Below are 57671 nucleotides of genomic sequence, written 5' to 3' on the forward strand. Positions count from 1 at the left end.
GGTCTTCGAACAACTGGTGATCGCGCGGGTATAGGGCCGGCGAGTGGTCATCAGGGGCGGTAGATGCTCTTGAGGGTGGCGATGATCTTCGCCACGTCGGGATTGTCGATGCGGTAGTACAGGGTCTGGGCTTCGCGGCGGAAGGCCACCAGGCCTTCCTCGCGCATCTTCGCCAGGTGCTGGGACAGGGCAGACTGGCTCAGCGCGATGCGCTGCAGCAGGCCACCCACGGTGATTTCCCCATGCTCGATCAGCAGGCATAGCACCTGCAGGCGGTATTCATTGCTGATTGCGCGCAGCAGAGTGGCGGCTTTCTGTGCGCCTTCGGCGAGAAAACGCTCGTCGTCGCCAATGGGTTCTGGAGTCATGGGAACAGGTAATCCATTAAATTAGTAATTGCTAATTTAGATAATTCTAATATTATGGTTCGGGCTCAAGGCCACCGGAGCGTCGTGAGCCTGCCAGCACCTTGAGTGCTGTGCAAACCCCGCCATTATCCATCAATCAGGAAGGTCCAGAGTGAATACGCCCACTTGGGTCCTGCTGGCATTTGCCAGCTGGACGTTGCTCATCTTGTTCGGCACGGTCGGCGTCTATCGCTGGTCGCGCATCCTGACCGGTCGCGCCACGGTGAGCGAGTGGCAGCCGGGCAAGCCCCAGGGCAGCGACTGGTACCAGCGGGCCATGGCTGCACACCGCAATTGCGTGGAGAACCTGCCGGTGTATGGCGCCATCGTGCTGGCGATCCATGTATCGGCCGTCACCAGCGGCGCCCTGGATGGCCTGGCACTGCTGATGCTGGCTGCGCGCATGGCCCAGAGCCTGGTGCATATCTGCCTGCCACAGACCGACAAGGTTGCCAGCTGGCGTTTCGCGTTCTTCTTCACGCAGATCCTGGCCATGATCGGCATGGGCGTGCTGGTGGCCAGTCACGCTTGATCAGGTGCCGGACGCTCGGTGGGCTGCATGCCGAACCTCGAACGTAGCGCGCAGCCATCCGGACACCCTCAGCCGAGGTGGTAGCGTCCTTGTTCGTCCTGCTGCACCCGGCCGGCCTGATGCAGCTCGGCCAGGTGCTGGGCGATGGTGCGGCGCTCGGCGCTCGCCACCCAGGGCGCGGCGTGTCCCGGTGGGTACAGCAGCCCGCGTTGCACCAGTTGTTCGAGTGCTTGTGGTTGTTCGTCGAGCCAGGCCAGGAGCCGGTTCTCGCGCTCGTCGAGCTTGCTGGCGAACGCCGCCAGGGCGTTGAGGAAGCCTTCGCGGTCGGTGTAGACGCCCCGGTGGTGCGAAGTGACCCAGACCTTGGCCGGGATCTCCGGCAAGCGTTGCAGGCTGCGGCGAAAATCCCCCAGGTTGGATGTGGCGTCGCCGTAGTAGGGGCCGAAGCCGGTCAAGTCGATGTCGCCGATGAAGGCCACGCCTTCGGGCTCGACCAGGAGCACCGTATGCCCGGCGGTATGCCCGGGCATATGGAAGGCGCGGACCCTGGAGCGCCCCAGGTCCCAGCAGGCGCCGTCCTGGTAGCCCTGGGCATCCGGACGCGGGGCGTAGGAGAACTGTCCTTGCAAGTACTCGAGCATGACCCGGGCCTGTTCCGGGTCCCTGATCCCGAACGCTGCCGCCAGGCCCTCCCAGCTCCGGGCCGCGGCCAGGTCCGCCTGGTGGACGTGGACGCTGGCCCGGGGCAGGCGATGCAGGCCGGCCATGTGGTCCTCGTGGACATGGCCCAGGACCACCAGCTCGGTGGCATCGAACCAGGGGCCGATGCAGTTGGCGACGATGGGGGTATCGAAGGCCGCCAGGGTGTCCGTCCCGCGGATCGTTACCTGGTTGCCGTCCGGGTACTTGCCGTGGCGGTTGCCGAAGAACACCGAGACCCGGCCAAAATCCAGGCGCTCGATTCCGGGGGATAAAGCTTCGCCACCATGGGCAGATCGCATGTGTACCTCGCTTGTGCCAAGTTCGGATAACCCCCGCCACTATAAATCGTGCGTCTGCATTCGCCGGCTTGCAGAAGCAAGATTCGCAGGTTGAATGCCGCGGGATTCGCAGGAATTGAGCCTGGAATCGACAGGCACACCGATGCTAGAGTGCGCCGCAGCGCCGTTTCCATGGCGCGTTCAACCACCTGCCCGGGGACGACCCCGGGGCCAGGATCGACATGCGGGACGGCCCGAAGCTGCTGAGCAAGCCCCCATGGCCAGCGTCCCCGCGATACTTTCCCTGCCTGCTCCATCCCTTGTGCTGCGCACGAGCCTCTTCGTCATGCCGCGCGGTTGCTGCGCGCCTGTGCCCAGGCCCGGCGTGGCTTACCCGCCGGCGTGCCCCTGCAACGCCGGACAGGGGGCGTGCCAGCCAGTGATTCACCGCGAACCGGACATGGCCTGGGCCATGTTGCTTGTGCAATGAACCGAAGATGAGACCGACATGAGTGAACTTTCTCGAGTAGTGCCGTTGTCCACAGTCCTGCGCCTGGCCGGCTCCTGGCTGGTGGTGGGCCTGTTCTTTTTCCAGGGGAGCGAGCTGCTGGCCGCGCCCTTGCAGCCACTGACCGCCAGCTGGGTGTTCCTGCTGCTGTTCTGCACCATCCTCGCCGCTGCGTTCGGCGTGGTGCATGAGGCCGACCACCTGGCCCGGCAACTGGGCGAACCCTACGGCACGTTGATCCTGACCCTGTCCATCGTTTCGATCGAAGTGATATTGATCGCCTCCATGCTCCTGGGGCCGGGAGAGCTGCCGACCATCGGCAGGGATTCGATATTCGCGGTGATGATGATCATCATGAACCTGGTCATCGGCCTGTGCCTGGTGGCTGGAGCCGCGCGCAACGGCGAGCAGGAGTACAACGCCCAGGGCGCGGGTTGCTACCTCTCGATGATCGTGCTGCTCACCGGCATCGCCTTGCTGCTGCCGAACTTCACGTCCGGGGCCGGCGAGTTCAGCGCCACCCAGGCCATGGCCATCTCGGCCATCACGGTGTTGTTGTACGGCGCGTTCCTGTGGTTACAGGTGGGCAGTCACCGGCGATTCTTCGTCCAGCCGCCGGCCGGTCGCCTGCACCTTCCCCAGGCCCAGGCCGGCACCGATGCCGATGCGCAACCGCCGGCCAATCCCCGGGAAATGCTCCTGCGTACCCTGGTCTTGCTCGGGCTCATCCTGCCCATCGTCCTGCTGGCCCATTACCTGGCGGTGGTCACCGACTACGGCATCGCCCAGGCCGGGGCACCGGTGGCGGTTGGCGGCGTACTGATCGCGATCATCGTCTTCACCCCCGAGTCGATCACGGCGATCAAGGCCGCCTGCAACAATGAGATGCAGCGCACCCTGAACCTGTGCCTGGGCGCCTTCGTTTCCACCGTGGGGCTGACAGTGCCGGCGGTGCTGGTGATCGGCTTGATCACCCAAAAGCAGGTGATCATGGGGCTGTCGGCCGCCGAGATGCTGCTGTTCGCCATCACCGTCGGGCTCACCCTGGTGAGCTTCGGCGGCCAGCGCACCTCGCCGCTCCAGGGGTTCATGCATTTGGCCGTGTTCGCGGTATTCGGCCTGTTGCTTTTCTATCCTTGAGCAGGACGGGGCGAGCCGGGCTTGCCCCTTGACCCTGAACCAGGCTTGAAGGTTAGCGTCGCAGCCAGATCGAGGAGGGCAGCGTGCCGCCTCGCCCAACCCTGCCAGGAGCCGCACCATGAACGAACGATCCAGCCCAGCCGAACCGATGCAATGGATGATCTACGGCGCCTATGGCTATACCGGCGAGCTGATCGCCCGCCAAGCGCACCAGCGCGGTTTGCGCCCGGTGCTGGCCGGGCGCAGTCGTGACAAGGTCGAGCCGCTGGCCCGGGAGCTGGGCCTGGAGGCGCGGGTCTTCGGGCTCGATGAAGCGCAGCTGGCGGCCCGCATCCAGGACATGGACCTGGTCCTGCATTGCGCCGGGCCATTCTCGGCCACCGCCGCGCCGATGATGCAGGCCTGCCTGGATGCCAAGGCCCACTACCTGCACATCACCGGCGAAATCGCCGTCTTCGAGCATGCCCAGGCCCTGGGGCTGCGAGCCCGGGAAGCGGGCGTGGTGATCTGCCCGGGCGTGGGCTTCGACGTGATTCCCACCGACTGCATCGCCGCCGCGCTCAAGGCGGCACTGCCCGATGCCACGCACCTGGCCCTGGGCTTCGACTCGCGCTCGAGCTTCTCGCCCGGCACGGCCAAGACCTCGGTGGAGGGCATGGCCCAGGGTGGCAAGGTGCGGCGCGACGGCAAGATCGTCACGGTGCCGCTGGCCTACCAGGTGCGGCGCATCGATTTCGGCGCCGGTGAAAAGCTCGCCATGACCATTCCCTGGGGCGACGTATCCACCGCCTACTACACCACCGGCATTGCCAATATCGAGGTCTTCCTCCCTGGGTCGGCCGGGATGATCCGCGGTGCCAGGTGGGCCAACCTGGTCCGTCCGCTGTTGGGCCTGGCCTGGGTGCAGAAGCGCCTCAAGGCGCATATCGGCAAGACCGTGACCGGCCCGGACGATGCCAAGCGGGCCGACCAGGGCACCTATGTGTGGGGCGAGGCGCGTAATGCCCAGGGCCAGCGCAAGGTGGCCCGGGTGCACACCGCCAATGTCTACAGCCTGACCGTCAGTGGCGCCCTGGCAGTGGTCGAGTACCTGGCGGGCGAGCGCCCCGCGGGGGGCGCGTACACCCCGGCGAAGCTGCTGGGAGCCGGACTGGTCAGCAGCCTGCCGGGCTCGGGCCAGATACGCATCGAGTGATCGGCGGCCATCGGGACCGCCGTCTTGGCGGTCGGTCCCGGTCACGTCAGGACACCTGGGATCAGTGGCTATCGTTCAGGCTGGCCAGGGGCTGGGGGGCATAGAGCGCGCTCTGGAACTCGGGCACGTATTCGTATTTCACCAACTTGCCCAGTTGCAGCGAGCGCAGGTAGTCGGAGAGGCTGCCTTGCCCGAGGATCAGGCGCGCGGCGTCGGCGCTGCTGCTGGAGGCATGGCTGGTCTGGCGCGAGGTGGCGTAGCCGTAGGCCAGCTGGCCGTTGTGGTCGAGGTTGGTGAAGCTGTTGGTCACCATGCCGACGTCGTGGGACAGGTCCGCAAGCTTGCTGCCCTTGAAGATCACGTCGACGTTGCCGGTCTGGCTGTCGATGATGTCGTAGGACAGGCTCTGGGCTTCTTCGCGGCGGCTGATGTCGGTCAGCCACTTGGGCAGGTTATAGCCCACCACGCCACGCACCCGGGCCAGTTCGGTGTTCACCGGCAGCTTGAGCACGTAGCCCCAGAAGTCCTTGGAGATGGACTGGCCGACCAGGGTCAGGGGGCCGAGGTTGGACTTGCCCGGCTTGTTGGTGATGATCGACAGGGCAATTTCGTTGTAGCTGTCGTTGTCGCAGTAGTCGTAGGTGTAGGCGGTGAAGGCCACCAACCCGCGACCAGGCCAGACTTGCAGCGGCTGGACCTGGGCCAGCACCTCGGCCGGGATCAGCTCGCGCAGGCGTGCCAGGTCAGCGGTATAGACCGCGGTGATACGGCTGTTCTTGTAGTAGAAGTTCGGCGAGTAGGACTCGAAGCCCATGTCGACCCGGGTCTTGGCCAGTTGCTTGAACCAGCTCAGGTCCATCCCCGGCGCCTCGGCCTCGATCACCGACAGCGGCGGGTTGGAGCGATAGCGGTCGTACAGGCCGCCCTTGAGCACCGGCACCGGATGGCCGGCGATATCGATCATCGTGGTTTCGGCATGGCCCGTGGCGTCCGCCAGCACGGGGCTTGCCAGGGGGGCCAGGAGGGCGCCGGCCATTGCGGTGACAGTTGCAAGTTTCACGTTCCAGTTCTCCAGAGAGTGCATCACGCTGATGAATACCCCGGGCAAGGCCGGCGTCCGTTCGCTCGGTGCCGGCCGGGGTCGGAAAGACCCTAACGTTCAACTTAACCTTAATGTCAAGCAGGCAAATGACGGTGCTCCCGCGTGACCAGGGCGGCATCCGTCCAGCTCGCCTGCCAGGCGTTTGCCAGCCTGGTGGACTAACCTTTTGCCAGTCCGGCACTGCGGAGTACCTATGGATGGCCAAGCGCATCTTGCATGTCGTCACCAACGTCGCCCATTACGCCGACCCCGGCCAACCCACCGGGTTGTGGCTGGGGGAGCTGACCCATGCCTGGCAGGTCTTCGCCGCCAGGGGGCATGAGCAACGCCTGGTCAGCCCCAGGGGCGGCGCCTCGCCCCTGGAGCCCAGGGCGTTGAAGTGGCCGCTGCTCGATGGCACGGCCAAGGCCTGGCTGGAGGATCCGGCGAGCGTGCAGCGCCTGGCCCACACGGCTCATCCAGATGAGTTGCAGGGCGCGGACTTCGATGCCATCTACTTCACCGGCGGCCATGGAGTGATGTGGGATTTCCCCGACGACCCGGGCCTGCAACGCCTGACCCGGGAGATCTTCGAGCAGGGCGGCATCGTGTCTTCGGTCTGCCACGGCTACTGCGGGTTGCTCAACACGCGGCTCAGCGACGGCCGGCTGCTGGTGGAGGGTCGCCGCCTGACTGGTTACGCCTGGATCGAGGAGGTGCTGGCGGGTGTGGCAGGCAAGGTGCCGTACAACGTCGAGCAACTGATGAAGCAGCGCGGGGCGCGCTACGAGAAGGCCTGGTTGCCGTTCACCACCAAGGTGGTGGTCGATGGCCGCCTGGTGACGGGGCAGAACCCGCAATCGGCCAAGGCCACGGCCGAGCAAGTGGCGGCCTTGCTCTAGCTCATGGCCCCAGGCTGGAGAAGACTGGTTAACTGCTGGTGGATTTGCGTATAAAGAAAATAACTTGCGCAATCCACCGTCCTTCCCCCATGGCCGCAGCTGTATCTGCGCTTTCCCGGCAGGTTCCGGAGCACCGGGGGATAGGTGCTAGAATGCCGGGCCTTCGAAGGAGAAGCCGTGAACAACAAGACCTCCCGCGCCGCCGCAGCTCCCAACCTGCTGAACCCCGAGACCCTGGGCATTCGCTTGCGCACTGCGCGCAAACAGTTGGGCTGGACCCTGGCCCAGGTCGCCGCCCGGTCCAATGTCTCGATCACTACCATATCCCGGGCCGAGCGCGGCCAACTGGCCCTGGGCTACGAGAATGTCGCGGCCCTGGCCCAGGCCCTGCAGCTGGACATGGGCACGCTGTTTTCCCATGCCTACGAACAACCGCCGGCCGGGCAGGGCCCGGTTATCACCCGTTCCGGGGAAGGCGTGGCCTACCGCGGGTTGTCGTTCACCTACGAGTTCCTGGCCACGGCGGCCAAGGGCAAGCCCATCAACCCGGTGCTCGGCACCATCCATGCGCGCCAGGTCAATGGCCCCGAGGATTTCGCCCGGCATGCCGGCGTGGAGTTCGTCTACGTGATCTCGGGCAAGGTCCAGGTGCACTTCGAAACCGGTGAGGTGGCCGCCCTGGACAAGGGCGATTCGTTATATTTCGACAGCCGCATCGGCCACGCCTATATCAGCGTCGGCAAGTCATTGGCCAAGGTCATCGGGGTCATCACCGCCGAGAGCGAGCAAATCCTGCTGGCTCGCCAGGGCCAGGACTTGCCCGGTCACTGAGGCCCGGCGCCAGCCCGGGAGGCTCCATCCCTTGTGAAACATCCTCTTTGCCTGCCGGTAAGCGGCGCGACGCCTGGTGATCGCGTGGCTGTTACCGGGGCATCCTGGCGGGTCGAGCAGGCCGTTAAATTTTCGTATACGCAAATTATGTTTGCAAAAAATCCTGTGCAGTTGTCTCATTGGGTTTGCGTATACGCAAATTATGCGAAGCGCACCTCCATGCAGGAAGGTCAGGAGGGGCAAGGCACTCAGGGACCGAGCGTGCAGCCAACCGCGATGACAGGAGCGATGCCTCGCCCCGGTCGCGGCTTAGAAGCTAACAACCAATAACAATCAGGCTATCAAGCAGGCATCAACCACATGGCAAACAAACTCCTGAGCTCGCGCCAGCTGTCCTTCATGGCCCTGGGCATGTCCATCGGCGTCGGTCTGTTCCTCGGCTCGGCATCGGCCATCCAGTCCGCCGGGCCCTCGGTACTCCTGGCCTACGTGCTCAGCGGCGGGGTGATCTTCCTGATCATGCGCGCCCTGGGCGAGATGACCGTGCACAACCCGGTGTCCGGTTCGTTTGCCGCCTACGCCCACCACTACCTGGGTCCCTACGCGGGATTTCTCTCCAGCTGGAACTACTGGATCCTGATGGTCGGGGTCGGCGTGGCCGAGTCCACGGCCGTGGGCATCTACATGAAAAGCTGGTTTCCCGAGGTACCGCAGTGGACCTGGGTCTGCGCCTCGATCGCGGCGATCTGTGCGCTGAACCTGCTGGCGGTGCGCGCCTTCGGTGAGGCCGAGTTCTGGTTCGCCCTGATCAAGGTGGTGACCATCCTCGCCCTGGTCGTCGGCGGCGGCATGATGATCTTCGTCGGCTGGGGCAATGCCGGGGTGCCCCTGGGCGTGTCCAACCTGTGGCAGCACGGCGGTTGGTTTCCCCATGGCGCGAGCGGGCTGCTGCTGGCCTTGCCCATCGTCGCCTATGCCTTTGCCGGCGTGGAGATGATCGGCATCGCCGCGGCCGAATCGGACAACCCGCGCAAGACCATCCCCCGGGCCATCAACTCGGTGGTATGGCGCATCCTGCTGTTCTACGTGGCGGCGATCGCGGTGATCCTGGCCATCTATCCCTGGAACCAGATCGGCACCCAGGGCAGTCCGTTCGTCACCACCTTCGAACGCCTGGGGATTCGCCAGGCGGCCGGCATCATCAACTTCGTGGTGATCACCGCCGCTCTGTCGAGCTTCAACTGCATCCTGTTCAGCGGCGCGCGGATCCTCAAGAAACTGGCCGATGAAGGCCAGGCCCCGCGACTGTTCACCAAGGTCCGGGGCAACGGCATCCCGGCTCGCGCGGTATATGCCACCGTGGCCTGCATGGCCCTGGGCGTGGTGCTCAACTACCTGGTGCCGGACCGGGCCTTCGGCTACATGATGTCACTGCTGGCGTTCAACGTGGCCTGGACCTGGGGCATGATCGCCGCCACCTACCTGGCGTTCCGGCGCCGCCAGCGTGGCCAGCCCCGGGAGTTCCCGCTGCCCCTGGCGCACATCACTCCGCTCATCTGCCTGCTGTTCGTCGGCTTCGTGGTGTTCATGCTCGGCTACGACCCCAAGACCCGGGTCTCGCTGTATGCCGGGGCGTTCTGGACCTTGGGCATCTCCGCTTGCTATCTGCTCAACCAGCGTCGCGCCCGGAACCGGGTCGCCGCGCTGGTGGACGCTGGGCATCTCTAGCGCCTGGCAGTACTTGCGGCCCGGGCCGCACCTTCTCCAATACAAGGACATTGCATGCACATCATTGTCGTGGGCGCCGGTATCAGCGGCGCGGCCACAGCCCTGGCGCTGGCCGAGGCGGGCCATAGCGTCGAGATCATCGAGGCGGCTGGTCGGCCGGCTACCGGTGCCAGCTTCGCCAACGCCGGCCTGGTGTCTCCCGGACACTGCTTCAGCTGGGCCGAGCCAGGGGTCGTCGGGGTTGCGCTCAAGTCCCTGCTGGGCCTGGGCGATGGCATTGGCATCCACGGCCCGTGGAGCGGCGCCCTGGCGCGTTGGGCGGTGCTGTTCGCCGGCGAGGCCAGCGAGTCCCGCTGGCTGGCCAACTCCCGGGCGGCCCTGGCCCTGGCCAGTTACTCGCGGGACCTGTTGTTCGCCCAGGGCGGCGTGGCAGTCGAGGACTATGGCGGCCGCCAGGCCGGCATCCTTTATCTGTACGGGCCGGGGCTGGGGCCCGGTGCCCACGACGGCCAGTTGCTGCAAGCGGCGGGAGAGCCGTTCGCCGAGCTGGATGCAGCGCAGGTGCTGGAGCGCGAGCCGCTCCTGGCCCAGGCCCGGGTGGGTTTTGCCAAGGGTGTCTATTGCGCCCGGGATGGCACCGGAGATGCAGCCCGCTATGCCCAGGCGGCCATCGAGCGTGCTTGCGTGACCAAGGCCGTGGCGCGTTTCGCTGAGCAGGTGCTGGCGGTCGAGGTCGAAGCCGGGGTGGCGGTGGGGGTGCGGACCCACCAGGGCCGGCGGCGCGCCGATGCCGTGGTGGTCGCCGCCGGCCTGGCTTCGGCACCTTTGCTGGCCCCCTTGGGGCTGCGCTTGCCGATTCACCCTGTGACCGGGTACTCGCTGTCCTATCCCCTGGGCCGGATCCCGCGACCGAGCGTCGGCGCGGTGTCGATCCCGCACAAGGTAGCCTGGGCGGCCTTCGGCCAGACCCTGCGTTTCACCGGGTTCGCCGATGTCGGGCAACCCGGACCGGGCAAGATCCAGCAGCGCTTTGCCGCCCTGCAGCGTTTCGCCGAGCAGGTCTGCCCGCAGCTGCAGGGCGTTACTGCGACGCAATGGCTCGGACAGCGGCCGATGACCCCGGACAACCTGCCGTTCCTCGGCACCTGCCAAGTGCGCAACTTGCTACTCAACTGCGGCCACGGTGCCATGGGCTGGACCATGGCCTGCGGCTCGGCGCGGATCGTCAGCGACCTGGTGGCCGGGCGCCAGCCGGCAATCGACCTGGCGCCGTATCGCTGGGACCGCTATGGCCTGTTCGGGCGGCGCGGCGATCAGCGTTGGTCCAGCTCCAGGTAGCGGCTGGTGCGCACGATGCGCTCGCGCTCCTGGAAACTCACCAACTGGCTGGCCAGCGCCGAGCTGTCGCCGCTGCGCTTGATCTGCGCCAGGACTTGCTGCGTGGCATGGATGGCCGCGCGTTGCAGGTCGGAAGGGATGATCACCAGCTGATAACCCAGGGCCGCCAGTTCCTCGACCGGCATCATCGGGGTCTTGCCGCCATGGAACATGTTGATCAGCTTGGGCCCGGGGATCCGGGCAGCGATTTCGCGGATCTGCTGGAGAGTCTCCGGGGCCTCGACGAAAATCATGTCGGCACCGGCCTCGACATAACGCTGCGCCCGTTCCAGGGCGGCGTCGAAGCCTTCGACGGCGATCGCATCGGTACGGGCGATCAACACCAGGTCCGGATCGTCCAGGGCCTCGCGGGCGACGCGCAGCTTGCGGCACATCTGCTCGGTATCGATCAGCGACTTGTCGTCCAGGTGCCCGCAGCGCTTGGGAAACGCCTGGTCTTCAAGGTGCAGTGCCGCCACCCCGGCACGTTCGAAGGCACGTACCGTACGTTCGACGTTGGCACTGCCGCCGAACCCGGTGTCGGCATCGGCGATCACCGGCAAAGCGCTGCCGTCGACGATCTTCTCCACGCGTTCCAGGACCTCGCTGAAGCTCAACAGGCCGATATCCGGCAGCGCCGAGGAGCGGGCGATGGCTCCGCCGCTGGCGTAGACGGCTGAAAAGCCGGCCAGCTCCACCAGGCGCGCCGAGAGCCCGTCGTAGACGCCAGGGGCTACCAGGCTTTCGCCGCTGGCCAACAGATCGCGTAGTTTCCTTGTGTTTTTCATGGTGCCTCCCAGGGCTGGCGGGTGTCGTTGCTTGGATAGGCAAAGCTTGGTCCTGGGCATTTGTTATGTCTAATATTCTAATTATCCAAAATAAGAACGTAGAACATTCCATGGAGCTCCGACACCTGCGTTACTTCGTGGCCACCGCCGAGGCCCAGAGCCTGACCAAGGCGGCCCAGGTCCTGCACATCGCCCAACCGCCGCTGGGCCAGCAGATCCGCGCACTGGAAGAGGAAATCGGCACGCCGCTGTTTCACCGCCAGGGCCGCGGCATCGTTCTCAGCGATGCCGGCAAGACCTTCCTGGTTTGTGCCCGGGACATCCTGGCCCGGGCCGAAGAGGCCAAGGTGAGGGCACTGCGAGCCGCGCGCGGGGAGATCGGCAGCCTGACCCTGGGGTTCACCGAGTCGGCCTCGTTCAACGAGGGCATGACCGCGTTGCTGCGTCTCTACCAGCAGCGCTATCGGCAGGTGCAGATCAACCTGGTGGAGGGCAACAGCGAGACCCTGGTCGGCCGGCTGCTGGAGCGACAGATCGATGCCGCCATCGTCCGCCCGCCTTTTGCCGGGGGTGGCGACCTGGCATTCCAGGTCCTCAGTGAAGAGCCGCTGATGGTGGTGCTGCCCGATGGCCATCCCTTGCTCGCTCGCGAGCGCCTGGATCTTGCGGACCTGCGCGATGAGCGCTTCATCCTCTATTCGCGCAAATCCGGCTACGGCCTGAGCGCCGAGATAGTCAGCGCTTGCCGGGCGCGGGGCTTCAGCCCGCTGATCCACCAACAGGCCCCCCAGGTGTCGTCGGCGGTCAACCTGGTGTCGGCCGGCATGGGCATTGCCCTGGTGCCGGCCTCGATGCAGCGGATGGCCCGTCCCGGACTGAATTTTCGCCAGCTGGCCCTGGAACAGCCACGGGCGACCCTGGGCCTGGCCACCCGTGCACAAACGCCTTCCGCGGTGGTCGACGGCTTGTTGCTGTGCGCCCGGGAGGTTCTTGCCGGGGGCTGATGCAGTGCCCCTGTGGCCCGCAGGCCAAGCCCCATCGTGAATCCTGCGCCGTCACTGGAGCGGGCATTGCCCAAGCGGCTGCCTCGGTGCGAATATCCAGGCCGACATCGCAGTGACCCGGGGTATTTCGTCGATGAGCGTGACTGCCTCGATCTGGTTTTTCGCCGTACCGTTCGCCATTGCCGCGGCCATTCCCGGCCCGGCCCAGGCCGCAATGCTGGGGCAGGTGGTGGCGCGCGGGGCCCGTTCCACCTTGCCGTTCATCGGTGGCATGGTCCTGGGCAATGCGCTCTGGCTGCTGGTGGCCACCCTGGGCCTGGCGGCGCTGGCGCTGCGCTTCGAGTACTTGTTCATCGGCGTCAAGTGGCTCGGCGTGGCCTTCATCCTGTTCATCGCCTGGAAGCTGTGGTCGAAGAACCCCGCGCAGCCCGAGGAGCTGCCCAAGCGCTCGGCCGGCCGTGGGCTGCTCGCCGGAGCGCTGCTGACCCTGAGCAACCCCAAGGCGGTGGTGTTCTTCGGTGCGGTGCTGCCCCATGCCTTCGACCTGACGGCGCTGTCCTGGTCGGAAGTGGCCTTCATCACTGCACTGGGAGTCGGCATCGACCTGAGTATCCAACTGGCGTACCTGGTGACCGGGGCGCGGATCAAGCGGGCGATCCAGTCGCCCAAGGCCATGCAGCGCCTGAACCGCACCTCGGCCGGGATCATGACCGGTTGCGCAGGTTGGATGGCGATTTCCCGCTGAGGTCAAGCAGGGGCAACACAGCGCTGCGCGCTGGCGTATCGCCGGCTGATGGCAAAGTGTGTATAAAGCTTCGCCCGAAGGGCTGCACCAGGCCCGTGCCAAAGGAATAGTCCCCTCCATGCTTCGGCTCTTGCCCCCCGTCCTGCTCCTGGCCCTGGCCGGTTGCGCCACCAAGCCCCCGGCCAACCCCGACAATCTCTGCGAGATCTTTCGCGAGAAGCCCAAGTGGTACGAAGCCGCGCTGAAGATGAACCAGCGCTGGGGCGCCCCGATCCAGGTGCCCATGGCCATGATGTACCAGGAGTCGTCGTTCAAGCACGACGCCTTGCCACCTCGCTACTACTTCCTGGGCTTCATCCCCTGGGGCCGGGTCAGCACCGCCTACGGCTACGCCCAGGCCAAGGACGAAACCTGGGCCGACTACAAGAAGGACGCCGGCGGCTGGGGGGCGAGCCGCGACAACTTCGCCGATGCCCTGGACTTCATGGGCTGGTACATGCAGAAGAGCTACAACGTCAACCGCACGTCCAAGTGGGACGCCTACGGCCAGTACCTGAACTACCACGAAGGCTGGGGCGGCTATCGCAACCGCAGCTACGACGCCAAGCCCTGGCTGAAGAACGTATCGCTCAAGGTCCAGGCCCGGGCCTCGCTGTTCGGCGCCCAATACCGCAGTTGCGAACAGGAGCTGGCCCGCGGCGGCTGGTCCTGGTGAAAGCAGGGCGGGGCAAGTCCCTTTCGGGCTGAATCTTCGCTGGCTTTGCGACACAGGCGCAGTGCTAAACCTGCTCCAGGTTGGTCCTCGGCGCTCTACGGCGCTTGGAGTCCTTGGCCTCCTGGCCGATACGCCATCGACGCAAACCGCCAGTCCCGCCCATCGCCTCAGGAATGGTATCCAGCGCAGCCTCATCGTCGCGCAGCTAGGCTTCCAGCTTCCCTCCAGGGCGCAGGTCCGCTGCCTGGGGGGTTCTTTAACACCAGGCAGCCCATCCGTGGGTCCATGACGGGCAGATTGGCCCGGTTCTTCGCGATGATCGTCAAGACCGTTGTTCTATGCGGGGCGGTTTCAGCCCAGGGCCCATCGGTCTTCATGGAGGTAGAACGCAATGGAGCATGCACCAGCCGTTACCGTCGTCGAACTGTTCGAGCGCCAGGCCGGATTACAGGCGCAAAAGCCGGCAGTATTCCATGGATCTGAAAGCCTCACTTACCAGGCGTTGAATGAAAGGGCCAATCGTCTGGCCAGGCACCTGCTCGATCTCGGTGTCAGCCGGGGATCGCTGGTGGCGATCTGTGCCACACAATCCCTGGATCGACCGTTGTTCATGCTGGCGGTCATGAAGACCGGCGCGGCCTATGTCCCGCTCGACCCGGACTATCCAGAAGCCCGCCTGGCCTTCATCCTCCAGGACACCGATGCGCAATTTCTGATCGCCAGCCAAGAGCTGGTAGAAAAGCTCCAGGTCTATCGGGGGCGGCTGGTGGTGCCGGGCGAGCCGGTCCAGGCTCCGCTGATCGCCGATCATCCAGCGCACGACCTGCACACGGTCATCGGGCTCCAGGACTTGATCTACGTCATCTACACCTCCGGTAGCACAGGGCAACCCAAGGGTGTGGCGGTGCAGCACAGTGCGGTCCACAACTTCGCGCTGGCGTTCCCGAGGATCACCGGTATCGGCGAGAAGAACCGGGTCATACAACTGCTTTCCTATACCTTCGACGCTTCCTTCATGGACCTGTGGATCCCGCTGTTGGTGGGCGCCACGCTGTACTTGTATCCGGACAACAAGGTGCTGGGTGCGCCGATTCTCGATTTCATCCGGGATCATCACATCGACACCATCACCATGATCACGCCGACCATCCTGGCATCGCTGCCCACCGAAGAACCGATCGGCGATTTGCGCAGCATTGGCGTCGGAGGGGAGGCCTGCGCGGAAAACGTGTTCTTGTACTGGGCCGACAAGGTCAAGTTGTACAACGCCTATGGACCCACCGAGAGCACCATCGCGGTGACCTGTCATGCCTACCAGGCGGGGCAGAGCGTAAGAACCATAGGCCAGCCCCTGGCTGGGGTGGGGTTCCAGGTGTTGGATGCAATGTTGCATCCAACACCTGACGGCGAAGTCGGGGAGCTGTTCATCACTGGCGCGCAGCTGGCCAAGGAGTACCTTGGCCGACCGGAGCAGACCGGTGAAAAGTTCCTGTATATCGACTCGGATGCCGGGCCTGCCAGCCTGCGTGCCTACCGCAGCGGCGATCTGGTGCGGCGCCTTGCCGACGGCAACCTCGAGTTCATCGGTCGCAATGACACCCAGCTCAAGGTCCGTGGCTTTCGCATCGAGGCGGGAGAAATCGAAGCTGCGATCAATCTGCTCGAAGGCGTGAGGGAGTCGGCAGTGGTGGCCGTCAATGCCCAGTTCGGCCAGCCGATCCTCGCGGCTTTCGTGACTTTGCACAGTGCTGCGCAGGACAGTGGCTTGCGGTTCAAGTCGCATATCCGCCAGACCCTGCAGCAGACGCTGCCGGCCTACATGGTGCCGGATAAGATCGTGATCCTCGACCAGCTACCGCTGGCCTTCAGCGGCAAGGTGGATAGGCGGGCGCTCGAGGCGTTGCCCACCGACGAGCCATTGTCGCTGCACGCCCTGGCCGATGACGACATCGAGGGTATCCTCGCCGCTATCTGGCGCCATGTCCTACAGGTACCCGAGGTCGAGCCCACGGACGATTTCTTCGCGCTGGGCGGTCATTCACTGGGCGTGGTCCGGGTGCTCGCCGCCTTGCCTGAGAGCATGAAGAAACACCTGAAGCTGATCGATCTCTACCTGCACCCGACCCTCGCGGGCCTGGCCGCCGAGCTTCGCTCCCGGCACGGCCAGCAACCTTTGACGTTCGAGGAAAAACAGCAGCTCTCGACCCAGCAGCTGCTTGGCGACATCCAGTTGGAAGCCGACCATGACTATCCGACGCAAATCGATCCCGGAGTCTTGGCCAACCCTGGCAAGGTGTTCCTCACCGGTGCCACAGGGTTCGTCGGGGCGCATTTGCTCCTTGAACTGCTGCAGCAGACCTCGGCGCAGATCTACTGCCTGGTGCGCGCGCAAAGTGCCGCGCACGCCATGGAGCGGATACGCTTCACCCTCGGCAAATACAAGCTGGCCTGGCCCGAACGCGAAGCTGCCCGGATCAGGCCGGTGGTAGGGGACTTCACCCTGGAGCACCTGGGCTTGCCGGCCGCCGAGTACCAGGAGCTCGCGCAACAGCTGGAGGTCATCTACCACACTGGCGGCAACGTCAACTACATCAAGCCGTATCCCATCATGAAGGCGGTCAATGTCGACGGCCTGCAGCAGGTGATCCGCTTTGCCACCACTACCAAGCTCAAGTACCTGGTGGCTTGCTCCACTGTCGCGGTCTTCAGCTGGGGCTACCTGCTCACCGGCAAGACCTGGATGTCCGAGGACGAGGACATCCACCAGAACCTGCCGGTGGTCTGCCGTGATACCAACTACGTCAGAAGCAAGTGGGTCATGGAGAAAGTCCTCGAGCAGGCCAAGCGCAAGGGCCTGCCTGTGATCGGTATCCGGCTGGGGTTCGTGATGTGCAACGGCCAGACCGGGGCGACGGAAATGAACCAGTGGTGGGGCAGTTTCGTCCGGTGCTGCCTGTCCCTGGGCACCTACCCGATGATCATGGGACTCAAGGACCAGCTGGTCACCGTGGACTTCGTCGCCAAGGCCATCGTCCACATCGCCAAGAATCGGCAAGCAGTGGGACGCTACTTCCACATGGTGCCCGACCCGGTGAATGATCTTTCGGTCTCGGACTTCTTCGTACGGCTCAACGAGATTTTCGAGCTGGACCTCAAGCCCGCGCACTTTCGTGACTGGCTCGAACTCTGGCGCTACAACGAACACAGCCCCCTCTACAGCTTGTTGAGCCTGTTCACCGAAGAAGTGGTGCCGGGCAAGTCCCTGGTGGAGGTCTACGAGATGACCTACTACTTCGAGCGGGCCAATACCGATCGCTTCCTCGAGGGCAGCGGGATTGCCACGCCGCTGATGAACAAGGAACTGCTCTCCAGGTACCTGGATTTCATGGGGGTCTCGCTTCCCGGCCCGCAGTGATCTGGCACAAACCTTTTGGCAGATGCTTTCAATCGCCGCTGGCCCAAGCACCGGCAAGGTCCGGGAACGGCTTGCTGTCCACTGGCAGCGGCATGAGCCATGGCTAGACTCAAGCGGTTGGTTTTCTCCAGGCACCCCATGTCCCTAATGACAGCAGGAACCCCTATGCGTTTATTCGATGAAGAAAAAGACCGCCCGGACAGTGCTTCCACCAGCCTCAGCGGCAAGCTGTTGGACAGCACCATCGCGGCAAGAAAGATATTCATCACCGGCGAAGTCAATCACAAGATGGCGACGGTCGCCGTCCAGCAACTGCATGCGCTGGCCCACCTCAGCGACGACCCGATCATGGTGTTCATCAGCTCCCCGGGTGGCCACGTGGAATCCGGCGACATGATTTTCGATGCCATCCGCTTCATCAAGCCGAAGGTCATCACCATCGGTTCCGGCTGGGTGGCCAGTGCGGGCTCGCTGATCTATGTCGCGGCAGACAAGGAAAACCGCTACTCGTTGCCCAACACGCGTTTCTTGCTGCATCAACCCTCAGGCGGTTTCCAGGGCCGGGCCCTGGACGTGAAGATCTACGCCAAGGAAATCCTCTGGATGAAGGATCGGCTGAACAAGATCTTCGCCAAGGCCACCGGCCAGCCGCTGGAAAGAATTGCCGCCGACACCGAAAGGGATTTCTGGCTGAGTGCAGAAGAAGCCGTCGAGTATGGCCTGGTGAACAAGATCGTCACCACCGAGGCCGAAATCATCCAGTGAGCGCTGGCCGCACATTGCCTGGGACCTGAAGGCCAATACCGGCCGCAATGCAGTGGGATAGCCGGGGCACTGCGCACAGTGTCCCGGGGGATGAGGCAGCCGCCCGGCGGCCTCAGGTTCCTATCAGACCGCAAGCCCGTGGGAGCGCAGGCGATCCGGCAAGCCGCCAAGGTATCCGGTTCAGGGGTGGTGTTGGTGTGGGGCCTGCATCGTGCGCAAGCAGCTCATTTGTCGCCGGGCCGGAGCACTGGTGGGAAACAGCGCCTGGTCCGGCTGCCATCGCGCCAGTGCACAGGCCGCGGCGATGCGCTGGCGCTGCTGGCCTCGGGCAAGGGCGTGCAAAAGGCTGCTTTCGCTCTGCTGGCGCCCCAGCATATGGCTGATACCCGTCTGCAAGCTGGCGCCATGGGTGCACCACCAAGCGGCGATTGCCGCAGGGTCCGGCCAGGGCAGGTCTTCATCGGGGTCCATCGACACATTGGGGTCTTCGGGGTCATCGTTCGGCCCGACATCGAAATCTGGTAACACCCGCAGTTCCAGGTCGAGGAGCGCCAGGTCGGCACCGGTTATCAGGCTGAAGGCCTCGCCGGCCACCCGGGCGTACGGCAGGTCGTGCATCTGCTGGATCAGCCAAGGCACGCTGAGTGGATCGCCCAGCAGGCCAATGGCCCGGATGCCGGTGCGTAGCTGCCCGGGGTTCTCTATCAGCTGGCAGATCCAGCTGATGCTGGCTTCGCGTCGTTGCCAGGCCAGCAGGACACACAGCGCACGGAACTGGAACTGACCGGGTTGTTCGGCGAACTGGCGCAAGGGTTCCAGGGCCTGTTCATCACCCATCTGCGCGCTCGCCCAGTTCACCCAGAAGCGCGTGGCCACATCCCCATGCTGGCAGTGTCGATGGAGAGCTGGCAGCAGTTCGCGCCGTCGCAGCTCGCCGGCCGTACGGGCAGCACGTGCCAGCACGCTGGGGTCGGCATGGGCCAGAGCCGTCTGCAACGTAGGGCCGGGATCCCGCCGGTGCATGCTGCAGGCCGCCAGGCCCAGACGCTGGAACAACGGCGTGGAGGACGCGAGCATGGCTTCGATCCAGGGCGAGAGGTATTCCCATTCCAGCCAGCCCAGGGCCATCAGGTAACCACGCTCAGTGCCCGTCGCCCCCTTGAGGTGCTCGTTCAGCCGCGCCAGGCCCTGCATATCCTGGGTCTGGAACGCCAGGACCACGCTGGCGAACATTTCACCGGTGGTATCCGGGCCCAACTGTGTCCGCAGGACCTGCAAACCAGCGGGGCCAGCGATTCGCAAGCCATCCAGATGAGCTTCGATGCGTTCGTCCAGCCGCCCCAGGTCATCCAGATCGTAGTGGGGCGCACGCACTGCGTGATCGTGGAGCAGGATGAGAAAAGCCGCTTCTTCGGCGTGTTGTTCGACCATCGAGGCAATGAATGTCATGGCGGCTACACCACCAGGCGACCGAAGAAGTAGCGCCTGCCGATGTCCAACTGCAGGGGGGAGGCCAGGTACTGGTCCAGCACGGCGCTGGCATTCAGGGGTTGGAACTGGCCATGGCGGTCATAGAAGCTGGAGCAGTCGATGCCCGAGTACACCTCGAATGTGCGCCTCCAGAGCAGGAAATTGCTCCAGTCGAGCCAGGCGTCCGGGTCGTTGGGCACCAGGGCCTTTCTCATGAGCCAGGCCTGGCGGTTCACATCGACGACGGTGCCAGCGAGGATCGAGAGCCGGTCGTTGCCATGCGGCGCTTGCAGTTGCGCCAGCCGCGTATCCACGGCGTGCCGGTACTGCGCGTCGTCCAGGCCGCTGTCGTAGAACTCGGGTTCGCCTTCGAGAGGGTCGAGCAGGTTGGAGATATTGGCTTCCACGGCTTCCCGGTCGGCCTGGCGCTCGAGCGCGCAGCGGGCCTCGACCATGAACGGGACCAGCCACATCACCCCCGACCACTGGGCCGCGAGGCTGGCTTCGATACGCAGGTGGTCCGGGCCCTGGATCATCAGCTCGGCGAGGAAATCCAGGTCGGACTCCAGTCCCGCATCGGCGGTCAGGCCCAGGCAGGCGCTGACCAGGGTCGGCACGCTGGCTTCATCCAGGATGACCTCCCTGAGCCGGGAGACATGGCTGAAGTCCCCGCGCTTGGCGCTTTCCAGGATCGCGGCCAGGGCCATCCACGGGTCGTCGTCCTGCCAGGCGCCTGGCGCCAGCAACTGGGCGGGGGGCGCAGCGGCGAAGTGATAGCCACGGCCTTTCCAGTAGAAACAGCCTTCGAGGAAGCCGGGGCGATCGGTGTACTTGTAGTGGCTGCTATTCATTTTCAGGGCCTGCGCAAACTAGTGGCGCGCGAATCTTGCAATGCACTGAGTTGGGTTTCGAGCTTGGCACACTTGCGACCGGTGGGTGCCAGGTTTCCCTGTCCGGCAGGGCAGCCGCCGGCCGCCTTGGGAACCCGATGGGCGACGGGTTCTCCTGACGGTACGCCTTGCCAGGCCATGTAGCCGGGCCTGTTCATCGCCCAGTCGTTCTCGATGTTCTTTTTCTCGCGAATGCTGGTCTTGTAGTACTTGTTGCAGCCACTGGGCGCCTTCCCGGCAGGAGGCAGTAGGTGCCTGCACTTGGGATCGGCGCGGACCTTGGCCAGCAGGCTCGCGTTCTGCGGGCTTTGCGCAGTGTCGTAGAACTCGTCTTCGGAGAGGTATTGGCCTTTCGCCTGGGCTTCACTGTGGGCTGCGCCGCCACAGCATTCACACTTGTGCTTGCCCGGCACCTTGGAATCCTGTTGCACCGGCGCATATTTGGCCGTGTTGACCATGGGCACCGCGGCATTGGCGACCGGGCTGGCATGGTTCGACGTGGTGAGGTCGGTATGCCGGTCGATGTTCTGGCCTTCGAACAGCACATCCAGGGTCCACGAAACGAAATAGGTCTTGCCGGTGATCACATGGGTGATGATCCCGGCTCCCTGGCTGCGGGTCGCTGCCTCATCGCCCAGGGGCGAGGTCTTGTAGTAGGAGAGATTCTTCAGCATCACCTCTTTGCGCTTGATCTTCACCGTCCTGCTGCCTTTTTTCATGTCCCGGGAATAGGAGGTATCGGGATAAGGCACCGGAATCGGCCCTGCCGGCGGTGCCGGGGGCGTCAGGCACACATCCGGGAACGCGGCGATGACCTTGCCGCCGCCTGCCTTGCAGGCAATCTCGTCGCCGTTGGCGTAGACCTCGCAGCTCATGATCGACTCCCGGTTGGCCTGGCGTCGCGCACCACGGCAACTGCCCGTGCACCGCCCAAGGCGCTAGTCATGCACATCGCATTTGTTCCAGGGGCGTAGCCTTTGCGCAGCGCCTGGTCTGCAAGAATCAGCTGGATGATCCCGGCAATCGCCCCGGTATCGCCCATGGCCTCGGACCAGTGCCAGAGCGGCTGGTCCTCCTTTCTCACGATTCGTGCCAGCCGGGCCTGCATCAGGGGAAGCTCCTTGAACCCGTATTGCTCTCCCGTGGCATCGGACAGGCGCAGATCGATTTCATGGAAACCCAGCCGGGCCTGCGCCAGCGCCGTGCGCGCGGCGGCGGCCAGACCGTCGCCGCGCAGCGGTTTGCCGGAGAGCAAAGGGGCAGGTTCCTGGCCGACACCCAGGCCCGCCACCTGCAGGCAGGTGCCAGGCAGGCTGTGGGCCTGGACCAGGATCGCCGCGGCACCCTCGCCGGGAAACAGGCCGTCCCGGTTGATCGCCGTCTTCAGTCGGCGATCGCGGTCCAGCCATTGCAAGGTCGAAGCCGCCAAGAGCGAGTCGACCCCGCCCACCAGGCAGGCTGGCGCGTGCGTCTGGCGAATCAGCCGGCGAGCTTCCTCCAGGGCATGCATGGCTGCCACATGCCCGGTCGGAATGATCCTGGAGTGGCCCAGGTGGACCTGGATGCCCAGCGTGCCCGACAGCTCCTGGATAATCGTCTGGGCCAGGGCCCTGATGTTCACGCCAGGGCGCTCCGGCTCGGCCAGACACAGCAGGAAGGGTATCGCCTGCCAGTCCAGTCGCGGTGTGCCTGCCAGCAACTCGCCCAGCGCCTGCAGCATGAGATGGCACAGGCGCACGGTGGCGGGCAGGGCCAGGTCAATACCGGGAACCTGGGCGCCAATGATGGGTTCGGCCGCGTTGTCCAGCAATGGCAGCTCCTGCAAGGCCGACAGTCCGGCGCGCTTGGCGGCGCACGCGCTGGCCACGCTGGTGCCGACGGGGCAGGTCAGGCCCATGCCGGTGACGAACAGGGAGGCACCGTCCACGGGTTTTAGCTCGCCTCGGGTGCGGGGGACGATGCGGCCGTCGCCCAGCGGATCAACAAGTCCAGCGACTTGAAGTGCTGTTTGCCCTGCATGCGTCTTTCATGGGCCCGGGCTTGCTCGAAGCGCTCGAGCCTTTGCCCGACGATCACCTTGGCGACTTCCCTGATGTTGCGGCCCAGGGGCGAGGACGCCCGCCAGGTCAGGACCAGGCGTTGGGCATCGGGCTCGATCAGGATGGTATCGACCACCGCTGTGGTTTCCCGGACGTTGTCATCGTGAAAAACCACCAGCATCGCAAGCTTGAGGTTGGCCGGCAGCCGGAATGCGGTCCTGCCTCGGGCATCGAGATTGAGCAGCGCCACTTCTTCCGCGCCTTGGGGGTAGTCGATCTGCTGATCCTCGGGGGCGCACTGGAAATAGTGCAGGTCGAAATCTTCCGGCAGGAAGGGAAACTGCTGGTCCAGCCACGCCTGGTCGTAGGTGCCGGCCCAGTGGATGCGCTGCTGCCAGGCCCGGCCCACCGGGCCGAATGCCATGGGCCGGTAGTCGCCCCCAGGGTCGGTAACCGGGGTGTCCAGCTCCTCGCTATTGGGCAGGGGCAAACCGTGGAGTTGCTCCAACTGCGCGCCCGGATGGAAGCCAACGCCGGTGTGATTCCAGGGATACCATTTGTGTTGGCTGGCGTCGGCAGGTGTCCTGTCCACGCCACCGAATGCGTGGGCATAACTGACGGGCATCCTGACGAACGGCGCGGGGTCGCCAACCGAACACGAGAAGGCCCCGGCCTCGTAGACCCGGGGCCCGACGACCTTGAACGCCTTGACCAGGCTGCCGATCTTCAGCGCCACGTTCACCTGGGTGACGGGCTGCCCGTTGGGCGCATGGCAGTGGCCATTGAGCAGCACATCGCAGCGCGGCTTGTACAGGGCGAAGTCATTTTCGTACAACGCCGGCGACTCTCCGGGGGCGCCGGGAAAGACATCCGCCATGACCAGCGGCAACTGTTGCTCCAGCAGCCGTGGCGCATGGCCGTGGTGTTCGGGAATGCCATAGGTGCCCTTGGCGACCAGCACCAGCCACTCGCGGCCGGTCTTGTCGGTGGAGGTGGTATAGCCGGCCTCCAGGCGAGTCTTGTTTATCAGTTCCATGGCCCTGTCGCCTCAGTTGATCTGCACCGATCCGCCCTTGATTCGATTGACCCCCGATGATCGACTCGACAGGTATGCACCGCGGATCAGCACCTTGCCTTCGCGGGTGAGGGTGATGCTGGCCTTGCCACAACGCAGGACGATTTCCCGTTCTGCGCAGAGTTCCAGGCGCTCGCCATCAAGATGGGCGACGGCAGGCGCCGCGCTTTCCGGCAGGCGCTGGATACGCCCGATCACCAGCGGCCGGGCAAGGTCGCCAGCCTCGAACATCAGGGCTACCTGGGCACCGATGTCTTGGCGATCGAGCACCGTGGTGGTACGGGCCACCAGCCCGCTGGCGAGCGGGCAGCCGGGAAAGGCCACCACGGGTGCCTGGGCACTGGGCACATCCAGCAGTACGCCCAGCACGACCCCGTCCATCCGGGTGGGGGCGCAGGTGGCGGGAGGCAGGCATTGCACGGTCATGACGCAGGCTCCATGGCTAGTTCTGCAATATCTTCTGACCCTTGACGACGACATTCCGGCTGGCCTTGATGTGGATGGCGCCGGTGCCGTCGAGGGTGATGTTCTTGCCGCTGATTGTGATGGTGCCGTCTTTTTTCAGGGTGATGCTGGCGCCGCCCGTGGTCAGGCTGATGGAGTCGCCGGCGTCGAGGATGAAGTGCTTGCCAACGTCCAGGCGGTCGTCCTGGCCAATCTCGGTACCGCGATTGCGGCCCACGTCGCGGGATTCGTTCTGGCCGATGCGGCTGCTGTGGTTGCCATCGATCTCGATGCTTTCGTTGCCCTTGACGCTTTCATCGCGGTTGCCGCCAATGGCGATGCTTTCGTTGCCGCCCACGTCTTCGCTCCGGTGGCTGGCGATGGTGATGTCTTCGTTGGCGCCGACCTTCTCCGTGCGGTTGGCACCGATGGTGATGGTTTCGTTGCTGCCTACGCGTTCGGTGCGATTGACGCCGATGGTGATTTTTTCATTGTTGCCGACCTCTTCGGTACGGTTCACGCCGATGGAAATGCTCTCGTGGTTGTCCACTCTTTCGCTGCGGTCGTGCTTGACGCGCACGGTCTCGTCGTTATCGATGGTCTTGCTGCGGTCGTGGCCGACCCAATGGGTTTCGTCGTTCTCGACCTCGATGTCCTGGTTCTTCTCGGCGTGGATGAACAACTGCTCGGCGCCTTTCTTGTCCTCCATGCGGATTTCATTGAAGTTGGCCGATGAGCCGTCCTTGCTCGAGCGGCTTTTCACTCCGCTCTGGGTGGCATTGGCCGGCAGTTTGTAGGGCACGGCCTGCTCGGCGTTGTATACGCGACCGGTGATGATCGGGCGGTCGGGATCACCCTCGAGGAAGCTGACGATCACCTCCTGGCCGATCCGCGGGAGCTGGATGGCTCCCCAGTTCTTGCCGGCCCAGGCCTGGGAGACACGAATCCAGCAGGAGCTGTTTTCGTTGGACTGGTCATGGCGATCCCAATGGAAATGCACTTTGACCCGGCCGTACTGGTCGGTCCAGATTTCCTCGCCATCGGGGCCGACCACCACTGCTGTCTGGGGGCCGCGGACAACGGGCATCGGGGTCAGGTGCAGGGGCCGGAAGACTTGGTTGGCGTCCATGCAGTCCAGTTCGCTGAGGAATGGCTCGGCCAGTTCCGCTTGCCCGCTTTCATAGGCTTCCTGACGGATCTGGTATCGGGCGACCACCACCAGGTATTCGCGGTTCTGATCGGCACGGTCGTAGCCTGTCAGCTTGAACAGGTGGCCTGAACCCAAGCCACGGGCCCGCCCGCGCAGCTGCACGCGTTCGAACTGGCTGTGAATGGCCTCGATGCGGGTGCGGGCGTAATGCTCGCCATCGTTGCTTTGCAGGTATTCGCCGGGATAGTCGTAGAGCGAGTGGTCGCTGTTGCTGTGGTTGCGCGGCACACTGGAGCGGACTTCGAGGCTCGCGCGAGGACGCAGGAAGTCGTAGTCGTTCAACGCCAGCGAGCCGGATTGTACTTCCCGTGCCAGTTGCCAGTCGTAGAAGTGGTCACGCTCGCGCATCTGCTGGTCGGGTGGATAGAAGGGCACTGACGCGTAGCCTGGCGCGGTGCCATGGGCGCCGTAGGCATCGGCCAGCACCAGTACGTGGCGGTCCTTCTCATGGCGAAAGTAATAATAGATGCCTTCCTGCTCCATCAGCCTGCTGACGAAGTCGAAGCTGGTCTCGCGGTACTGCACGCAGTATTCCCACTGGCGATAGCTGGTGCTCAGGCTGTCTTCGAAATCGGAGAAGCCCAGGTCGCGAAACACCTGCTTGATGATGTCCGGCACGTTCTGGTTCTGGAAGATCCGGCAGTCCGAGGTCCGGGTGAGCAACCAGAACCAGGGCCGCAGGCTGACGCGATAACTCGCGAACTGACCATGCTCGGCCAGTTGCCGGCAACCGCAGGCGATGCCGTGGAAGTAGCGCCTGCCGCCTTCGGGCAGTTCCAGGCCCAGGCACATCGGCTTGCCCAGCAACTGGTCGAACCTGATCGCACGGTCCTCGGAGGTGAGGTCCAGTTCGTAGTGGAACAACCGCCCCAGTTCTTCACTGCCCTCCATGCCCTGCAACAGCAGGACGTTTTCGCCAAGGGGACTGTCGACTTGTACTAGGCGGGTGTTTTGCGTGATGGGCATGCACGGCTTCCTCTGGCAGGTCCCGGGACGTCAGTCGGCCGTCGGGGAGCAGGGCAGGAGTAGAAGAGGGGAGCCGTGTTCGGCGTCGCTATCGGTATTCATCCGCACAGGGGATCTCCGTATCGTCCGTGTCATCTGCACCTGAAGTTTTAGCGCTATTGGCCGGCTGTCAAGAAACGCTCCTGTTCCAGGGGCGGCCACTGCCTCGGTGCAGGTCCGCTGCCCAGTGATCGCCTGCTTAGTCTGTTTGGCTATTGAAATTATTTCCAAGGCCGATAGATGGCGGTTGGCCCGCTGTTGCCAAGGGGCGCCGCCCTGTAAAGAAAGAGGAGCCGGGAGCAGGGGCGGCTCCCGGCAAGGACTGGCACCAGGCCAGGTGGCCCGCGCAGAACGCGCGGGCGGCGGGGGATGGTGGCCAACCCGGGGGACTGGCCCGTGTCGCTCAGACCGCAAGCCCGTGGGAGCGCAGCCAGGCATCCAGCGCTAGTGCCGTTTCCAGGCCATGCCGGCTCATCTGCGTATTGAAGTAGCCCTCGGGCTGGCGCAGTTCCTCGGTGACATGAGCGTGGGAGACGATGCCGAACACGGGGTTGCCGATGTCCTGCAGCAATTGCTCGGTACTGCGGCGCAGGAACCGTTCATAGCCCAGGTCGGCCGAGGTCGGATAGGGACTTTTCCGGCGCTTGAGCACCGCCTCGGGAACATAGTCGGCACAGGCCTGCTTGAGCAGCCATTTCTCCTCGCCGTCCTTGCTCTTGATCGACCACGGCACGTTGTAGACGTACTCGACCAGTTGGTGATCGGTGAACGGCACACGTACCTCCAGGCTGTTGCACATGCTCAGGCGGTCCTTGCGATCGAGCAGGATCACCATCCAGCGCTTGAGGTGCATATGGCAAATCTCGCGCATCCGCCGTTCCTGCGGGCTGTCCTGGGCCAGGTGCTCGACCTGGCGCAACGCGTCGTCGTAGCTCGCCTGCTGGTACTTGGCCAGGTCGCACCGGCGGTTGAAATCCGGGTTGATGAACCCGGCCGGCAAGTGCACCCGCGAGGCCCAGGGAAAGTTCGCGGTGGCCACGACCTTGGGGTCGCGGAACCAACCGTAGCCACCGAACACCTCATCGGCCCCTTCGCCGGAAATGGCCACCGTGGAATGCTTGCGGATTTCCCTGAACAGCAGGTTCAGCGAGGTATCCATGTCGCCAAAGGTGAGCGGCACGTCCTTGGCCCGGAACACCTCGCGGCGGGCCAGGTCGGACACCAGTTCCGCGTTGTCGATAAGCACGGTCTGGTGCCGGCTGCCAATGGATTTCGCGGCCAGCAAGGCAAAAGGCTGGTCCTGGTCGGGACGCAGGTCGTCGCTCTTGAAGTGCTCGGCCTGGCCGGTGAAGTCCACCGAAAAGGAATTGATATCGCCGCCGGTCCTGGCCTTTTCCAGCCGCTGGGCGATCGCCGTGAGGGTGGTGGAATCAAGCCCGCCGGACAGCAGCGAGCACACTGGAACGTCGGCATGCAACTGCGTTCCCAGTGCCTGGGTGACCAGCTCGCGAGTCTTGTGCACCGTGGTCTGCACATCGTCCTGATGCTCCTGGCGGCGTACCTCCCAGTAGCTGCGGATCTTTATCGGTCCATTGGGACGCCAAGACAGAAGATGGCCGGGAAGCAGCTCCATCAGGTTTCTGAACGGTGTCTGGTCGGTGCCCTTGGACAGCGTGAGCACATCGGCCAGCCCGGTGGTGTCCAGGGTCGTGGTGAATTCCGGGTGGGCCAGGATGGCCTTGATCTCCGAGGCGAAGAGCAGGCCATCGCGATGCCGGGCGTAGAACAGCGGCTTGATCCCCAGGCGATCGCGGACCAGCAACAGGTGGCCATCGCGCCCGTCGAACAGGGCGAAGGCGAACATGCCGGTCAGGTGCTCGCAGCAGCGCTCGCCCCATTGCAGGTAGGCATGCAGTACCACTTCGGTGTCGCTGCGGGTCTGGAACTCATGCCCCTGTTGTCGCAGCTGGTTGCGTAACGCGTCATGGTTGTACACCTCGCCGGTGTAGACCAGCGCGACCTCCTGGCCATCGGCGAAACGATAGATCATCGGCTGGACGCCACCGTCCAGGTCGATGACCGCCAGCCGCCGATGCCCCAGGAGGGCATGCCGATGCTTCCATGTACCATCGGCATCAGGCCCGCGAAACGCGAGCGTATGGGTCATGGCGCGAATTGCAGGATTTTCCCCTTCGAGCCTGCGCGTATAGTCTACCCATCCTGTGAGACCACACATTTAGCAACTCCTCTGGTTAATCGATGAGCCGCGTGAGGATGGCCGGAAAGACTTCCATGACGCATGCCGGGTAAACCGCAGTGTCTTGCCCCCAGTGCCAATCCATCGCGCGGTAGATCCGGTACCAACATTTGCCTTACTCAGGGTTGCAGGCGTCGTACCCGCCAGCCCTTGTCACTGCGGTCATAGCGCAAGCGCTCATGCAAGCGCTCCTGGCCATTGCCCCAGAACTCCACGGACTCCAGCCGCAGCTCGAACACGCAGTAACCTGCGGGGCGCGGCAGCGGTCCTGGCACCTGCGCCAGTTCCCGGGCGGCGTCGCGCATGGCCTGGATATCCAGCAATTCCTCGCTCTGGTGCGATACCGAGGACATCGGATGCGTGGCATAGGGCCGGTTCAGCCAGGCCTCTTCGGCCTTGGCATCCGGCAAGCGCACGGCCCGGCCGTTGAGGATGATCTGCTGGCTGGTCTCGCGCCAATACAAAACTCCCGAGGCCCACGGGTTCTGGGCCAGCTCGCGGCCTTTCTGGCTGCCGGCATGGGTGCTGAACAGCAGGCCGGTGTCGGTGATCTCGCTGATCACCACGATCCGGGTCGAAGGCCGGCCCCGGCTGTCGGCGGTGGCCAGGGCCAGCGCCTTGGGTTCGCGGATGCCCACGCGGCGGGCGCGTTCGAGCCAGTTGCGCAACACGCCCATGGGCTCGTCCGGCAGGCTCTGGAACTCGGGGAAGGGCGCATCCAGGGTGCCGGTGAGGGATTCCGACATACCGCTGCCCAACAGTGGCTTGCCTTGTAGTGGATGGTTCATAGCACGATGGTCCCCCGTCCGAAGAGCACGCCATTACCGGAAACTTCGACTCGCTTGAGCTGCTCGGCCCGGCCTTCGGCCCTGGCGAACATCAGCGAAGGCCGGCCGATCTCAACGCCCTGGAGAATCTCCACCTGCTGGCCGAACGGCAGCTGGCCGTGGCGGGCCAGGTGGATGGCCAGTGGCCCGGCGGCCGAACCGGTGGCGGCATCCTCCACCACGCCATAGGCCGGCGAGAACATCCGGCTGCGCCAGCGCCGCCCGGAACCGGCAAAGCAGTTGATGGCCATGTCGTGGAAGTTCGACAAGGCGCGATGATCGGGATGCAGGGCGGACAGCGCCTCGATGCTCGGCAGGCCGACGAACACATGGCGCGGGCCGTTGTGGTAGATCTCGATGGGAAAGGTCGAGGACTCGATGCCCAGGGCCTCGAGCAACTCGGCATCGCGGCCCAGGGCCGACCAGGTGGGAATCGGCTGGTCCATGCTGGCGGCGATCACGCTGCCGTTCTGGCGTTCCAGCTCGAAGGCGATGGTGCCCATCTGGGTTTCCAGGTACAGCCGGTGGTTCTCGGTATGGGCGCCCAGGGCGATGGCGGTGCCCAGCAGCGGGTGGCCGGCGAAGGGCAGCTCGTTGACCGGGGTGAAGATCCTGATCAGCCAGTCGCCGCTGTTGCGCGGCTTGAGCACGAAAGTGGTTTCCGAGAGGTTCATTTCCCGGGCGATGCGCTGCATCTGCGTGGTGCTCAGGTCGTCGGCGTTGAAGAACACCGCGACCGGATTGCCTTCCAGCGGGGTGCTGGCAAAGGCGTCGATGATGACGTACTCGTGCATGGGTTATCTCCGGACCGCCGACGCGCTGCTGTCGGCGGGGGTATTGATGAGGGCATGGCGCAGCAGGTCGGCCATGATCCGCGGGCCTTCCTGGGTCAACAGCGACTCGGCGTGGAACTGCATCGAGGCGAACGCCGGCCCGCGCAAGGCATGCACCTCGCCGGTCTCGCTGTCGCGGCTGATCTCGACGGTGCCGACGCCATCGACGTCCAGGCGGTCGCTCGTGCTCCGGGCGGCGAAGGTGTTGTAGAAGCCCACCCGTTCGGGGTTGCCGAACAGGTCGATCTGCTTCTGCACGCCCTGGTTGGGGATTTCCCGGCGCTGCAGCTGCAGGCCCAGGCACAGGCTCAGGACCTGGTGGCTCAGGCACACCGCGACGAAGGGCCGCTGCTCAGTGAGCAGGGTGCGGATGGCCAGGTGCAGGTGGTTGATCTTCGGCTGCTGGATCTCGCTGGGGTTGCCGGGGCCGGGGCCCATGATCACCAGGTCGTAGCCGTCGAAGCTGTACTCGTCGTTGAAGCTGCGCACGGTCACCAGCAACCCCAGGGACCGCAGCTGCTTGGCGATCATCGAGGTGAAGGTGTCCTCGGCATCGACGATCAGCACCTGGCGCCCGTTGAAGTCGCTCTGGACCTGCTGGCGCTGCTGGCTGTCCATCAACCAGAAGTCCGAGACATAGGCGTTGCGGCTGGCCAGGGCGGCGCGCACTTGCAGGTGGTCGCCAAAGCGCGAGGGAGTCTGGTTCTTCAGTGCGGCGATCAGGCCGGCGGCCTTGGCCCGGCTTTCGGCGGCTTCGCCCAGCGGGTCGGAATGGCGGACGATGGTCGAGCCGACGCTGATGCGCACCTGGCCCTGGTCATCGATGTCGGCGGTACGGATCAGGATCGCCGAGTCCAGGGACCGTCCGCCCTTGCCGTCATTGCCGATCAACGCCGCCATGCCGCTGTAGTAGCCACGCCCCTGGGGCTCGTAGCGCCGGATCACCCGGCAGGCGCTTTCCAGCGGGCTGCCGGTGACGGTCGGGGCGAACAGGGTCTCGCGCAGGATGTCGCGCACATCGCGGCGGGTCTTGCCTTCGATGAAGTACTCGGTGTGGGCCAGGTGGGCCATTTCCTTGAGGTACGGACCACGGACGTGGCCGCCATCCTCGCAGATCAGCGCCATCATCTTCAGTTCCTCGTCCACCACCATGTACAGCTCTTCGGCCTCCTTGCGGTTGGCCAGGAACTCCATGACTTCGGCCAGGCTGGGGCCGGCGGGCGGATAGCGGTAGGTGCCACTGATGGGGTTCATCACCGCCAGGCCATCCTTGACACTGATGTGGCGCTCGGGCGAGGCGCCGACGAAGGTCCGCTCGCCGGTGTGGATGATGAAGGTCCAGTAGGAACCTTTTTCCCGTTCCAGCAGGTGCCGGAAGAACGACAGGGCCTTACTCGGGGCGTAGTCGTTGATCTGCGCCAGGAAGGTGCGCTTGATCACGAAGTTGGCGCCTTCCCCGGAGCCGATTTCGTGGGCGATCACCTGGCTGACGATCTCGGCGTAGCTTTCGTCGCTCAGGTCGAAGCGCTCGCTGTCCAGCTGGATCGGCTCATCGGGCAGCCGCTGCAGCAACTGCTCGATACCGATGGATTGCTGCTCGGTGATGTTCATTGCCAGCAGCGGCGACTGGTCGTCCACGGCCTCGAAGCCGCGCTCGGCGATCTGCCGGTAGGGAATCAGCGTCAGCACGTCCAGGCGCGGGGCGCCGAGGGTGGTGGCGGGGAGCTCGATATCCGCCAGGTGCCGGGGTTCCGACATCTTGCCCACCAGGACGTCCACCAATCCCGGGCCAGTGGCCTCCGGGCGGTAGAGCAGGGCGAAAGGCCCGGGGGCCGGTTGCAGGATGCGTTCGATCAGCGGGACGCTGGACTGGCTCATAGCAGCACCTCATCGGTGGTCACGACCATGGCGCAACGACTGGCGGCGTATTCGATGGCCATCCAGTGGTGTTCCTTGCTGAAGTCGGCGATCGCGTCGGCCACCAGGAACGGCTGGATGTCGTTGGAGTAGGCATCCACCGTGGAAATCAGCACGCCCACGTGAGCGTACACACCGCAGAGGATCAGCTGGTCACGGCCGCTCTCGCGCATGCGTTCGAGCAGGTCGGAATTGAAGAATGCGCTGTAGCGCCACTTGGTCAGCAACCAGTCGCCGGGGCGCGGCGCCAGGGCGTCGACCACCTCGCGGTCGCTGGGGCTGGCCTGCATGCCCGGCCCCCAGAAGTCCTTGAGCAGGCCCCGTTGCTCTTCGCTCATGCTCCCGGGCTGGGCGGTGTAGGCCACCGGTATCTGGTTGTCGGCGGCCCACTGGCGAATGCGTGCGGCATTGCCCACCACGCTTTCGCGCAGGGTCTCGGGCAGGGGCCGCAGGAAGTAGCGCTGCATGTCATGTACCAGCAGCACGGCGCGCTCGGGGTCGATATGCCACTGCGCGAGGTTGACGGGCAGGTCGCGGGAGGTGGGCAGGGCATAGGGAATGATCGATGGAATGCCGGTCATGGCGACTAACTCCAGTCAGAAAAGGGCGGGTGAGGGCGAGTTCTTCCAGGCCATTACCGCAGTGATGGCTTGCCAGGGCGTCAGGCGCGGATCGCACAGGCTCTTGTACTGGCTGGCCACCCGGTCCAGCTCCATGACATCGGAAACGCATTCGCTGACCTCGTCGGGTGTGGTTTCCAGATGCAGGCCGGCGGCCACGCCTCCGGCCGACGTCACGGCATGCTTGAAGGCGATGATTTCCTCGGTGATGGTCCGCACCATGCGGGTCTTGTTGCCGCACGGGGCGACTATGGTGTTGCCGTGCATCGGGTCGCTGAGCCAGATGATCTTGTGCCCGGCGCCGCGGACCGCTTCGACCAGGGGCGGCAGGCGATCACCGACCTTGTGCGCGCCCATGCGGGCGATCAGGGTCAACCGGCCCGGCTCGCGCCGTGGGTCCAGGCGTTCGCACAGGCTCAGCAACTGCTCGCGGGTGATATCCGGGCCGACCTTGCAGGCAACCGGGTTGAGCACCTCGCTGAGCAGCGCCACATGGGCGCCGGTCAATTGCCGGGTACGTTCGCCGATCCACGGCCAGTGGGTCGAGCCGAGGAACACCCGGCCCTGTTCGTCTTGGCGAACCTGGGGCAGTTCGTAGTCCAGCACCAGCATCTCGTGGCTGGTCCAGGCCGGTGAGCCGCTCAGCGGTTCCTGGTCCACCGCTTCGCTCCAGCCCAGGTGCTGCATGATGTCCTGGGCGGCCCGATAACCACGCACCAGGCGTTGGGCATCGTGTTGGCGATGGCTGTCGACGGCTTCGCGGCCGTTGACCATGTCGCCGCGGTACACCGGCAACTCGACGTCGCCGATGCGTTCGCTGTTGTTGGAGCGGGGCTTGGCGAACTGCCCGGCGATCCGTCCCACTCGTACCACCGGCTGTTGGGTCACCAGCCGCAATGCACCGGCCAGCATATCCAGCACCGCGGCTTTGCGGGCCACGTGGTTGGGAGAGCTTTCGTTCATGTCCTCGGCGCAATCACCGGACTGGATGACCATCGCTTCGCCGGCCGCGACCTTGGCCAAGGTCTCTCGCAGCACCAGGACGTCCTCGACGCGAATCAGCGGCGCGCTGTCCCGGAGATAGGCCTGCGCATCGCGCAATTGTGAAGGCTCGCTCCATTGAGGTTGCTGCAACGCTTCACAACGTAGAACTCGGTTCAGTAAGTCTTCCATGATGCGATCACTCTCTCGATGGGATTCAGGTAGGAATGCCTTCGCGCTTGATCTGTGGTACGGGAATACCCAGGGCACGCAATTGCTGGAAGACATTCATGAACTCGCGGTTCTGTTTGATCTTGCCGTCCTGCAACTCGAAAGAGTGCAGGAAATGATTTTCGTAATAACCTTCCGGATATCCTGGAAACAGGATCTTGCCGTGGCCATCGCACTCGACCCAGATATGATTGGGATCATCGGTTTCAAATATCTGGATGTTGTACCACTCCCAGTCCGGAAAGCACTTGAGTGACCAGACAGCATGTTCGGCCAACTTGGCCTTGCCGTTGATGGCAATTGGCGCACCGGTATCGGTGGTCCAGAGGCCGCCAGAGCCATCCTCGGTAAATAGCTCGTGGCGGCGTAGGCGGTCTTGACCCTTGGTATGCATATATTGCTCTACCGTGGCGCGATTTTTCCGTCGAAGTTCAGTCGTGTCGTGTTCGGTTAGTTTTCGTGCAGCGCTATTTGGCATGATCTATCTCCAATGTTGTAGGGTATTGATTTATGAGGCGGGAATACCTGCGCGCTTGATCTTCGGCACTGGTAAACCGAGGCCGCGAAGTTGGTCGAAGGGATTCATGAATTCACGACTCTGGATGATTTTGCCGTCGTCCAGTTCGAAGGAATGAATGTAGTGATTCTCGCAATATCCCTCGGGATAACCCGGTACCCGAGTCTTGCCACGAGCATCGCTTTCCACCCAGAAATGATTGGGATCACGGGTGGCGAAAATCCGTACATTGTGAAATTGCCAGTCAGGGAAGCACTTCTCGATCCACGCGCCGAGGGCGGCGAGCTTGGCCTGACCCTTGAATTCAAGGGGTTTTCCGGTCTCGTTGGTCCAGGAAGCGATGCAGCCATCCTTGGCGAACAATTCATGGCGACGTAGGCGATCTTTGCCATTAGTACGCATGTACTGCTCTACGGTGGCTCGATTTTTCCTGCGAAGTTCAACTTGGTCATCAAAGTCGCCGGGAGCGCTTGAGGCGGTCATGGGCAGCATCCTCATTTAATTAGAACCGTTGTTTTCTAAAAAAAGTAAATGTCCGGTTAACGATTTCGGGTCGAAATTAGTTGCAGCCACTAAAGATCTTGCTGTTGTAATGGCGTTGAATGGGGGTTGTTTATACACTTGCGTTTCTTGGCGTTGGAACTACCAGATCTTGTAGCGAGGAGGTCGTGGAAGCATTCGGAGGGACTGTTTCAGTATCGTGAAGAGAATCGTGCGTTCGTCGCTCGAATGACGATAATGGCCAAGTAACATCGAAAAATCGTACTGGCTTATGGCTAGCGAGTTTAACTATATAGTACAAATCTAGTGATAGTACGAAGCCTTCTATGGAGCTTCCGATTTATCTGTTGACATGAGTTCAGTTTGGTCTAGTCTCACGACCTCGTTCAAACTTTAGTGGTGTTCAAAATGGAATTAGGACAGCTGTTTGGATGGGACGCTTATTTTTACAGTATCTTTTCACAAGCTGCGGATACTGAAGAGTTCAGGGTTATCGCGATGAGAGCCTTGCATGAACTGGGTTTCGACTTCTTTGCCTACGGCATGTGTAGCGTGACCCCGTTCATGCGCCCCAGGACATCTATATGCAGTAATTACCCCGAGCACTGGGTGCAGCGCTACCAGGGGGAAAACTATGCCTTGATCGATCCGACGGTGAAACACAGCAAGCTTTCCTCGGCTGCCATCCTGTGGAGTAACGAGCTATTTCGCGACAGCCGGGAACTCTGGTCCGAGGCCAGGGACTCGGGCCTGTGCCATGGCCTGGCGCAACCCTCGTTCAATGCCCAGGGGCGAGTCGGCCTGCTGAGCCTGGCGCGCAGGAGCAAGGCCATCAGCCTCGAGGAGTTCGAGGCCTTGAAACCGGTGACCAAGGCGTTCGCCATCGCTGCCCATGAGAAGATCTCTGAACTGGAAAGCGATGACGGCATGTTCAATGCCCAGGTCGAGTTCAGTGGACGGGAGTGCGATGTGCTGCGCTGGACTGCCGATGGCAAGACCTCGGAAGAGATCGGCGTGATCATGGGGGTGTGCACCGATACGGTGAACTACCATCATCGCAACATCCAGCGCAAGATCGGTGCCAGCAACCGGGTCCAGGCCGTGTCCTACGCGGTTGCCCTGGGCTACATCTGAGCCGCAGCCGAGCCGTCCGCGGGCGGCTCGGCTTGATCAGGCGGTTTCCTGCAATGGGGGGCCGCCACTCAAGGGCGTCGCGGCAGAGGCACGGCGATGGTCTTCGCGATGGGCCGATAGCTTGATGGCAATGAGTTTTTCATCCTGATGCAGCGTGGGTGGCCCCAGTCGTTCGTAGTGCACGCCGTTGATCCTGTAGTAGCGCTCCATGGTCCGGTTGACCACTCCGACGATGGCATCGGCCCCTGCCTGGCTGGCGACCTTCAGGCTCCTCCAGAACAACGGCATCGCCAGTTGGGGGTCCCGGGTAGTGAAACGGGTCATTTCCCAGATGGCTGGATGCTTGGGCGGTGCGCCTTTGCAGGTCTGGCTGAAGACGCCTTCGAGCAGGTTGGGGCAGGTGGTGGGGATCAGTCGCGAACAGCCGACGATGGCGCCTGTTCGGTTGATGGCCAGGACATACCGGGCGTGTTCGGTATCGTACTGGTCCCACTCGCCTGGGTCCGGATGGGGATGGGCCGGCAGTCGCCAGCCAAGCCGTTGCACGAACTGTTCGTAACGGAAGCGACCTAGCCGCAATCGCAACTCATGGTTCATCTCGCTCAGCCTGTGCTCTTCCATGTGCATGCTGGATGTCCTCGAGGATGGATAAAGCGATCTCTTATAGAGGACCGGTAGAAGCCCGGCACCTACAAGATCTGGTAGTTCCGGGGCGCCTCCATGGACCTGGGCCGTTGGCGCCCAGGCTCAGCGCCGGCCGGCAGCCCATGCTCCAGGGCATGGGGAGAGGAGGGCCAGGGGGCTGGCCCTCGCGCAGTCAACTGCGAATGAATGCCAGCAGGTCGGCATTGATGGTATCGGCGTGGCTGGTGGGCATGCCATGGGGGAAACCCGGGTAGAGCTTGAGCGTGCCCTTGGCCAGCAGCTTGGCTGAAAGCACCCCCGAGTTATGGTGGGGCACGATCTGGTCGTCATCGCCGTGCATCACCAGTACCGGGATGCCGATGCCGGCCAGGTCGGTGCTGAAGTCGGTCTGGGAAAACGCGACGATGCCATCGTAGTGGGCCTTGGCACTGCCCATCATGCCCTGGCGCCACCAGTTGCGGATCACGCCCTCGGACGGTATAGCCCCCGGTCGGTTATAGCCATAGAAAGGCCCGGCCGGTATGTCCTGGTAGAACTGGGCGCGATTGGCTTCGAGCTGGGCCTGCAAGTCGTCGAACACCGACTTGGGCAAACCTTCGGGGTTGTGCTGGGTCTTGACCATCAGCGGCGGTACGGCGCTGATCAACACCGCCTTGGCTACCGCATCCTCGGGATGCCGGGCGATGTAGCGCACCACTTCGCCGCCGCCGGTGGAATGGCCGACATGCACCGCCTTCTGCACCCCGAGGTGCTTGACCACCGCCGCCACGTCATCGGCGTAGTGGTCCATGTCGTGACCGTCCCACACCTGGCTCGAGCGCCCATGGCCACGGCGGTCATGGGCCACCACCCGGAAACCGTGCTTGAGGAAGAACAACATCTGCGCGTCCCAGTCGTCCGAACTGAGCGGCCAGCCGTGGTGGAAGTAGATGACCTGGGCGTCCCGCGGGCCCCAGTCCTTGTAGAAAATCTCGACTCCATCTTGGGTGGTGACATATCCCATGTTCGCATCTCTCTATGTAGTGCAGGAGCGTTGGAGGGCGGTTGCGTACGAGCCTCCGGCGCCTGGTGTTGAGGGGCGATGGCCGCGCGTAGCTAGAGCGTAGCCGCTTTGGCGTGCACCATCGTTCGGGGGCAGCGCGAGCCTGTCCCGGCTGTCCGGGAGTCGAGGCTAGGTTTGAAGCCGGCTTGAAGGTCAATACCTTTGGTCGGTCCGTCTCGGCCTGTGTCGCCGGGCGTCATGACGCCCCTATGCCGGACAACGCATGGGGTATGGAGTTGCAGTCCGATAGCGGCCCTTGAGTTCGTCGCCACACTGCAATTGCGGGCGCCGGGTCGATGGCGTTCGGGCCTGTCGGTGCCAAGTCCGTGGATCGAGGTTTGACAGCTGACCTGTTGCTACTACGCTCGTACCGTCGTCTTGCGGCAATCGACCCGGGTCCGCAGGACCACGGCGAAAACAACAAGGTCATTGATCACGCAAGGTATGCATCGTTGCTGCTGGCAAGCCTCGGACAGTCACTGTTAAAGGGAATTACTGTGTTCAGGAACACGGATACGTCGGCCTTGCTTCTCGCTGAACCTCCATCGAACCCATGGCTGGAACCGGGGTGGCCTTGCGCATCCGTGCTCCCGGGCAGGCGCCTGTGGGATCGTCACCCGCGTCCCCTGGAGGACGATTAGCCGCTCGCGCACCCCCGCACGAAATCGATTCTTCATTTGCCTGAGCCCGTGGCCGGCGCTCCCATGAGCCTGTCCCGCCGACGGGATGACACGGATAAAAGCTGCCGGGCCCGGTGGCCGAACCTGACAGGGAAGTCGCGCAGTGTCTGACAACAACTCGACCAATGGCGGCCCTCGGGGCATGTCGCAAGAGGGGCGGCCTGGTGACCAGGCTTCGGAAGCAGCGATCATCGCCGGCTGGAACGCTACGGACCACCCATACCCGCTGGACCTGTGCCTGCACCAGTTGATCGAACAACAAGTGCTGCGTAGTCCCGACGCTGTGGCCGTGGCGTTTGCCGACCAGTGCTTGAGCTTTGCCCAGTTGAATGCCCGGGCCAACCGTCTGGCTCACTACCTGCGCGAACTGGGAATCGGGCCCGACAGCCTGGTGGGCGTGCAGATGGAGCGCTCGCTCGAGCTGATGGTGGCCTTGCTGGCAATCCTCAAGGCCGGTGGCGCCTACTTGCCGCTGGACCCTGGCTATCCGCAGGAACGCCTGGCATTGCTCATCGACGACGCCTCGGTCAGCGTGGTGCTGACCCAGCGGCGTTTTGCCCAGCGACTGGCCGAACACGCCGTCCAGGCCTTGTGCCTGGATGACCCGCAGAACCAGGCGCTGCATGCCAGCGAGGCCAATCCCTCGCTCATCAACAGTCCCGCCGACCTGGCCTATGTCATCTACACCTCCGGTTCCACTGGCCGCCCCAAGGGCTGCATGTTGCCGCACAAGGCCATTTGCAACCGGCTGCTATGGATGCAGCGCCATTACGCCGTGGGGCCGGATGAGCGGATCCTGCAGAAGACTCCCTTCACTTTCGATGTGTCGGTCTGGGAGTTGTTCCTGCCGCTGCTCAGTGGCGCCTGCCTGGTCATGGCCCGGCCCGGTGGCCACCAGGATGCCCACTACCTGGTGGAGATCATCAAGGCGCAACGGATCACTATCTGCCACTTCGTGCCTTCGATGTTGCGCTTGTTCCTCAAGCATCCGGCGGTGGGCGAGTGTCGATCGTTGAGCAACGTGTTCGTCAGCGGCGAGGCCCTGACCCACGATTTGCTGCTGCTCTACCGTTCACTGCTCCAAGCCCGGTTGCACAACCTGTACGGCCCCACCGAAGCAGCGGTAGACGTCACCTGGTGGGTCGCCGAGCCACGGGCCGACCGGCGCGTGCCAATCGGACGGCCCATCGACAACATTCGCATCCATATCCTCGACGCCGGAACCACGGCGGTGCCCATCGGCCAGACCGGTGAGTTGTGCATCGGTGGTGTCGGCCTGGCCCGGGGGTATCTCAATCGACCCGAGCTGACGGCGGAGAAATTCATCCGCGATCCGTTCTGCGACGAGCCCGATGCTCGCCTGTACCGCACCGGCGACGAGGCACGTTTCCTCGATAACGGCGAGATCGAGGTGCTGGGGCGCTTCGATTCCCAGGTCAAGCTGCGCGGCTTGCGCATCGAGCTGGGCGAGATCGAAACCACCTTGAAGAGCCACCCTTCGATCAGCGATGCGGTGGTGCAGGTCCAGGATGCGGGGTCGGAGGACCCCAAGCTGGTGGCCCATGTCGTTGCCCAAGGGTTGGACAAGAAGGCCGTGCGCGATTTCATCAAGTCGCGCTTGCCGGAATACATGACGCCGAACCGGGTGCTGTTCGTCGAGCAGATTCCGGTCACCGCCCATGGCAAGGCGGACCGCAAGGCACTGCTCGAGGGTCGCAGCGGCCCCGCAGCCGGTGCCCAGGCATCGACGCTGGATGTCCAGGCGCTGGCTGCCTGGCTGCAAGCGCACTTTTGCCAAGCGCTGGAACTGACCGAGCTGGCACCTGACGACGATCTTTTCGACCAGGGCGCGACCTCCTTCACCCTGGTGCAGGCGATCCACAGCATTCATCAGCAGTATCAGGTCACCTTGCCGGTGCAGGTGCTGCTGGAGCGACCGACCATCGCCGCCATCATGGCCTATATCCTGGACGACAAGGGGGGGCTGGCGGACTCGCCAGCGCCGGCAACGACGGCGCCAGTCTCGTCCACCCATGGCGCGTCCGGATCGGAGCCAATCCCGCTGGAACCGGTGAGCTTCGATCCTGCTGCCTATCTGCGCACTACGCAGGTTGCGCCCGCCGACCGCGAGCAACTGGGCCAGCTGTTGTCGTTGCTGCGCGAAGTCTCGTTGCAAGGGCAGGGCAAGTACCTTTATTCATCGGCCGGCGGCCTCAATGCCATCCAGTGCTACCTGTACGTGGCCCAGGGGCGGGTCGAGGGCTTGCCGGGAGGCGCCTGGTACTACCAGCCACGGCTCAACCGGCTGCTACCGATCAGCGTGCCGGCCCATGACGTGCCTCAGGACCCGCAACTGGCCGGGGCCGATTTCGCGCTGTTCCTGGTCGCCGAGATGGCCGCCATCGAACCCATCTACAACCATGCCGCGCCGGCGCTGCTGGTCCTGGAAGCGGGGTACATCGAGCAGCTGCTGCTGTCGCGCCAGGCAGGACTGGGCCTGGCGCTGGCCCCGGTACAGGGTTTCGAGGTTGCGCCACTGCGCCAGTTGTTCGCCTTGCAACCCAGCCACCGGGTCCTGCATTGCCTGGTCCAGGGCAGCTCGGCTGCCAGCGCGAGCCTGGTGCCGGGAGCTGCATTCGGCGATTTCCTGAGTGCCAGCACCAACGGTTTCGACTTGCCGGGCCAGGCAGCGTTGGAGCAGTTGCACCAACAGCAACGGCAGATTCGTCGCGACTTGCCGGAGCAGGGCGAGCAGGTCATCGAACTGCCTTGCCTGGCGATCAGTGCTGAGGCGCTGCGCCTGCGTGCCACCAAGCGCCAGTACGCCGAGACCCCGCCGAGCCTGGCGCAATTGAGCCGCGTCCTGGGCATGCTGCGGGCCGCCGCGGACGGCGCCCATCTGTATCACGTCGACTCCAGCCTGGAGCTGAAGATCTACCTGCAACTGACCGCTCCGGCACCCCGGGAGGCGGGGCAGGAGCCCTGGCTGCCTGCCGGTATCTACCGCTACCACGCCGCCAGCCATGCCCTGAGCCGCATCGGCGAGGCTGACCCGCAGTTGTTCAATGGCAGCTACACCCCCTTCAACCGCAAGCATGGGCAACAGGCCCGGCTGCGGATCTTCATCATCGCCGGCCAGGCGCCGGCCCATGGTGCGGACAGCCGGTATTTCAACCTGCTGCAAGCCGGACGGATCGGCCAGTTGCTCCTGGAAAGACAAGGCGAATTCGATATCGGGCTGTGCCCCATCGGCTCGATGTACTTCGATAAGGTCCGCGCTGCCTTCGCCCTGGACGAGGGCGACGAGCTGCTGCACAGCTTCGTTGGCGGCACCGTGATCCAGCAAGTGCCCCAGGGCTGGCCGCGTCTCGAAGTGGCGGGCACCAGCACCGCGGAGCCTGATGAGCCGCTGGCGATCGTCGGGATCGGTGGCCGCTATCCGGGCGCCGCCGACGTCCGGGAGCTGTGGGATAACCTGAGCGCCGGGCGTTCGTCCATCGCCAGCGTCAGCGCCGGTACGCTATTGCATGGCCAGCAGGCGGCAGCCGCCGGGCCGCATTGGTCGGTGGGAGCCTTGGCCGACAAGCAGCTGTTCGATCCGCTGCTATTCAATATCACCCCCGCCGAAGCCAGGACCCTGGACCCCCAGGAGCGCCTGTTCCTGCAAGCGGCCTGGCATTGCCTGGAGAACAGCGGCCATACCGCCAGCAGCCTGCGCCGCAGTGCCGGGCGGGTCGGGGTCTTCGTTGCCGCGATGTGGGGCGATTACCAGCACCACCAGCCCGGCGCGCAAGGCCAGCGGGCGAGTTCCTTGCATTCGGCGATTGCCAACCGAGTTTCATTCTTCAACGACTTCGATGGTCCCAGCGTAGCCTTCGACACCTCCTGTTCCTCGGCACTGACCGCCCTGCATTTCGCCTGTGCGAGCATCCGCCAGGGCGAGTGCCGGGCAGCGCTCGTCGGTGCAGTGAACCTGATCAGCCACCCCTCGCACCTGGAGCTGTTGAGCTCCCTGGAGCTGCTGTCCGCGGAGGGCCAGGCCCATCCGTTCGGCCTGCACGCCAATGGCTGGGTGGCGGGCGAGGGCGTCGGCGCCCTGTTGCTCAGGCCGCTGGCGGACGCCAGGCGCGACGGCGACCAGATCCTTGGCCTGGTCCGCACCACGGCCATCGGCCACAGCGGCAGGACGCTGCGCTACGGTGCTCCAAGCACCGACAGCCAAGCGGCGTCGATGAGCCAGGCATTGCGCCAGGCCGGGCTGGACGCCGAGGCGATCGGCTACGTGGAGGCCGCCGCGCCGGGCGCCAGCCTGGCCGATGGCGCCGAGTTCGCGGCCATCGCCAAGGTCTTCGGCCAGCGCCAGGGCGATACACCGCTGCCCGTGGGATCGATCAAGGCCAACATCGGCCACCTGGAGTCGGCCTCGGCGCTATCGCAGATCACCAAAGTGCTGATGCAGTTCAAGCACCGGCAATTGGCGCCGACCCTGGGGTGCGCGCCCCTGAGTCCCCTGGTGGCCATGGAGCACGGCAAGCTGGCCATCGTCGACAGCCTGCGCCAGTGGCAAGGGCCGCCGCGAGCCTTGATCAATGCCTTCGGTGCCAGTGGCTCCGCTGGCCACCTGATCCTCGAGGCGCCGCCGCCGGCCGATGCCAGGACGCAGCTTCGCGGTCCCTGGCTGTTTCCATTCAGCGCCGCCAGCGACGAACAACTGCAGCGGCTGCTGGCGGCCTTTGCCAGCGATCTGCAGGCTGGCCGCCTGGATGAGGCCAGCCTGGGCGACATCAGCTATACCCTGTGCGTGGGCCGGGTCGCCCTTGGCCATCGCCTGGCGCTGGTGGCCGAGAGCACGGCGCAATTGCTCGAGCTGCTCGGGGCTGGCACGGGTTCGTCGTTGCTGCGTGGAACGGCGGGCCGGGAAGTGCGGCCGCCGGTCAGCGAGGCGGATTTGCAAGGACTGGATCGCCAGGCCCTGGAGGCCGTCGCCAGCCGTTGGGTCGCAGGCCAGGTCGACTTGCAGCAAATTGCCCGGCATGAATGCCGGCGCGTGGCCCTGGCGCCGTATCCCTTTGCAGGCCTCGATTGCCATATCGCCGCCCCCGCCAGCAGCGAGCTGGCCGCGCCCGCCCGCGACGACAGCCTGCAAGCGGCGCTTGAGAGCTATCTCAAACAGCATTTTTCCAAGGTCTCGGCCATTGCCGAAGGCAGCCTCGACAGCCAGGAGAGCTTCGACCGCTACGGCTTGACCTCGTTGATGATCACCGAGCTCAACCAGCGCTTGGCGCAAGCTTTCGGTGAGTTGTCCAGCACCTTGTTCTTCGAATACCAGAGCATCAGGGCCCTGGCGTCCTGGTTCGCCACCGAGCATCCGGCGCGCAGCCGCCAGCTGCTCGGGCTACGGGAGCCGGCCAAGGCTGGCACGCAGATCGCCGGCAGCGAGCCAAGGTCCGCGCCCGAGCGGCCGCCGGCGCAGCAGGATCAACCGATCGCGATCATCGGCCTGGCCGGGCGCTTCCCCGGGGCGCCCGATGTGGAGAGCTTCTGGGACAACCTGAAGAATGCGGTGGACAGCATCAGCGAGATTCCCGCCGAACGCTGGCAGAACCAGTACTACTACAGCCAGGACCGCGGCCAGAAAGGCAAGATCAACACCCAGTGGGGTGGTTTCATCGACGATGTCGATCGCTTCGACCCGTTGTTCTTCAATATTTCCCCGCGCGATGCCGAACGCATGGACCCCCAGGAGCGGATCTTCCTGGAGACCGCCTGGCACACCCTGGAAGATGCGGGCTACGACCGCGCCGCGCTGCAACGTCACTACCAGGGCAACATGGGCGTGTTCGTCGGCGTGATGCACGGCGAGTACCTGCTGTATACCCGCTCCACTGCCAGCGACTGCACTGACGATGCGGTCGATGCCTCGTTCGGCTCGATCGCCAATCGGGTGTCCTATGTCCTGGACTGCAATGGCCCGAGCATGGCGGTGGACACCCTCTGCTCTTCATCGCTGACGGCCTTGCACCTGGCGGTACAGAGCCTGCGGCGGGGTGAGTGCCGAGTGGCCCTGGCCGGGGGCGTCAACCTGTCGTTGCACCCGAACAAGTATTTCATCCAGTCGCAGTTGACCATGTCTTCCAGCGACGGACGCTGCCGCAGTTTCGGCGAAGGCGGCGACGGCTTCGTGCCTGGCGAAGGCGTCGGCGCGGTGTTGCTCAAGCCGCTGGCCGAGGCCCAGGCCGATGGCGACAACATCCACGCGGTGATTCGTGCCACCTCGATCAACCATAACGGCAGGACCCACGGCTACACGGTGCCCAGCCCCAACGCCCAGGGCGCGATGATCGCCGAGTCCCTGGCCAAGGCCGGCATGGATCCACGGGAACTCAGCTACATAGAGGCCCACGGCACCGGCACGGCGTTGGGCGATCCGATCGAAATCAGTGGCCTGCAACAAGCCTTCGCCCAACGCAGCGCCGCCTTGGGCCGGCCGCCGGTTGCGGCCCGGCACTGCGCGCTGGGCTCGGCCAAGTCGAACATCGGGCACTTGGAGTCGGCCGCGGGGATCGCCGGGGTGGCCAAGGTACTACTGCAACTCAAGCATCGGCAGTTGGCGCCATCGCTGCATTCGCAACGGCTCAATCCGGCGATCGCCTTCGCCGAGTCACCGTTCCATATCCCGCAGCAACTGCAAGAGTGGCGCCAGCCGCGGCTGGATCTGGACGGTAGCGAACGCGAATATCCGTTGGTCGCTTCCGTCTCGTCCTTCGGTTCCGGCGGCTCCAACGGGCACGTGATCATCGCCCAGTACCAGGCCCCGGAGCGCTCGCCGGCCCTTGCCGGCCAGCCTGCGATCATCCTCTTGTCCGCGCGGACGCCGCCCCAGCTGCTGCAACAAGTCGAGCGTCTACGGCAATGCCTGCAACGTCGCGCCCTGGAGGGCCAGTTGCCGCGTCTGGATGACCTGGCCTTCACCCTGCAGCAGGGCCGCGAGGCACTGGAGTACCGCCTGGCGTTCAGTGCCACGAGCATCGATGAGCTACAGCAGCGCCTGGCCCAGGGCCAAGCATTGCTGGCCAGCACGCCTCAGTGCTCGGGGTGCTTCGACAACCTGTACCTGGGCCGCGTCCAGGAGAACAAGGCGGCGATGGCGGTGCTCGCCCATGATGAAGACATGGCGGCGACGCTAGTGGCCTGGGCCGACAAAGGCAAATACCAGAAACTGCTGGAACTCTGGGTCAAGGGCCTGGCGTTCGACTGGACACTGCTCGGGGCCGCGCCGGGGACGCTCCGGCGGATCAGCCTGCCGGGGTATCCCTTCGCCCGCGAACGCACCTGGGTCCGTGGCGACTTCCAGTTCCCGCCCCAGGCCCACCGGGGCGAGGCCGGGCACCTGCATCCGTTGTTGCAACGCAACGTGTCGGACCTGGCGCAGCAGAAGTTCACCTCGACATTCACGGGTGACGAATTTTTCCTGCGTGATCACCGGGTGCGCAAGCAGAGGGTATTGCCCGCGGTGGCTTACCTGGAAATGGCACGCGAGGCCATCAGCCAATCCCTGGGTGAGCAGGGGGCCGCTCCCCTGGCCCTGTGCAACCTGGTATGGGCGCAACCGCTGGCGTTCGACGAACAGGGCGGCGAGCCGCTGGGGGTCGAGATCCTGGTGGACAGCCTGGACCCGCAGCGCCTGGGTTTCCAGATACGCGCGCCGCAGGGCCAGGCGCTGTACTGCCAGGGCGAGGCGCTGCTGCAGGGTATACCCGAGCCACCAGCGTCGCTGGCGGCGTTGCAGGCGAGTATCCAGGAGCGAGGCCTGGACGCCGACGCGCTGTACCGCGCGTTCGACAGCGTCGACATCCACTACGGCCCCAGCCACCGGGCGGTAAGCCAGTTGCACACCGGTGCCGGACAATTGCTGGCGCAGATCGAACTGCCGCAGTCGTCGAGGGCAGGGCATGGGTCGTTCGTCCTGCATCCGAGCCTGATGGATGGCGCCCTGCAAGCCACCGTCGGGCTGCTCCTGGCCAAGCGGCTGGAGCAGGGCCAGGCGGCGCCGTTGCAGACCACCCGAGTGCCTTTCGCATTGGCCGGGTTGTGGCAGAGTGGGGCGGCGCTGGGGGAGCGGATATGGGCCTGGGTGCGTGACGCCCGGCAGGCGGTGGATGTCGGTCAGTCGAGCTTCGATATCGATATCTACAACCAGCAGGGCGAGCATTGCCTGGCCCTGCGGGGTTTTGTCCTGCGGGAGCTGAAGGCGCCGTCGGCCCTGCAAGGCTTGCTGGACGATCGCGCGCAGGCCGATTGGTACCTGCTGGAAAAATGGCAGCGTGTCAGTGTGCCAGTTCAAGCGCCGGACACCGGACGGTTACTGGCGATCGCCCATGACGTGGATGGCCAGCGGCAGTTGGCGGCGCGTTATCCGCAGGCCGCCGCGTTGCTCCTGGACGGCAGCGAGTCCATCGAGACCCTGGCCGCGCGGTTGGCCGAGCTGGGCCCGTTGGAGCAGGTGCTGTGGCTGGCGCCGAGCGAGGCACAGCAGCCGAGCGGCGTCGCCGGCATGATCCACGCCCAGCAGGCTGGGGTCCTGGGGTTGTTCCGCTTGCTCAAGGCGGTGCTGGCGATGGGCGGCGACAGCCAGCCGCTGGCCTGGACGCTGATCACCCGCGCCACCCTGACGGTGTTCGATCAGGCCAGCACGCTGCACCAGGCCGTCCATGAACCGGTGGCGCCAGCCCATGCCAGCGTCCACGGCCTGGTCGGCGCGATGGCCAAGGAGTACCGCCATTGGCGGATTCGGCTGCTGGACCTGCCGGCCGGCGACGCTTGGCCGAGCCAGGACCTGTTGGCATTGCCCGCCGACCCGCAAGGCGATGCACTGGCCTGGCGCGACGCGGCCTGGTATCGACCCAGCCTGGTGCCTTGCCTGCCCCCCCAGGCCGCTACGCTCGAGGACCCCTATCGCCAAGGCGGGGTCTACCTGGTGGTCGGTGGTGCCGGTGGCATCGGCCGCTGGTGGAGCGAGCAATTGATCCGCAGCCATGCGGCGCAGGTCATCTGGATTGGGCGTCGTGAACAGGACGACCCGATCACCGCGGCCATCGACCAGCTCGCCCAGCTGGGCCCGGCGCCACGCTACATCAGGGCCGATGCCGGCAATCATGCCGCGCTGCAACAGGCCGTGGCGCAAGTGCTGGCCGAGCATGGGCCGATCCATGGCGTGATCCACGCCGCGCTGCAGCTCGAGGATCGAAGCCTGGCGCGCATGCAGCCTGGGGAGTTCGCCGCCGCGCTGGCCGCCAAGGTCGACGTCAGCGTATGCCTGGCCGAGGTATTCGAGCATCAGCCGCTGGATTTCATGCTGTTCTTCTCCTCGTTGCAGAGCTTCACCAAGTCCCCGGGCCAGGGCAACTACGCCGCCGGCTGCACCTTCAAGAACGCTTTCGGCCGCTATCTGGGGCAACGCCGCAGCTATCCGGTGCAGGTCATCAACTGGGGCTACTGGGGCGAGATCGGCTCGGTGGCCGGCGAGGACTATCGGCGGCGGATGGCCGGCCTCGGGCTGGGTTCGATCGACGGCGAGTCGGCGCTGCAAGCCCTGCGGGTGCTGCTTGCTGGTGTGGCCGAAGGCCAGGCGCCGAGCCAGTTGACCTTCCTGCGTGCCGCACGCAGCCTCGGTGAAACCTTCGGCCAGCTGGCACTGCCGGCCCCTGCCGGCGGCCCGTTGGGGGAATACGCCGAACTGCGCCCGGCGGCCTACCCCTCGTTGCTCCCGCGGATCCAGGACCGCCTGCGTCCGGACAGCCAGCAGGTGCGCGGCGTGGTGGCACAGGTGCAGGCGCACAAGGCGCTCATCCATACCTTGCAGTTGCGCCTGCTGCAGGCCCAGCTCGAGCGCTTGGGCTGCTTCACTTGTCCGGGCGAATCGGCCATCGATATGCAGCAGCGCTGCAAGCTGTCGCCGATGTACCAGCGCTGGCTTGCCAAGAGCCTGGAAGAATTGGCGCAGCATGGCTACCTGCGGCTGGAGGACGGCGTATACCACGACACCCAGGTGCGGCCGGTGGCACTGGAAGCGTTGTGGCAAGAGTGGGCCGGGCACCAGCCGGCCTGGCTCGAACACGCCAGCCTCAAGGCCGAGGTATTGCTGGCCGAGGCGAGCTTGCAGGCCCTGCCGCGGATCCTCGATGGCCGGATCCCGGCCACCGACATTCTCTTTCCCGATGCCTCGATGGCTCTGGTCGAGGGCATCTACAAGCACAATCCGCTGTCCGATTTCTTTAACGAAGTACTGCTCGACGCCGCCTTGGAGTTCGTCCGCGGCCGCCTGGAGCAGGCGCCGCAGGTGCCGATCCGGATCCTCGAGGTCGGTGCCGGCACCGGTGGCACCAGTGCCCGTGCCTTCGAAAAGCTGCGGCCGTTCCAGGAGTGGATCGCCGAATACTGCTATACCGATGTCTCCCAGGCGTTCCTCAGGCACGCCCGCCAGGCCTATGGCCCGCAAGTCCCGTACCTGGCCTGCCAGCTGTTCGATGTCGACCAGCCAGTGGCGGTCCAGGGTATCGAGCCAGGCACCTATGACCTGGTGATCGCCACCAACGTCCTGCATGCAACGCAGGATCTGCGCCGGACCCTGAAGAACGTCAAGGCGCTGCTCAAGCACAACGGCCTGCTGATGATCAACGAGATCGCCGGCAATGGCTTGTTCACCCACCTGACCTTTGGCCTGCTCAAGGGCTGGTGGCTGTTCGATGATCCGCAGCTGCGCCTGCCCGGCGGTCCGGCGCTGGCTCCCCGGCAGTGGAAGCAGGTCCTGGAAAGCGAAGGCTATCGCCAGGTGCTGTTTCCGGCCCTGGCCGATCACGACCTGGGCCAGCAAGTGATCATCGCCCGAAGCAATGGCGTGGTCTGGCAGGATCGCTGCGAGCCCCTGGCAAGCGGCGCCGGCACTGCGGCGCGCCCGTCACCCAGCGCGGCGCCAGCGCCATCGCCAGCGCCAGCATTGCCCAGGCCGCTCGACGCGCCATTGGCGGTGGACGACAACCAGCTCAAGGCGGGCATGATCGACCACCTCAAGCAGGTCATCGGCGGGCTGTTCAAGATCGCTCCGCAAGAGATCGACGCCCGTGAAGCGCTGGAGACCTACGGCATCGATTCGATCCTGGTGGTGCAGCTCACCAACTTGCTGCGTGACCAGCTCGGTGGGGTCAGCAGCACGCTGTTCTTCGAATACCAGACCGTCGAGGCCCTGGCCGGGCATTTCGTCGCTACCCAGAAAGAACGCCTCAAGTCCCTGTTGGGCCTGGACCAGGCCGCGCCACCGCCGGCTCCCGCCGCCGGAACGAGCGGGCAACCTATCATGCCGGGCAAGTCACGCTTTGCCTCGCCACCGCCCGTCCAGCCCCCACCCGGCAGGCCCGGCACCGATGTGGCCATCGTCGGCCTGGCGGGACGCTACGCCAATTCGGCCAACGTGCGCGAGCTGTGGCAGCACCTGAAGAACGCCAGCAACTGCATCAGCCAGGTACCGCGGGAGCGTTGGGACTGGCGCCAGTATTTCGACCAGGTTCCCGGTACTCCCGGGCGCATCTACACCCCTTGGGGGGGCTTCATCCACGAGATCGACAAGTTCGACCCGTTGTTCTTCCATATCTCGCCCCGCGAAGCCTTGAAGATGGACCCCCAGGAGCGCCTGTTCCTGGAAGAGGCCTACCAGTGCATCGGCGATGCCGGCTATACCCCGGCGCGCCTGGCCGAGGGACAGCGGGTCGGAGTGTTCGTCGGTGTGATGAACGGCACCTATAACCGACAGTCCAGCTACTGGTCGGTGGCCAACCGGGTGTCCTACCAATTCAACTTCCAGGGGCCGAGCCTGGCGGTGGACACCGCCTGTTCCTCATCGCTCACGGCTATCCACCTGGCGCTCGACAGCTTGCACAGCGGCGTCAGCGACTGTGCGCTGGTCGGCGGGGTCAGCCTGCTGGTCGATCCAGTGCACTACATGGGCCTGAGCGAAATGCAGATGCTCTCCAAAGGCCAGCGCTGCAAGGCGTTCGGCGCCGACGCCGACGGATTTGTCGCGGGCGAGGGGGTAGGCGCCTTGTTGCTCAAGCCGCTGGCCCGGGCCGAGGCCGATGGCGACCGGATCTACGGTGTGATCAAGGGCAGCATGCTCAATGCCGGCGGCAAGACCAACGGCTACACCGTGCCCAACCCCCTGGCCCAGGCGCGCCTGGTGAGCGATTCACTGGCCCGCGCCGGCGTCGCCCCCAGCTCCGTGAGCTATGTCGAAGCCCATGGCACCGGCACCGCCCTGGGCGACCCGATCGAGATCGCCGGCCTGGCGCGGGCGTTCAATGCCGGGGCGGGCACTGCGCGCGCTCAGTACTGTGCCATCGGCTCGATCAAGTCCAACATCGGCCATTGCGAAAGCGCGGCCGGTATCGCCGGGATCACCAAGGTGCTGCTGCAACTCCAGCATCGGCAGCTGGTGCCGTCGCTGCACGCCGATGCGCCAAACCCGGAAATCGATTTTGCCGCCACCCCCTTCAGGGTGCAGAAAACCCTGGCCGAGTGGCCCCAGGTCCAGGTCGAGGTCGGCGGTGTGCTCAAGGCGGCGCCGCGCATCGCCACCGTGTCGTCTTTCGGCGCCGGTGGCGCCAATGCCCACCTGGTGATCCAGGAGTACCAGGAGCAACGGCCAAGGCCCGCCATGGTCGTGGACGAACAGCGCCCGGCGATCATCCTGCTGTCGGCCAAGAGCCGCGAACAATTGTTGCAGCAAGCCCGTTCGCTGCTCGACGAATTGGCCCACGAGGCAGTGCAAGGGGCTGGCTTGCCAGCGTTGGCCTGCACCCTGCAACTGGCGCGCGAGGCCATGGAGCAGCGCTGTGGATGGCTGGTCGGTTCGCTGGCGCAATTGCAGGAACGACTGCACGACTTTATCGCCAGCGGTGCCACCCAGGCCCGCACTCGGGCCAAATCCGCCACGCCGTTGCCCGGCCCGGCGCTTGGCCACGACATGCACCGGGCGGCCAGCCAGGCCGCCCTCGACGCCTGGTTGGCCGGTGCCGACCTCGACTGGCGGCAGATGTATCCGCAGGGCCGTCCGGCGCCCCTGAGCCTGCCGGGCTACCCCTTCGCCCGCGAGCGATACTGGCAGGCTCCCGCGGCCCGGGAGCTGCCTGTCAGCAGCGGCGAAACCCACCTGCATCCGCTGCTCCAGCGCAATGTATCGGACTTGCATGGCTTGCGTTACCTGACCCGCTTCAGCGGTACCGAAAGCCTGCTGGCCGAGCATCGTGTCAACGGCCAGGGCGTGCTGCCCGGGGCGGCGATGGTCGCGATGATCCAGGCGGCGTTGACCGCAGCCCTGGGCCGCGCGCTACCCGCCGGCCAAGCGTTGCTGGTTCGCGACCTGGCCTGGCACCAGCCGTTCAGCGTCGAAACCGCCGCTGCCGGGGAGCTGTTCCTTGAGGTGCAAGCACAGGCGCAAGACCAGTACCGGGTCGGCCTCTATTCCTACGATCATGCCGCCCAGTTGCAATTGCATTGCCAGGCGCAGGCCGCCCTTGGCGCGGTCCCGGCGCCGTCGCTGGAGGCCGCCGGCGGCGCTCCGCGGACAGTGGATATCCAGGCCTGCTATCGCTGCCTGGCCGCCATGGGCATCGAGTATGGGCACAGCCATCGTCGCCTGTTGACGCTGGCGCGCTGGGACGACCGAGCCTTGGCCCGGGTGGCCCTTGAGGACCCGGCGGCGAACGCGGGCTTCGCCATTCATCCAGCCTTGCTCGATGCCGCTATGCAAGGGGTCATGGCCTTGTTGCTGGATGAGCTGGGCGAGCGACCACCGCTGCTGTTGCCCGACAGGGTGGGGCAGTGGGTGCTGCTGGCCGACTGCCCGGCAACGTTGCAGGTACGAATTCGTGATGCCGAGCGCGATAAATGCTCGCCCCTTAGTGAGATAAACGAGGCAAAAAATTTTTGTACAGACTGCAATGGAATTGCATTTCTGGCTCTAGCTACGTGACACGCGACGAATATTTGGATGGGTATAGTCTTGAAAGCTCAAGTCGGTCGCTTGGGGCGCTGCTTGATATCGGGATATCCTTCCCTCCCCTCGACCCAGTTCCGAACAAGCCCCCGGTACCTCAACCACTCCTTGCGAGGCCCCGGCAACAGGTCACCTGGGGGTACTCCGGCTTCTGCTTCTTCAATAGCGTCAGACTGCGCAGCGACTACAATCAATTCAGCTCTACGCCATTCATCCTCGATCCAACGAATTGCGGATGGGCTTGGTCCCCAGCCTGGAAACAGCCACGGCTGATCTGCATTATCGGGCGGTGCAACCACTTCGATGCTCTCCGGTGGCAGCGAGGCACCTTCGCCAAACCCACCGAGATATTTACCCTGCTTATCAACAGCGTAACGCGTACTCATGCCCATGCCCTCACAACAAGGCGCCACTTCGATGGCGTAATGATCCCCGTAGACCCTGTACCCCAATGGAGCACAAAGAAAACCCCCGGCTGACTCCCAAACTTACAGTTCAGATTGATCCCATCAGGGACAACTGAAATTCCAAGGCTATATAAGTTATCCACTCCCGCACTGGGAACAAGAATAGTTGCCCCAGGCCAATAACCATGCTCCGCTTCTTTGCAAATCAAGTAACTCTCCCACAGCACGGGTGGCACCCCAAGCCCGTGGGGGATACTTAGATATCCGTTCGTCATGATGGTTTGTTCTGGTGAGGTAAACGCCTTAGTGAATACCTGCCGCCCCTCAAGTGCCGACACCTTGTTTGCAAGCTCGCTCACTTCGCCCTTATCGGCCTTGCCACCGGGATAGAAATTGCCGGCGTGCCAAATCGTGTGGGCAACGGGACCCATACTCCAGCCACCAACCTTTAGTTGGTTGTCAGTATCAATCCCAAGGTGTGCCCCAAAATTTCCGGGCCTATGAAAGCTAACCAATGCGGCGCCATTAGCATTCCCGCGAACCTCAAGCGCGCTAGCATCGCCGCTTATGCCGCCAATCGAGCCCGTTGCAGCACTCATACATTTAGGGCTTTCCCCCGGCACCAACACTTGGCCTTTTTTTACATAGTCAACAGGATTGAAGTTCCCCGAATGCCACGCTGTATTGCCGAACAACTGCACCGATTTATTAATCACGTCCAGCGTTAAAGGGAATGTAGTTTCCCCGTTATTTACCGAGAAAAATCTTAAGGTCTTACCCACAGCATCAGCGCGGATATCAAATCCCGGTGTTTGCCATGAGATTTCCGGGGAATCAATAGTCCCATTGTTAAGAACTATTGAGCCAGACACCGTCCCGCCAGCCTTGGGCAGCAAGGTACTGACAGCAGTGTTCAATTCGGCCTTGCTCGCTTTCGCCGCCAAGGCGTTAGTCATCGTCGCAGCGAAGTTCGGGTCGTTGCCCAGCGCGTCGGCCAGTTCTTTCAGCGTATCGAGCGCCGCAGGAGACGATGCCACTAGATTTGCGACCGCCTGCTGAACAGCGGCGGCAGTTTCTGTTTTTGTGAACGCATCGGAGATACCAAGCCCGCTCAAGGTTGTCGGACTGCTTCCCGCAGTAGCCAGGCCTTTCGCATTGAGGGTGATCTTGGTGTAGCTGCCTGGTGCAATACCGCTATCAGCCAGCGTCAGCGTGATCTCAGTGTCAGCGCTACCATCGAAGCTGCCACTTCCGTTGACAGCCCCCTTGAATCTCAACGTCCGGGCCGTCGCGAGCTGAGTAGCTTTTCCGATTGCGGTCGTGCCGTCGATGATCTTTCTGATCGCGGCCCTCAACCAGGCAGTTCGATTGCCCAGCTGTTCAGCTTGCTTGTTTGCAATACCTCCCGGCCCGCCGATCACCCGGTCAGAGGTCTCGATCTGATAGGTGCCTTCGGCAAAGTCTTCTGTTTCTGGCAAGTTGGCCATCAAACACTGCTCCCATGGTTGTACGACCCGTCATATCGAGCGGTGCCGTTGTAGCGAATGGCTGCGGCCCGATATTCGAGCGAGGCAAGACGGCGCCCGGCTGGCGCTATAGACGACAACATGCGGCGAAGTAGGTCCGCCTGGTCGTTGGTAATTGGGTCTTTCAAGATCAGGCGGTACGCGGCCCAGGCGCGGGGATCGCCATACACGTACAGCCCATCAAAAAGAATGCTGCCGTTGTAGGTTCGACCGCCAAGTCCTTCCTGCAGCTCGACTTCTCCGAACCCCAACAAGCGGATGATTTCCCGTATCGCCCAAGGCGTGCCCTTATAGCGGTGCAGTTCCACCGCGTTCTTGATTAGATTTCGGCGAGCGTCTTCGGACTCGGCCAGCATCCAGACAGCCTCATCGAGCAAGCTAAATTGATCAGCCAGAACAGGCAGCAGAGGGGCTTTCACCAGGTCAACGAGATAAACCAGCATCGGGGTCAGATCGATGCCGGCGTGCCGCTCTTCCAGCAGTTTGCACAGCAGAGCAAAGCGCTCATCACCCGCCAGCGCGGGCGGCAGGGTCATGTCAGCCATCGGTAACCCCCGAATACAGAATCTCTATGCCAACGCAGTCGGCCCATCCATGCGGCGGTAGCTCCAGTGGTGTTACGGGCAGTTCAAGCGCTGCGCGGTACACCCCAGCGACCTGAAGCCTGGCGATGAGCTGCTCGGGGACGATATCTAGGCCCAGGCCAGCGCGCAGTTCGCGAGCATAGGTTTCAGCGGCTTTTTGCACAGCGGCAAGGGTCGCTGCCTTCTCGGCCCAGCTGTATAGCGTGATGTGCGACTTGATGCGCCATTCGACTCGCTGCGGCATCGAAGCCCGAACGGTGTCACACAGCGGGCGCAGTTTCTCTCCGCTGAGATAACCTTCAACCTGCTCAAGGAGGCTGGCAGTGGGCATGCCGGCATCTGTCAGTGGATGAACAGCCACCTCTCCATCGGGCAACCCATCGACCGGCCCGCGCACGGCGACATCAATGATGGATTGATGGACTGAAAGTGCGTGATAGCGATAGGCACCACGGCTGCCAGCGGTTGTATAAGCTTCTGGTGCCAGGATGATCCGTTGCTTGTAGCGATCATCGGTCTCGTCATCGACGCCATCAGCGGGCACCGTAATGTTGCTGGCAGTCACTCCCGCGAAAGGCAGTCCGACCAGCGTATTGATCTGGCCGATAGCCCAGCCGTTGCCCACAACTCCTGCTGTCTCGCAGACAGCGCGGGCTTGCACCGTCGTAGTGCCAGCTTTCAGAACAGCGTCCTGGCCTGTCGTGAGAAAGGCCACCGCGCCGTTCTGAGTCGTGATCCGGGTGCCTGCTTGGATCACGCGATCCTGCGCGTCTACCTCGACGACCACAAACTGAATGGTACAAACGGCTCCGACCGCCAACAGACGCCGTGTCCCCACCAGGTCACCCAGGTAGTCGAGAATCGGACCGCTGCTCAAACGCACCAGGAGCTTTTCCCCGGCGTTCTGGATAGCCGCCTTGATGCGGGTTTCCGAATAAGCAACCTGGTTGATGAACAGGCGCTCGATCTGAGCGGGAAACAGCGATTTGCCGGATTGCTGTTCGTAGCGAGCAATCAGCTCAGCTTCGATAGCCGCCGGATCGACCTCGACGAACACGGGCTTAGGCAGCTCGCGCATAGGCCACCTCGGTCAACTGGGTGACACCATCAGCCACCCGCCACTGCACCCTTAGGGTGATCTGCGAGCCCTCAATGCTCACCTGCACCTGGACAACGGTGACCCGAGGTTCCCACTGGCGAATCGAATCAACCGCCTCGCGCACCAGGTGCGGAGTCACCCGGTTGACGGGCCAGTCGAGGTACAGATGGATGTTGCTGCCGAACTCAGGTCGGTGAGCATCGCTGCCCTTGGGGGTGATGAGAATGATGCGGATAGCCTGGTCGATATCGCGCAGGCCCTCGACCACCTCACCGGGAGTGCCAAGGGCGGGCTGCCAGTGTGCGGCGGTGATACTGGTATAGGAGATGGGCGTATTCATGCGCCCATGGTGCTGAAACCGAACGGCTCTAGCTTTTAATCGAGTTTAAAGACGGCCTAGAATGTGGCCCGAAACCAACCGAAACCATGGACGGAGACATAATGGAGCAGCTAGTAGTCTGGATCATCGCCGTAATCGGCGGAGGCACCCTGATAGGGGTGTTCTGTAAAATGAAAGATGGGTTCGGCCCAATGAACCTCCGTGTCGTGGGTATCGTATTAGTTGCTGTTCTAACCTCGCTGTTAGCGGTTCTAAAGGACGATGGCTTTACTGCTGCAATAGGAGTGCTGGGCGCAATTGCAGGGTATCTGTTTGGTTCTCAGACAGATAAATGAGGTTGCTCTACCCCTGCGCAATTAGTGGCTGTGATGGTTCGAATTCCCACCCGCATCCATCACCGCTCCGCTGGCACTGACGTTCCCATCGACCTGCAGATTGCCTTTCATCTGTAGGTTTCCATTCAGCGTGACCTGTGGGATGTTCAAGGTCGCTGAAGGCGCCTTCACTACCACTGGCCCTCCGGCCTCAACCGTGATATTCCGCCCGCATTTCACAAGCAAAGCCCCCACGCAATCCAGCGTCATGACTCCAGTAGATCGGTCGTAGGTCGAGACAGTCCCATCGCTGAAGCGTACATAGTCGGTGTTCTCATCGACCACGGGCGGCGGCTCTGCGGTTGAGTAGACCCCACCCAGGTACACACCACCTACACCATCGGCATCGAGCAGCACGGCGACCTGTTCCCCCAGCTCGGGCATCAATGGGCGCCGCTTCGTGCCCTGGGTGTTGCGCTGGGGCACGTTGAGCCAGTAGCTCTCGACACCATCTCGCTCATCAAGGCGCACCCGGATGCGGCATGTCACGAAGTCCACGGCGCTGACTTCGCCGTATTCCAGTTCAACGCTCATCAGGCCACCACCTCGCGCTCGATGCCGTATGTCGACAGAGCCAGATCAGGCTTGGTGTTTTCCAGCGTCATGGAGATCGAGGGCGCCGAGATCCGGCACGCCTCCATGTCAACGATGTAGCCCCCGGCGCGGGTCATTTCATGGCGAGCGGAAGTGATCAGGTAGTTGCCTCCGAGCTTGCCTGCAGCGGCCAGGGTGACGATGTTTCCGCTGACCAGGTTGGGACGACCCATGGCCGTCCAACTGCCCTTTGTCCTCTCCCTGTTGGTCCTGGCCAGCTCGGCTTTAGCCTTGGCCTTCGCCTCTTCAGCCGAGGCTGTACGCTTACG

42 protein-coding genes (1 of these 42 running past the window's edge) are annotated in these 57671 nt (G+C 64.0%); 15 read left to right on the plus strand and 27 right to left on the minus strand.

Going from position 1 to position 57671, the window contains the following annotated elements; translation table 11 throughout:
- Nucleotides 1-50: 50 nt before the first annotated feature.
- Nucleotides 51-368, minus strand: coding sequence for a metalloregulator ArsR/SmtB family transcription factor (locus H7A76_RS22620; protein ID WP_185700563.1), 318 nt, complete (start codon nucleotides 366-368; stop codon nucleotides 51-53).
- Between the two features lie 151 nt (nucleotides 369-519).
- Between H7A76_RS22620 and H7A76_RS22625 the strand changes: the two genes are divergently transcribed.
- A complete protein-coding gene (locus H7A76_RS22625) occupies nucleotides 520-939 on the plus strand; it encodes an MAPEG family protein (RefSeq protein ID WP_185700564.1) in 420 nt (139 codons plus the stop codon).
- A 68-nt stretch (nucleotides 940-1007) separates the two neighbouring features.
- Here H7A76_RS22625 and H7A76_RS22630 read toward each other — a convergent pair whose 3' ends face one another.
- Complete coding sequence (locus tag H7A76_RS22630; protein WP_185700565.1) at nucleotides 1008-1940, minus strand: MBL fold metallo-hydrolase; 933 nt, start codon at nucleotides 1938-1940, stop codon at nucleotides 1008-1010.
- A gap of 487 nt (nucleotides 1941-2427) precedes the next feature.
- On the opposite strand from H7A76_RS22630, the gene H7A76_RS22635 reads away from it, so the two are divergent.
- Both H7A76_RS22635 and H7A76_RS22640 read left to right on the plus strand, forming a co-directional pair.
- Nucleotides 2428-3567, plus strand: coding sequence for a calcium:proton antiporter (locus H7A76_RS22635; protein WP_185700566.1), 1140 nt, complete (start codon nucleotides 2428-2430; stop codon nucleotides 3565-3567).
- A 118-nt stretch (nucleotides 3568-3685) separates the two neighbouring features.
- Nucleotides 3686-4762, plus strand: coding sequence for a saccharopine dehydrogenase family protein (locus H7A76_RS22640; protein ID WP_185700567.1), 1077 nt, complete (start codon nucleotides 3686-3688; stop codon nucleotides 4760-4762).
- A gap of 61 nt (nucleotides 4763-4823) precedes the next feature.
- Here H7A76_RS22640 and H7A76_RS22645 read toward each other — a convergent pair whose 3' ends face one another.
- Nucleotides 4824-5822, minus strand: coding sequence for an acetoacetate decarboxylase (ADC) (locus H7A76_RS22645; protein WP_185700568.1), 999 nt, complete (start codon nucleotides 5820-5822; stop codon nucleotides 4824-4826).
- A 239-nt stretch (nucleotides 5823-6061) separates the two neighbouring features.
- Here H7A76_RS22645 and H7A76_RS22650 point away from each other — a divergent pair, with 239 nt between their 5' ends.
- The 4 genes from H7A76_RS22650 to H7A76_RS22665 all read left to right on the plus strand — a co-directional run bounded on the left by H7A76_RS22650 (nucleotide 6062) and on the right by H7A76_RS22665 (nucleotide 10642).
- Entirely contained in the window at nucleotides 6062-6745 is a 684-nt protein-coding gene (locus H7A76_RS22650) for a type 1 glutamine amidotransferase domain-containing protein (protein ID WP_185700569.1), read from the plus strand.
- 177 nt (nucleotides 6746-6922) lie between these two features.
- Complete coding sequence (locus H7A76_RS22655) at nucleotides 6923-7576, plus strand: helix-turn-helix domain-containing protein (protein ID WP_185700570.1); 654 nt, start codon at nucleotides 6923-6925, stop codon at nucleotides 7574-7576.
- A 360-nt stretch (nucleotides 7577-7936) separates the two neighbouring features.
- Entirely contained in the window at nucleotides 7937-9304 is a 1368-nt protein-coding gene (locus H7A76_RS22660; RefSeq protein ID WP_185700571.1) for an amino acid permease, read from the plus strand.
- Nucleotides 9305-9358: 54 nt separating this feature from the next.
- On the plus strand, nucleotides 9359-10642 hold the full coding sequence (locus tag H7A76_RS22665; RefSeq protein WP_185700572.1) for an FAD-dependent oxidoreductase: 1284 nt from the start codon (nucleotides 9359-9361) through the stop codon (nucleotides 10640-10642).
- Here H7A76_RS22665 and H7A76_RS22670 read toward each other — a convergent pair.
- Nucleotides 10618-11469, minus strand: a complete 852-nt coding sequence (locus H7A76_RS22670; RefSeq protein WP_185700573.1) for an oxaloacetate decarboxylase — start codon at nucleotides 11467-11469, stop codon at nucleotides 10618-10620. The genes H7A76_RS22665 and H7A76_RS22670 overlap by 25 nt on opposite strands.
- Nucleotides 11470-11579: 110 nt before the next feature.
- On the opposite strand from H7A76_RS22670, the gene H7A76_RS22675 reads away from it, so the two are divergent.
- The 5 genes from H7A76_RS22675 to H7A76_RS22695 all read left to right on the plus strand — a co-directional run bounded on the left by H7A76_RS22675 (nucleotide 11580) and on the right by H7A76_RS22695 (nucleotide 18113).
- On the plus strand, nucleotides 11580-12473 hold the full coding sequence (locus H7A76_RS22675) for a LysR family transcriptional regulator (protein WP_185700574.1): 894 nt from the start codon (nucleotides 11580-11582) through the stop codon (nucleotides 12471-12473).
- A gap of 133 nt (nucleotides 12474-12606) precedes the next feature.
- A complete protein-coding gene (locus tag H7A76_RS22680) occupies nucleotides 12607-13218 on the plus strand; it encodes a LysE family translocator (protein ID WP_185700575.1) in 612 nt (203 codons plus the stop codon).
- A gap of 118 nt (nucleotides 13219-13336) precedes the next feature.
- A complete protein-coding gene (locus H7A76_RS22685) occupies nucleotides 13337-13933 on the plus strand; it encodes a hypothetical protein (protein WP_185700576.1) in 597 nt (198 codons plus the stop codon).
- Nucleotides 13934-14324: 391 nt separating this feature from the next.
- Complete coding sequence (locus tag H7A76_RS22690; RefSeq protein WP_185700577.1) at nucleotides 14325-17348, plus strand: amino acid adenylation domain-containing protein; 3024 nt, start codon at nucleotides 14325-14327, stop codon at nucleotides 17346-17348.
- Nucleotides 17349-17513: 165 nt separating this feature from the next.
- Complete coding sequence (locus tag H7A76_RS22695) at nucleotides 17514-18113, plus strand: ATP-dependent Clp protease proteolytic subunit (protein WP_185700578.1); 600 nt, start codon at nucleotides 17514-17516, stop codon at nucleotides 18111-18113.
- A 180-nt stretch (nucleotides 18114-18293) separates the two neighbouring features.
- Here the strand turns inward: H7A76_RS22695 and H7A76_RS22700 are convergent, their stop codons facing one another.
- From H7A76_RS22700 to H7A76_RS22770, 15 genes are all read right to left on the minus strand, one after another.
- A complete protein-coding gene (locus H7A76_RS22700; protein WP_185700579.1) occupies nucleotides 18294-19562 on the minus strand; it encodes a TIGR02270 family protein in 1269 nt (422 codons plus the stop codon).
- Between the two features lie 5 nt (nucleotides 19563-19567).
- Nucleotides 19568-20434, minus strand: coding sequence for a hypothetical protein (locus H7A76_RS22705; RefSeq protein ID WP_185700580.1), 867 nt, complete (start codon nucleotides 20432-20434; stop codon nucleotides 19568-19570).
- A gap of 2 nt (nucleotides 20435-20436) precedes the next feature.
- Nucleotides 20437-21348 (minus strand): DUF4150 domain-containing protein, encoded by a 912-nt coding sequence (locus H7A76_RS32635; RefSeq protein WP_185700581.1) that lies wholly within the window; start codon nucleotides 21346-21348, stop codon nucleotides 20437-20439.
- On the minus strand, nucleotides 21345-22400 hold the full coding sequence (locus H7A76_RS22715) for a beta-ketoacyl synthase N-terminal-like domain-containing protein (RefSeq protein WP_185700582.1): 1056 nt from the start codon (nucleotides 22398-22400) through the stop codon (nucleotides 21345-21347). The genes H7A76_RS32635 and H7A76_RS22715 overlap by 4 nt, the downstream gene beginning before the upstream one ends.
- Before the next feature lie 5 nt (nucleotides 22401-22405).
- On the minus strand, nucleotides 22406-23548 hold the full coding sequence (locus tag H7A76_RS22720; protein WP_185700583.1) for a DUF2169 domain-containing protein: 1143 nt from the start codon (nucleotides 23546-23548) through the stop codon (nucleotides 22406-22408).
- A gap of 12 nt (nucleotides 23549-23560) precedes the next feature.
- Nucleotides 23561-24013: a DUF6484 domain-containing protein gene (locus H7A76_RS22725; protein ID WP_085599387.1), complete on the minus strand. Its 453-nt coding sequence runs from the start codon at nucleotides 24011-24013 to the stop codon at nucleotides 23561-23563.
- Nucleotides 24014-24029: 16 nt separating this feature from the next.
- On the minus strand, nucleotides 24030-26207 hold the full coding sequence (locus H7A76_RS22730; RefSeq protein WP_185700584.1) for a type VI secretion system Vgr family protein: 2178 nt from the start codon (nucleotides 26205-26207) through the stop codon (nucleotides 24030-24032).
- A 442-nt stretch (nucleotides 26208-26649) separates the two neighbouring features.
- The gene (gene asnB / locus H7A76_RS22735; protein ID WP_185700585.1) at nucleotides 26650-28482 is read right to left on the minus strand and encodes an asparagine synthase (glutamine-hydrolyzing); all 1833 of its coding nucleotides are present in this window, start codon (nucleotides 28480-28482) and stop codon (nucleotides 26650-26652) included.
- A gap of 140 nt (nucleotides 28483-28622) precedes the next feature.
- Nucleotides 28623-29291, minus strand: a complete 669-nt coding sequence (phzG, locus tag H7A76_RS22740) for a phenazine biosynthesis FMN-dependent oxidase PhzG (RefSeq protein ID WP_185700586.1) — start codon at nucleotides 29289-29291, stop codon at nucleotides 28623-28625.
- Nucleotides 29288-30124 carry a PhzF family phenazine biosynthesis protein gene (locus H7A76_RS22745; RefSeq protein WP_185700587.1) on the minus strand — a complete coding sequence of 279 codons (837 nt, stop codon included), beginning with the start codon at nucleotides 30122-30124 and terminating at the stop codon, nucleotides 29288-29290. Before H7A76_RS22745 ends, phzG begins: the two co-directional genes overlap by 4 nt.
- Before the next feature lie 3 nt (nucleotides 30125-30127).
- Nucleotides 30128-32041: an anthranilate synthase family protein gene (locus H7A76_RS22750; protein ID WP_185700588.1), complete on the minus strand. Its 1914-nt coding sequence runs from the start codon at nucleotides 32039-32041 to the stop codon at nucleotides 30128-30130.
- Nucleotides 32038-32661 carry an isochorismatase family protein gene (locus H7A76_RS22755; protein WP_185700589.1) on the minus strand — a complete coding sequence of 208 codons (624 nt, stop codon included), beginning with the start codon at nucleotides 32659-32661 and terminating at the stop codon, nucleotides 32038-32040. The genes H7A76_RS22750 and H7A76_RS22755 overlap by 4 nt, the downstream gene beginning before the upstream one ends.
- Before the next feature lie 15 nt (nucleotides 32662-32676).
- Nucleotides 32677-33873, minus strand: coding sequence for a 3-deoxy-7-phosphoheptulonate synthase (locus H7A76_RS22760; protein WP_185700590.1), 1197 nt, complete (start codon nucleotides 33871-33873; stop codon nucleotides 32677-32679).
- Nucleotides 33874-33898: 25 nt separating this feature from the next.
- On the minus strand, nucleotides 33899-34390 hold the full coding sequence (locus H7A76_RS22765) for a PhzA/PhzB family protein (protein WP_185700591.1): 492 nt from the start codon (nucleotides 34388-34390) through the stop codon (nucleotides 33899-33901).
- A 30-nt stretch (nucleotides 34391-34420) separates the two neighbouring features.
- The gene (locus H7A76_RS22770) at nucleotides 34421-34912 is read right to left on the minus strand and encodes a PhzA/PhzB family protein (protein ID WP_185700592.1); all 492 of its coding nucleotides are present in this window, start codon (nucleotides 34910-34912) and stop codon (nucleotides 34421-34423) included.
- A gap of 426 nt (nucleotides 34913-35338) precedes the next feature.
- Here H7A76_RS22770 and H7A76_RS22775 point away from each other — a divergent pair, with 426 nt between their 5' ends.
- Nucleotides 35339-36064: an autoinducer binding domain-containing protein gene (locus H7A76_RS22775; protein ID WP_260498056.1), complete on the plus strand. Its 726-nt coding sequence runs from the start codon at nucleotides 35339-35341 to the stop codon at nucleotides 36062-36064.
- A 36-nt stretch (nucleotides 36065-36100) separates the two neighbouring features.
- Here the strand turns inward: H7A76_RS22775 and H7A76_RS22780 are convergent, their stop codons facing one another.
- Together H7A76_RS22780 and H7A76_RS22785 are read right to left on the minus strand one after the other, a co-directional pair.
- On the minus strand, nucleotides 36101-36691 hold the full coding sequence (locus H7A76_RS22780; protein WP_185700594.1) for an acyl-homoserine-lactone synthase: 591 nt from the start codon (nucleotides 36689-36691) through the stop codon (nucleotides 36101-36103).
- A 190-nt stretch (nucleotides 36692-36881) separates the two neighbouring features.
- A complete protein-coding gene (locus H7A76_RS22785) occupies nucleotides 36882-37712 on the minus strand; it encodes an alpha/beta fold hydrolase (protein ID WP_185700595.1) in 831 nt (276 codons plus the stop codon).
- An 822-nt stretch (nucleotides 37713-38534) separates the two neighbouring features.
- Here H7A76_RS22785 and H7A76_RS22790 point away from each other — a divergent pair.
- Entirely contained in the window at nucleotides 38535-52454 is a 13920-nt protein-coding gene (locus H7A76_RS22790; protein ID WP_312026267.1) for an amino acid adenylation domain-containing protein, read from the plus strand.
- 406 nt (nucleotides 52455-52860) lie between these two features.
- Here the strand turns inward: H7A76_RS22790 and H7A76_RS22795 are convergent, their stop codons facing one another.
- The 4 genes from H7A76_RS22795 to H7A76_RS22810 are packed head-to-tail and all read right to left on the minus strand — an operon-like array spanning nucleotide 52861 to nucleotide 56434.
- On the minus strand, nucleotides 52861-54372 hold the full coding sequence (locus tag H7A76_RS22795) for a hypothetical protein (protein ID WP_185700596.1): 1512 nt from the start codon (nucleotides 54370-54372) through the stop codon (nucleotides 52861-52863).
- The gene (locus H7A76_RS22800) at nucleotides 54372-54956 is read right to left on the minus strand and encodes a phage tail protein (RefSeq protein WP_185700597.1); all 585 of its coding nucleotides are present in this window, start codon (nucleotides 54954-54956) and stop codon (nucleotides 54372-54374) included. The genes H7A76_RS22795 and H7A76_RS22800 overlap by 1 nt, the downstream gene beginning before the upstream one ends.
- Nucleotides 54949-56073 (minus strand): baseplate J/gp47 family protein, encoded by a 1125-nt coding sequence (locus H7A76_RS22805; RefSeq protein ID WP_185700598.1) that lies wholly within the window; start codon nucleotides 56071-56073, stop codon nucleotides 54949-54951. Before H7A76_RS22805 ends, H7A76_RS22800 begins: the two co-directional genes overlap by 8 nt.
- Complete coding sequence (locus H7A76_RS22810) at nucleotides 56057-56434, minus strand: GPW/gp25 family protein (RefSeq protein ID WP_185700599.1); 378 nt, start codon at nucleotides 56432-56434, stop codon at nucleotides 56057-56059. Before H7A76_RS22810 ends, H7A76_RS22805 begins: the two co-directional genes overlap by 17 nt.
- A gap of 101 nt (nucleotides 56435-56535) precedes the next feature.
- Between H7A76_RS22810 and H7A76_RS22815 the strand changes: the two genes are divergently transcribed.
- On the plus strand, nucleotides 56536-56769 hold the full coding sequence (locus H7A76_RS22815; RefSeq protein ID WP_068589040.1) for a hypothetical protein: 234 nt from the start codon (nucleotides 56536-56538) through the stop codon (nucleotides 56767-56769).
- Between the two features lie 21 nt (nucleotides 56770-56790).
- Here the strand turns inward: H7A76_RS22815 and H7A76_RS22820 are convergent, their stop codons facing one another.
- Complete coding sequence (locus H7A76_RS22820) at nucleotides 56791-57342, minus strand: phage baseplate assembly protein V (protein WP_185700600.1); 552 nt, start codon at nucleotides 57340-57342, stop codon at nucleotides 56791-56793.
- Nucleotides 57342-57671, minus strand: partial view of a phage late control D family protein gene (locus H7A76_RS22825; RefSeq protein ID WP_185700601.1) — the end only. The gene runs 783 nt beyond the window's last position; only the last 330 of its 1113 coding nucleotides appear in the window; its start codon lies off the right edge, out of view; the stop codon is at nucleotides 57342-57344. Before H7A76_RS22825 ends, H7A76_RS22820 begins: the two co-directional genes overlap by 1 nt.

The organism is Pseudomonas sp. MSSRFD41, assembly GCF_014230245.1.
GTDB classification, from domain to species: domain Bacteria; phylum Pseudomonadota; class Gammaproteobacteria; order Pseudomonadales; family Pseudomonadaceae; genus Aquipseudomonas; species Aquipseudomonas piscis.

What these genes read in the sequence shown, in the direction of transcription:
- phzG (WP_185700586.1), bottom strand. Translation starts at nt 29,291, where the DNA reads ATGAACCATCCACTACAAGGCAAGCCACTGTTGGGCAGCGGTATGTCG.
- H7A76_RS22685 (WP_185700576.1), top strand. Translation starts at nt 13,337, where the DNA reads ATGCTTCGGCTCTTGCCCCCCGTCCTGCTCCTGGCCCTGGCCGGTTGC.
- H7A76_RS22760 (WP_185700590.1), bottom strand. Translation starts at nt 33,873, where the DNA reads ATGGAAGACTTACTGAACCGAGTTCTACGTTGTGAAGCGTTGCAGCAA.
- asnB (WP_185700585.1), bottom strand. Translation starts at nt 28,482, where the DNA reads ATGTGTGGTCTCACAGGATGGGTAGACTATACGCGCAGGCTCGAAGGG.
- H7A76_RS22730 (WP_185700584.1), bottom strand. Translation starts at nt 26,207, where the DNA reads ATGCCCATCACGCAAAACACCCGCCTAGTACAAGTCGACAGTCCCCTT.
- H7A76_RS22770 (WP_185700592.1), bottom strand. Translation starts at nt 34,912, where the DNA reads ATGACCGCCTCAAGCGCTCCCGGCGACTTTGATGACCAAGTTGAACTT.
- H7A76_RS22755 (WP_185700589.1), bottom strand. Translation starts at nt 32,661, where the DNA reads ATGACCGGCATTCCATCGATCATTCCCTATGCCCTGCCCACCTCCCGC.
- H7A76_RS22670 (WP_185700573.1), bottom strand. Translation starts at nt 11,469, where the DNA reads ATGAAAAACACAAGGAAACTACGCGATCTGTTGGCCAGCGGCGAAAGC.
- H7A76_RS22700 (WP_185700579.1), bottom strand. Translation starts at nt 19,562, where the DNA reads ATGACATTCATTGCCTCGATGGTCGAACAACACGCCGAAGAAGCGGCT.
- H7A76_RS22805 (WP_185700598.1), bottom strand. Translation starts at nt 56,073, where the DNA reads ATGCGCGAGCTGCCTAAGCCCGTGTTCGTCGAGGTCGATCCGGCGGCT.
- H7A76_RS22620 (WP_185700563.1), bottom strand. Translation starts at nt 368, where the DNA reads ATGACTCCAGAACCCATTGGCGACGACGAGCGTTTTCTCGCCGAAGGC.
- H7A76_RS22630 (WP_185700565.1), bottom strand. Translation starts at nt 1,940, where the DNA reads ATGCGATCTGCCCATGGTGGCGAAGCTTTATCCCCCGGAATCGAGCGC.
- H7A76_RS22775 (WP_260498056.1), top strand. Translation starts at nt 35,339, where the DNA reads ATGGAATTAGGACAGCTGTTTGGATGGGACGCTTATTTTTACAGTATC.
- H7A76_RS22810 (WP_185700599.1), bottom strand. Translation starts at nt 56,434, where the DNA reads ATGAATACGCCCATCTCCTATACCAGTATCACCGCCGCACACTGGCAG.
- H7A76_RS22765 (WP_185700591.1), bottom strand. Translation starts at nt 34,390, where the DNA reads ATGCCAAATAGCGCTGCACGAAAACTAACCGAACACGACACGACTGAA.
- H7A76_RS32635 (WP_185700581.1), bottom strand. Translation starts at nt 21,348, where the DNA reads ATGAGCTGCGAGGTCTACGCCAACGGCGACGAGATTGCCTGCAAGGCA.
- H7A76_RS22640 (WP_185700567.1), top strand. Translation starts at nt 3,686, where the DNA reads ATGAACGAACGATCCAGCCCAGCCGAACCGATGCAATGGATGATCTAC.
- H7A76_RS22690 (WP_185700577.1), top strand. Translation starts at nt 14,325, where the DNA reads ATGGAGCATGCACCAGCCGTTACCGTCGTCGAACTGTTCGAGCGCCAG.
- H7A76_RS22720 (WP_185700583.1), bottom strand. Translation starts at nt 23,548, where the DNA reads ATGGAACTGATAAACAAGACTCGCCTGGAGGCCGGCTATACCACCTCC.
- H7A76_RS22750 (WP_185700588.1), bottom strand. Translation starts at nt 32,041, where the DNA reads ATGAGCCAGTCCAGCGTCCCGCTGATCGAACGCATCCTGCAACCGGCC.
- H7A76_RS22675 (WP_185700574.1), top strand. Translation starts at nt 11,580, where the DNA reads ATGGAGCTCCGACACCTGCGTTACTTCGTGGCCACCGCCGAGGCCCAG.
- H7A76_RS22815 (WP_068589040.1), top strand. Translation starts at nt 56,536, where the DNA reads ATGGAGCAGCTAGTAGTCTGGATCATCGCCGTAATCGGCGGAGGCACC.
- H7A76_RS22635 (WP_185700566.1), top strand. Translation starts at nt 2,428, where the DNA reads ATGAGTGAACTTTCTCGAGTAGTGCCGTTGTCCACAGTCCTGCGCCTG.
- H7A76_RS22695 (WP_185700578.1), top strand. Translation starts at nt 17,514, where the DNA reads ATGCGTTTATTCGATGAAGAAAAAGACCGCCCGGACAGTGCTTCCACC.
- H7A76_RS22725 (WP_085599387.1), bottom strand. Translation starts at nt 24,013, where the DNA reads ATGACCGTGCAATGCCTGCCTCCCGCCACCTGCGCCCCCACCCGGATG.
- H7A76_RS22780 (WP_185700594.1), bottom strand. Translation starts at nt 36,691, where the DNA reads ATGCACATGGAAGAGCACAGGCTGAGCGAGATGAACCATGAGTTGCGA.
- H7A76_RS22660 (WP_185700571.1), top strand. Translation starts at nt 7,937, where the DNA reads ATGGCAAACAAACTCCTGAGCTCGCGCCAGCTGTCCTTCATGGCCCTG.
- H7A76_RS22785 (WP_185700595.1), bottom strand. Translation starts at nt 37,712, where the DNA reads ATGGGATATGTCACCACCCAAGATGGAGTCGAGATTTTCTACAAGGAC.
- H7A76_RS22820 (WP_185700600.1), bottom strand. Translation starts at nt 57,342, where the DNA reads ATGAGCGTTGAACTGGAATACGGCGAAGTCAGCGCCGTGGACTTCGTG.
- H7A76_RS22650 (WP_185700569.1), top strand. Translation starts at nt 6,062, where the DNA reads ATGGCCAAGCGCATCTTGCATGTCGTCACCAACGTCGCCCATTACGCC.
- H7A76_RS22680 (WP_185700575.1), top strand. Translation starts at nt 12,607, where the DNA reads ATGAGCGTGACTGCCTCGATCTGGTTTTTCGCCGTACCGTTCGCCATT.
- H7A76_RS22745 (WP_185700587.1), bottom strand. Translation starts at nt 30,124, where the DNA reads ATGCACGAGTACGTCATCATCGACGCCTTTGCCAGCACCCCGCTGGAA.
- H7A76_RS22795 (WP_185700596.1), bottom strand. Translation starts at nt 54,372, where the DNA reads ATGGCCAACTTGCCAGAAACAGAAGACTTTGCCGAAGGCACCTATCAG.
- H7A76_RS22665 (WP_185700572.1), top strand. Translation starts at nt 9,359, where the DNA reads ATGCACATCATTGTCGTGGGCGCCGGTATCAGCGGCGCGGCCACAGCC.
- H7A76_RS22705 (WP_185700580.1), bottom strand. Translation starts at nt 20,434, where the DNA reads ATGAATAGCAGCCACTACAAGTACACCGATCGCCCCGGCTTCCTCGAA.
- H7A76_RS22800 (WP_185700597.1), bottom strand. Translation starts at nt 54,956, where the DNA reads ATGGCTGACATGACCCTGCCGCCCGCGCTGGCGGGTGATGAGCGCTTT.